Source organism: Ralstonia pickettii (genome assembly GCF_030582395.1).
In the GTDB taxonomy this organism is placed as follows: Bacteria; Pseudomonadota; Gammaproteobacteria; order Burkholderiales; family Burkholderiaceae; genus Ralstonia; species Ralstonia pickettii_D.
The window spans coordinates 1,030,853-1,086,714 of sequence record NZ_CP104382.1 but is presented as its reverse complement, the minus strand read 5'-3'; the positions used below and the strand labels follow the sequence as shown (position 1 = coordinate 1,086,714).

Annotated in this window: 52 protein-coding genes, 1 tRNA gene and 2 pseudogenes (1 of these 55 cut by a window edge); 30 read left to right on the top strand and 25 right to left on the bottom strand. The window is 61.2% G+C overall.

Annotated features, from left to right (window positions below; all coding sequences use genetic code 11):
- A protein-coding gene (locus tag N5B55_RS21595) for a TIGR03862 family flavoprotein (protein ID WP_304540019.1) crosses the window boundary here: on the top strand, positions 1-1,122 show its 3' portion. 141 nt of this gene lie to the left of the window's left edge; 1,122 of the gene's 1,263 nt are visible here — the last part of the coding sequence; the start codon falls outside the window, past its left edge; the stop codon is at positions 1,120-1,122.
- A 9-nt stretch (positions 1,123-1,131) separates the two neighbouring features.
- On the opposite strand, the gene N5B55_RS21590 is transcribed toward N5B55_RS21595, so the two are convergent.
- Positions 1,132-2,286, bottom strand: a complete 1,155-nt coding sequence (locus tag N5B55_RS21590) for a class I SAM-dependent methyltransferase (protein ID WP_304540018.1) — start codon at positions 2,284-2,286, stop codon at positions 1,132-1,134.
- Between the two features lie 298 nt (positions 2,287-2,584).
- Between N5B55_RS21590 and N5B55_RS21585 the strand changes: the two genes are divergently transcribed.
- From N5B55_RS21585 to N5B55_RS21570, 4 genes are read left to right on the top strand one after another with little or no spacing between them, the layout of a single operon-like run.
- Positions 2,585-3,319, top strand: a complete 735-nt coding sequence (locus N5B55_RS21585; protein ID WP_304540017.1) for a DUF3348 domain-containing protein — start codon at positions 2,585-2,587, stop codon at positions 3,317-3,319.
- An 18-nt stretch (positions 3,320-3,337) separates the two neighbouring features.
- Positions 3,338-5,644, top strand: coding sequence for a DUF802 domain-containing protein (locus N5B55_RS21580; protein ID WP_304540016.1), 2,307 nt, complete (start codon positions 3,338-3,340; stop codon positions 5,642-5,644).
- Positions 5,641-6,294 (top strand): OmpA family protein, encoded by a 654-nt coding sequence (locus N5B55_RS21575; RefSeq protein WP_304540015.1) that lies wholly within the window; start codon positions 5,641-5,643, stop codon positions 6,292-6,294. Before N5B55_RS21580 ends, N5B55_RS21575 begins: the two co-directional genes overlap by 4 nt.
- Complete coding sequence (locus N5B55_RS21570; protein ID WP_441295872.1) at positions 6,272-6,913, top strand: DUF2894 domain-containing protein; 642 nt, start codon at positions 6,272-6,274, stop codon at positions 6,911-6,913. Before N5B55_RS21575 ends, N5B55_RS21570 begins: the two co-directional genes overlap by 23 nt.
- Positions 6,914-7,027: 114 nt before the next feature.
- On the opposite strand, the gene N5B55_RS21565 is transcribed toward N5B55_RS21570, so the two are convergent.
- Complete coding sequence (locus N5B55_RS21565; RefSeq protein ID WP_065855658.1) at positions 7,028-7,453, bottom strand: HU family DNA-binding protein; 426 nt, start codon at positions 7,451-7,453, stop codon at positions 7,028-7,030.
- Positions 7,454-7,645: 192 nt separating this feature from the next.
- Between N5B55_RS21565 and N5B55_RS21560 the strand changes: the two genes are divergently transcribed.
- Together N5B55_RS21560 and N5B55_RS21555 are read left to right on the top strand one after the other, a co-directional pair.
- A complete protein-coding gene (locus N5B55_RS21560) occupies positions 7,646-8,848 on the top strand; it encodes a DUF2252 family protein (protein ID WP_065855654.1) in 1,203 nt (400 codons plus the stop codon).
- Positions 8,849-8,977: 129 nt separating this feature from the next.
- Complete coding sequence (locus N5B55_RS21555; protein ID WP_304540013.1) at positions 8,978-9,847, top strand: NmrA family NAD(P)-binding protein; 870 nt, start codon at positions 8,978-8,980, stop codon at positions 9,845-9,847.
- A gap of 33 nt (positions 9,848-9,880) precedes the next feature.
- On the opposite strand, the gene N5B55_RS21550 is transcribed toward N5B55_RS21555, so the two are convergent.
- Positions 9,881-11,176 carry an Nramp family divalent metal transporter gene (locus N5B55_RS21550; RefSeq protein ID WP_304540012.1) on the bottom strand — a complete coding sequence of 432 codons (1,296 nt, stop codon included), beginning with the start codon at positions 11,174-11,176 and terminating at the stop codon, positions 9,881-9,883.
- A 144-nt stretch (positions 11,177-11,320) separates the two neighbouring features.
- On the opposite strand from N5B55_RS21550, the gene N5B55_RS21545 reads away from it, so the two are divergent.
- From N5B55_RS21545 to N5B55_RS21530, 4 genes are all read left to right on the top strand, one after another.
- A complete protein-coding gene (locus tag N5B55_RS21545) occupies positions 11,321-12,190 on the top strand; it encodes a manganese catalase family protein (protein WP_304540011.1) in 870 nt (289 codons plus the stop codon).
- Positions 12,191-12,277: 87 nt separating this feature from the next.
- Complete coding sequence (locus tag N5B55_RS21540) at positions 12,278-12,460, top strand: hypothetical protein (protein WP_304540010.1); 183 nt, start codon at positions 12,278-12,280, stop codon at positions 12,458-12,460.
- Entirely contained in the window at positions 12,457-12,702 is a 246-nt protein-coding gene (locus tag N5B55_RS21535) for a DUF6566 family protein (RefSeq protein WP_154207577.1), read from the top strand. Before N5B55_RS21540 ends, N5B55_RS21535 begins: the two co-directional genes overlap by 4 nt.
- 78 nt (positions 12,703-12,780) lie before the next feature.
- The gene (locus tag N5B55_RS21530; protein WP_065855642.1) at positions 12,781-13,950 is read left to right on the top strand and encodes a zinc-dependent alcohol dehydrogenase; all 1,170 of its coding nucleotides are present in this window, start codon (positions 12,781-12,783) and stop codon (positions 13,948-13,950) included.
- A 33-nt stretch (positions 13,951-13,983) separates the two neighbouring features.
- Here the strand turns inward: N5B55_RS21530 and pdeM are convergent, their stop codons facing one another.
- The 5 genes from pdeM to N5B55_RS21505 all read right to left on the bottom strand — a co-directional run bounded on the left by pdeM (position 13,984) and on the right by N5B55_RS21505 (position 22,330).
- Positions 13,984-14,643, bottom strand: a complete 660-nt coding sequence (gene pdeM / locus N5B55_RS21525; protein ID WP_304540009.1) for a ligase-associated DNA damage response endonuclease PdeM — start codon at positions 14,641-14,643, stop codon at positions 13,984-13,986.
- Positions 14,640-17,255 (bottom strand): ligase-associated DNA damage response DEXH box helicase, encoded by a 2,616-nt coding sequence (locus N5B55_RS21520; protein ID WP_304540008.1) that lies wholly within the window; start codon positions 17,253-17,255, stop codon positions 14,640-14,642. Before N5B55_RS21520 ends, pdeM begins: the two co-directional genes overlap by 4 nt.
- Positions 17,252-18,898, bottom strand: a complete 1,647-nt coding sequence (locus N5B55_RS21515; protein ID WP_065855637.1) for an ATP-dependent DNA ligase — start codon at positions 18,896-18,898, stop codon at positions 17,252-17,254. The genes N5B55_RS21520 and N5B55_RS21515 overlap by 4 nt, the downstream gene beginning before the upstream one ends.
- Entirely contained in the window at positions 18,895-19,959 is a 1,065-nt protein-coding gene (locus N5B55_RS21510) for a ligase-associated DNA damage response exonuclease (RefSeq protein WP_304540007.1), read from the bottom strand. The genes N5B55_RS21515 and N5B55_RS21510 overlap by 4 nt, the downstream gene beginning before the upstream one ends.
- A gap of 1,468 nt (positions 19,960-21,427) precedes the next feature.
- Entirely contained in the window at positions 21,428-22,330 is a 903-nt protein-coding gene (locus tag N5B55_RS21505) for a LysR family transcriptional regulator (RefSeq protein ID WP_304540006.1), read from the bottom strand.
- A gap of 159 nt (positions 22,331-22,489) precedes the next feature.
- Between N5B55_RS21505 and N5B55_RS21500 the strand changes: the two genes are divergently transcribed.
- From N5B55_RS21500 to N5B55_RS21465, 8 genes are all read left to right on the top strand, one after another.
- Complete coding sequence (locus N5B55_RS21500; protein ID WP_369812439.1) at positions 22,490-23,782, top strand: MFS transporter; 1,293 nt, start codon at positions 22,490-22,492, stop codon at positions 23,780-23,782.
- 167 nt (positions 23,783-23,949) lie between these two features.
- Positions 23,950-24,852: an SLAC1 anion channel family protein gene (locus N5B55_RS21495; RefSeq protein WP_253913009.1), complete on the top strand. Its 903-nt coding sequence runs from the start codon at positions 23,950-23,952 to the stop codon at positions 24,850-24,852.
- Positions 24,853-24,944: 92 nt separating this feature from the next.
- Positions 24,945-25,604, top strand: coding sequence for a hypothetical protein (locus tag N5B55_RS21490; RefSeq protein WP_304540005.1), 660 nt, complete (start codon positions 24,945-24,947; stop codon positions 25,602-25,604).
- Between the two features lie 939 nt (positions 25,605-26,543).
- The gene (locus tag N5B55_RS21485) at positions 26,544-27,650 is read left to right on the top strand and encodes an Ig domain-containing protein (RefSeq protein ID WP_304540004.1); all 1,107 of its coding nucleotides are present in this window, start codon (positions 26,544-26,546) and stop codon (positions 27,648-27,650) included.
- Between the two features lie 263 nt (positions 27,651-27,913).
- Positions 27,914-28,216 carry a hypothetical protein gene (locus N5B55_RS21480; RefSeq protein WP_304540003.1) on the top strand — a complete coding sequence of 101 codons (303 nt, stop codon included), beginning with the start codon at positions 27,914-27,916 and terminating at the stop codon, positions 28,214-28,216.
- A 143-nt stretch (positions 28,217-28,359) separates the two neighbouring features.
- Positions 28,360-29,172 (top strand): ornithine carbamoyltransferase, encoded by an 813-nt coding sequence (locus tag N5B55_RS21475; RefSeq protein WP_304540002.1) that lies wholly within the window; start codon positions 28,360-28,362, stop codon positions 29,170-29,172.
- A gap of 234 nt (positions 29,173-29,406) precedes the next feature.
- Entirely contained in the window at positions 29,407-29,814 is a 408-nt protein-coding gene (locus N5B55_RS21470; protein ID WP_304540001.1) for a hypothetical protein, read from the top strand.
- A gap of 344 nt (positions 29,815-30,158) precedes the next feature.
- Complete coding sequence (locus tag N5B55_RS21465) at positions 30,159-30,656, top strand: hypothetical protein (protein WP_304540000.1); 498 nt, start codon at positions 30,159-30,161, stop codon at positions 30,654-30,656.
- Positions 30,657-31,105: 449 nt separating this feature from the next.
- Here N5B55_RS21465 and N5B55_RS21460 read toward each other — a convergent pair whose 3' ends face one another.
- Positions 31,106-31,639: a TonB family protein gene (locus N5B55_RS21460; RefSeq protein WP_304539999.1), complete on the bottom strand. Its 534-nt coding sequence runs from the start codon at positions 31,637-31,639 to the stop codon at positions 31,106-31,108.
- Between the two features lie 409 nt (positions 31,640-32,048).
- Between N5B55_RS21460 and N5B55_RS21455 the strand changes: the two genes are divergently transcribed.
- From N5B55_RS21455 to N5B55_RS21445, 3 genes are all read left to right on the top strand, one after another.
- On the top strand, positions 32,049-32,417 hold the full coding sequence (locus N5B55_RS21455; protein WP_304539998.1) for a hypothetical protein: 369 nt from the start codon (positions 32,049-32,051) through the stop codon (positions 32,415-32,417).
- A 122-nt stretch (positions 32,418-32,539) separates the two neighbouring features.
- Positions 32,540-33,157, top strand: coding sequence for a HEAT repeat domain-containing protein (locus tag N5B55_RS21450; RefSeq protein WP_304539997.1), 618 nt, complete (start codon positions 32,540-32,542; stop codon positions 33,155-33,157).
- 162 nt (positions 33,158-33,319) lie between these two features.
- The gene (locus tag N5B55_RS21445) at positions 33,320-33,604 is read left to right on the top strand and encodes a hypothetical protein (RefSeq protein WP_304539996.1); all 285 of its coding nucleotides are present in this window, start codon (positions 33,320-33,322) and stop codon (positions 33,602-33,604) included.
- An 8-nt stretch (positions 33,605-33,612) separates the two neighbouring features.
- Here N5B55_RS21445 and N5B55_RS21440 read toward each other — a convergent pair whose 3' ends face one another.
- Complete coding sequence (locus N5B55_RS21440; RefSeq protein WP_304539995.1) at positions 33,613-33,852, bottom strand: hypothetical protein; 240 nt, start codon at positions 33,850-33,852, stop codon at positions 33,613-33,615.
- A gap of 190 nt (positions 33,853-34,042) precedes the next feature.
- Positions 34,043-34,471, bottom strand: a complete 429-nt coding sequence (locus N5B55_RS21435) for an RrF2 family transcriptional regulator (protein WP_304539994.1) — start codon at positions 34,469-34,471, stop codon at positions 34,043-34,045.
- A 67-nt stretch (positions 34,472-34,538) separates the two neighbouring features.
- On the opposite strand from N5B55_RS21435, the gene N5B55_RS21430 reads away from it, so the two are divergent.
- From N5B55_RS21430 to N5B55_RS21415, 4 genes are all read left to right on the top strand, one after another.
- Complete coding sequence (locus N5B55_RS21430) at positions 34,539-35,516, top strand: alpha/beta fold hydrolase (protein ID WP_304539993.1); 978 nt, start codon at positions 34,539-34,541, stop codon at positions 35,514-35,516.
- A 181-nt stretch (positions 35,517-35,697) separates the two neighbouring features.
- Positions 35,698-36,135, top strand: a complete 438-nt coding sequence (locus N5B55_RS21425; protein WP_304539992.1) for a hypothetical protein — start codon at positions 35,698-35,700, stop codon at positions 36,133-36,135.
- Between the two features lie 524 nt (positions 36,136-36,659).
- Entirely contained in the window at positions 36,660-37,100 is a 441-nt protein-coding gene (locus tag N5B55_RS21420; protein WP_304539991.1) for a hypothetical protein, read from the top strand.
- A gap of 98 nt (positions 37,101-37,198) precedes the next feature.
- Positions 37,199-37,825 (top strand): tyrosine-type recombinase/integrase, encoded by a 627-nt coding sequence (locus tag N5B55_RS21415; RefSeq protein ID WP_304539990.1) that lies wholly within the window; start codon positions 37,199-37,201, stop codon positions 37,823-37,825.
- Between the two features lie 131 nt (positions 37,826-37,956).
- Here N5B55_RS21415 and N5B55_RS21410 read toward each other — a convergent pair whose 3' ends face one another.
- Positions 37,957-38,361: a hypothetical protein gene (locus N5B55_RS21410; protein WP_304539989.1), complete on the bottom strand. Its 405-nt coding sequence runs from the start codon at positions 38,359-38,361 to the stop codon at positions 37,957-37,959.
- 253 nt (positions 38,362-38,614) lie between these two features.
- Between N5B55_RS21410 and N5B55_RS21405 the strand changes: the two genes are divergently transcribed.
- Positions 38,615-38,809 carry a hypothetical protein gene (locus tag N5B55_RS21405; protein ID WP_304539988.1) on the top strand — a complete coding sequence of 65 codons (195 nt, stop codon included), beginning with the start codon at positions 38,615-38,617 and terminating at the stop codon, positions 38,807-38,809.
- A gap of 77 nt (positions 38,810-38,886) precedes the next feature.
- Here N5B55_RS21405 and N5B55_RS21400 read toward each other — a convergent pair whose 3' ends face one another.
- The 5 genes from N5B55_RS21400 to N5B55_RS21380 all read right to left on the bottom strand — a co-directional run bounded on the left by N5B55_RS21400 (position 38,887) and on the right by N5B55_RS21380 (position 45,972).
- Entirely contained in the window at positions 38,887-39,987 is a 1,101-nt protein-coding gene (locus N5B55_RS21400) for a hybrid sensor histidine kinase/response regulator (protein ID WP_304539987.1), read from the bottom strand.
- Between the two features lie 13 nt (positions 39,988-40,000).
- Positions 40,001-40,600 carry a chemotaxis protein CheB gene (locus N5B55_RS21395; RefSeq protein WP_304539986.1) on the bottom strand — a complete coding sequence of 200 codons (600 nt, stop codon included), beginning with the start codon at positions 40,598-40,600 and terminating at the stop codon, positions 40,001-40,003.
- A complete protein-coding gene (locus N5B55_RS21390; protein ID WP_304539985.1) occupies positions 40,597-41,442 on the bottom strand; it encodes a CheR family methyltransferase in 846 nt (281 codons plus the stop codon). Before N5B55_RS21390 ends, N5B55_RS21395 begins: the two co-directional genes overlap by 4 nt.
- A gap of 9 nt (positions 41,443-41,451) precedes the next feature.
- Positions 41,452-44,931, bottom strand: a complete 3,480-nt coding sequence (locus tag N5B55_RS21385) for a response regulator (RefSeq protein ID WP_304539984.1) — start codon at positions 44,929-44,931, stop codon at positions 41,452-41,454.
- Between the two features lie 534 nt (positions 44,932-45,465).
- Positions 45,466-45,972 (bottom strand): low affinity iron permease family protein, encoded by a 507-nt coding sequence (locus N5B55_RS21380; protein ID WP_304539983.1) that lies wholly within the window; start codon positions 45,970-45,972, stop codon positions 45,466-45,468.
- Positions 45,973-46,352: 380 nt separating this feature from the next.
- On the opposite strand from N5B55_RS21380, the pseudogene N5B55_RS21375 reads away from it, so the two are divergent.
- Positions 46,353-46,493, top strand: a pseudogene (locus N5B55_RS21375) (integrase core domain-containing protein); the annotation flags it as partial.
- Here N5B55_RS21375 and N5B55_RS21370 read toward each other — a convergent pair.
- The 6 genes and pseudogenes from N5B55_RS21370 to N5B55_RS21345 all read right to left on the bottom strand — a co-directional run.
- A pseudogene (locus N5B55_RS21370) lies at positions 46,479-46,628 on the bottom strand (SDR family oxidoreductase); the annotation flags it as partial. The pseudogenes N5B55_RS21375 and N5B55_RS21370 sit on opposite strands and share 15 nt — an antisense overlap.
- 831 nt (positions 46,629-47,459) lie before the next feature.
- On the bottom strand, positions 47,460-47,687 hold the full coding sequence (locus N5B55_RS21365; protein WP_304539982.1) for a hypothetical protein: 228 nt from the start codon (positions 47,685-47,687) through the stop codon (positions 47,460-47,462).
- Positions 47,688-47,718: 31 nt separating this feature from the next.
- Complete coding sequence (locus tag N5B55_RS21360; RefSeq protein WP_304539981.1) at positions 47,719-48,243, bottom strand: hypothetical protein; 525 nt, start codon at positions 48,241-48,243, stop codon at positions 47,719-47,721.
- A 987-nt stretch (positions 48,244-49,230) separates the two neighbouring features.
- Complete coding sequence (locus tag N5B55_RS21355; RefSeq protein ID WP_304539980.1) at positions 49,231-50,454, bottom strand: tyrosine-type recombinase/integrase; 1,224 nt, start codon at positions 50,452-50,454, stop codon at positions 49,231-49,233.
- A gap of 163 nt (positions 50,455-50,617) precedes the next feature.
- Positions 50,618-50,694: transfer RNA gene (locus tag N5B55_RS21350), tRNA-OTHER, on the bottom strand.
- 98 nt (positions 50,695-50,792) lie between these two features.
- Positions 50,793-51,854: an SDR family oxidoreductase gene (locus tag N5B55_RS21345; protein ID WP_304539979.1), complete on the bottom strand. Its 1,062-nt coding sequence runs from the start codon at positions 51,852-51,854 to the stop codon at positions 50,793-50,795.
- Between the two features lie 145 nt (positions 51,855-51,999).
- Here N5B55_RS21345 and N5B55_RS21340 point away from each other — a divergent pair, with 145 nt between their 5' ends.
- Both N5B55_RS21340 and N5B55_RS21335 read left to right on the top strand, forming a co-directional pair.
- Complete coding sequence (locus tag N5B55_RS21340; protein ID WP_304539978.1) at positions 52,000-52,872, top strand: LysR family transcriptional regulator; 873 nt, start codon at positions 52,000-52,002, stop codon at positions 52,870-52,872.
- A 117-nt stretch (positions 52,873-52,989) separates the two neighbouring features.
- The gene (locus N5B55_RS21335; protein ID WP_065855533.1) at positions 52,990-53,943 is read left to right on the top strand and encodes a chemotaxis protein; all 954 of its coding nucleotides are present in this window, start codon (positions 52,990-52,992) and stop codon (positions 53,941-53,943) included.
- A 56-nt stretch (positions 53,944-53,999) separates the two neighbouring features.
- Here the strand turns inward: N5B55_RS21335 and N5B55_RS21330 are convergent, their stop codons facing one another.
- Together N5B55_RS21330 and N5B55_RS21325 are read right to left on the bottom strand one after the other, a co-directional pair.
- The gene (locus tag N5B55_RS21330; protein ID WP_304539977.1) at positions 54,000-54,512 is read right to left on the bottom strand and encodes a hypothetical protein; all 513 of its coding nucleotides are present in this window, start codon (positions 54,510-54,512) and stop codon (positions 54,000-54,002) included.
- Positions 54,513-54,621: 109 nt separating this feature from the next.
- Positions 54,622-55,746, bottom strand: a complete 1,125-nt coding sequence (locus tag N5B55_RS21325; protein WP_304539976.1) for a zinc-binding metallopeptidase family protein — start codon at positions 55,744-55,746, stop codon at positions 54,622-54,624.
- Positions 55,747-55,862: the final 116 nt, after the last annotated feature.

Genomic DNA, 55,862 nt, shown 5'->3' with positions numbered 1-55,862 from the left:
CTGGCGGGTATTGGCGGGATGAACATCACGCATTCGGAGCCGCTCGATGCGTTTCTCGGGCGTTATCGCACGCGGCGTGAGGCACTGGCGCCGCTCATCGGCCGCTTCAGCCCTGACGCCCTGCGCGCTTGGATTCATGGGCTGGGCATCGACACATTTGTCGGCAGCTCGGGCCGTGTGTTTCCGACCGAGATGAAGGCGGCGCCCTTGCTGCGCGCATGGCTGCACCGCCTGCGCGAGTCGGGCGTGCAGCTGCACATGCGGCATCGCTGGGTGGGGTGGGCAGAGCCGTCGGACCACGCGCAGGTGCTGCGCTTTGAAACCGCCGGTGTTGAACGGCTGATGCAAGCCGATGCCGTGGTACTGGCCATGGGCGGCGGCAGCTGGCCGCGCCTGGGCTCCGACGGCGCCTGGGTGCCGTTGCTGGAAGCGCGCGGCGTGCGGGTGCAGCCATTGCAGCCCGCCAACTGCGGGTTCGACGCCGATTGGAGCGCGTATTTCCAGGAGCGTTTTGCGGGGCAGCCCGTCAAGTCCGTCGCCATCGGTTTGCGCTCGAGCCATGACGGTGCGCTGCAATTCCGCCAGGGCGAGTTCGTCGTCACGCAGACGGGCATTGAAGGCAGTCTCGTCTATGCGTTGTCGGCGCCCATTCGCGACGCGCTGGCCGCAGAGGGCAGTGCGACGATCTGGCTTGACCTTGCGCCAGGCTGGAGTGCGCAACGTGTGACGGATGAACTGATGCGCCCGCGCGGCGCGCGTTCGATGTCGAGCCATCTGCAAAGCAAGCTGAATATCACGGGCGTGAAGCTCGGCTTGCTGCGCGAGTGCCTGAGCAAGGACGCGTTTGCCGATCTGACCCAGCTGGCGAAGGCTATCAAGGCATTGCCGTTGCGGCTCACACGTACAAGGCCCATTGAAGAGGCGATCAGCACTGCAGGCGGCGTTGCATTTGAAGCGCTGGATGCAAAGCTGATGATCGAGCGTCTGCCGGGCGTGTTTTGCGCGGGCGAGATGCTCGATTGGGAAGCGCCGACAGGCGGCTATCTGCTGACGGCGTGTTTTGCGAGCGGCGCCGCTGCGGGGCAGGGCGCGCTCGACTACCTGGCGACGATGGCGCGCTGATTCGCTGGTTTACTGGCGCGCCTTCAGGCGCCACAGCGACGTCACCTCTGCAACCCGGGCCCGATAGAGCGGGTCGTTTTCATCGGACGCCTTCGGGTGCTTCGGCTTGATGTCTTCCCGGCCCACCACCTGCAGGCCGGCCGCATCGATCATCGCCAGCAGGGCATCGCGCGTGCGCAGCCCAAGATGCTCGGCAAAGTCCGACAGGATCAACCAGCCCTCGCCATTCGGCTCCAGATGGGCGGCGAGGCCGTCCAGGAAGCCGCGCAGCATGCGACTGTCCGGGTCGTAGACGGCGCGCTCGATGGGCGAGCTGGGCCGTGCCGGCAGCCACGGCGGGTTGCATACGATCAGTGGCGCGCGGCCTTCTGGAAACAGATCCGCTTCCACGATGTCGACCTGCGCTTGCAGACCGAGGCGCTCCACATTCTCACGGCCGCAGACCAGGGCACGCGAGTCCTGATCCGTGCCGATGACGCGCTTGACGCCGCGTTTGGCGAGCACCGCTGCCAGCACGCCGGTGCCCGTGCCGATATCGAACGCCAGCGTTTTCGAGGGCAGCGGCGCCTTCGCCACCAGATCGATGTATTCGCCGCGCACGGGCGAGAACACGCCGTAGTGCGGGTGAATGCGCTCACCGCCGAGCGCGGGAATCTCCACACCCTTCTTGCGCCACTCATGCGCGCCGATCAAACCAAGCAGCTCACGCAGCGAGACGACGGAAGCGGCGTGGCTCGTGCCGTAGGCCTCGGTGCAGGCCTCGCGCATATCCGGGGCGCGGCGCAGCGGGATCGTGTAATCCGCATCCAGTGGAATCAGCAGCATGCCGAGCGTGCGGGCGCGCTGCGATTGCGCCTGCCGGTGCAGGTTGAACGCATCGATGGGCGAGGCGGGTTCCTTGCGCGCCTTGCCGGGTTTGCGATCCGTGCGGCGGGACATGGCTTGCAGCAGTTGGCGCGCGTTCTGGAAGTCGCCTTGCCAGAGCAATGCCGTGCCTTCGCAGGCGAGGCGATAGGCCGCATCAGCGGTGGTGCGATCATCCGCGATGACCACGCGCTTGGGCGGCGGGTTGCCGGCTTCGGAACGCCAGACGGCGGTATGGACGGCGTCGCTGCTGGCTTCAGGGCGGTCGTCAGTCCAGGTGAGGGTGGGGTGATCGGTCACAGGGGAAATGGGCGGGAAAGCGGGGAGGGTGCGGTAGTGGGCGACACGATACCGCTGTCGGCCTGATCGCACAAATGTAGGCGGGCGACCCTGGCGCCGCTGCACTGCCGCGGTTTCGCTGGGGCGCCGTGTCATGAAGGGCCGATGCTGCGCTATGCGGTAAAGAACGCCGCCCGTCTCGCCCGCGAGCCGATCGACTGCAGCGATTGTTCTGGCGAAGTGATTCTGCTGCCACTCGAAGACGTCAGTCCGACCCGGCGGGCAGTGTAAACTCCAGCCTTTTTTCGGCACTCGTAGCATGGCGTACGCCCAGCAACGCAGGGCGCTCAGCGGCCCTGCGCTGATCCGCATTCTTGCTCGCCTGACGGACGTCGACGTTTCCGCATCTGCGCAGCCCCTTTCTGACCGGTTGAGCCAATGGCTCAGCTGGACGGATGCCATTACGCTCTCCTCGGCATTGAGCGCGGCACCGCCCGCCGGTGCCTCCGGCACGCGGCCCGTCGGCCCGGACGCCGAGACGATCGCGACCCGTGTCCGTGCGGCGTTGGCAAAGTCCATCGCGTCCAGTTGCGCGCCGGACGCCAGGCCTGGGCCTCGCGCGCCGATCCAGGGCCCCTCGGCGCCCGTGGTAGTCGACTATGCCGATTTCCGGCAGCGCTACGTGCTGATGCAGCAGACGATGGAACTCGAGATCGGCGACCTGCGTGGCCGCCTGCGGCGCCTGCTGGCTGCCAGGACGCCCGACCTCGCGCGCCTTGCGGTGCTGGACGCCAGCATGGAGCAGGCGCTCGCAGGCCGCGAACGTTCGTTGCTCGGGGCCATTCCCTCGATGCTGGGGCCGTACTTCGAGCGCCTACGCGCGGCCGAGCAGCAGCGGCAGGCCCTGTTGCCCGCAGAGGGCGAGGCCACCCCATCCACATCCCGCGCCTGGCTGGATGCGTTCCGCAAGGATATGCAGAGCGTGCTCCAGGCCGAGCTTGATGTTCGTTTTCAACCGATCGACGGGTTGCTCGCAGCCCTTCGCTCCCGCTAAGCGGGGCAGACACCTTTCATGTCCAGACTTCACCTGAATCTCATCGTTTTCTTTGTCGGGCTGGCGGCCTTGGGGTGGATTGCCGGCGGTTACCTCGTCGGCGGGAACCTGCTGGCACTGGCCGTCACGCTTGTGATCGGTGCCGCCTATATGGCGGGCGCGCTGGAGCTGCGCCGTTATCGGCAAGCCACGGGCACGGTCGCCCAGGCCGTGGCAGGGTTGTCCGAGATGCCGCCCACTCTGGCGGCATGGCTGGAGCAACTGCACCCGAGCCTGCGCCATGCCGTGCGCCTGCGTGTGGAAGGCGAGCGCGTTGCGTTGCCCGCGCCCGCATTGACGCCGTATCTTGTGGGCCTGCTGGTGCTGCTTGGCATGCTCGGCACGCTGCTCGGCATGGTGGTGACGCTCAAAGGCACGGGCGCAGCGCTGGAAAGCGCGACGGATTTGCAGGCGATCCGCGCATCGCTGGCCGCCCCGATCAAGGGGTTGGGATTCTCGTTTGGCACCTCGATTGCCGGTGTGGCAACGTCGGCCATGCTGGGGTTGCTCTCGGCGCTGTGTCGGCGCGAGCGGCTGCAGGCTGTGCAGGCGCTCGACGCAAAGATCGCGACCACGCTGCGCATCTACTCGCACGCACATCAGCGTGAAGAAACGTTCAAGCTTCTGCGGCGGCAATCCGATGTGATGCCCGCGCTGGTTGACCGACTGCAGGCGATGATGACGTCGCTGGAGCAGCAGGGCGCGGCCAGCAGCGAGCGACAGATCGCGGCCCAGCAGGCATTTCTCGACAAGGCGCAGACCGCTTACAGCCAGCTTGCGTCGTCGGTCGGTCAGTCCTTGAAGGACAGCGCAGCGGAGAGCGCACGCGTTGCCAGCGCCGCGCTGCAGCCGGTGGTGGAAACGACGATGGCGGGCCTTGCCCGGGAATCGGCCGCGCTGCAGGAGACGGTCGCGCACGCGGTGCAGCGTCAGCTGGACGGCCTGTCGACGCGCTTTGAAGCGACGGCCGAGGCGGTTTCCGGCATCTGGAACCACGCCCTGTCGGCGCATCAACGCTCCAGCGAAGCCCTGCTTGGCCAGGTTGGCACGTCGCTGGACCGATTTGCCGAGGCATTCGAGCAACGCTCGGCGCGGTTGCTCGATGGCGTTGCCGAGCGTCTGGATGCCACCGCTGGCGGCCTGTCCGCTGCCTGGCGCGATGCGTTGGCCCGCCAGGAACACACCCACGCCGAACTGGCCGCGCAGAACCAGCGCGCGCTGGAGGCGGCCGCTGCCACGTTTGAGCAGCACGCCGTATCGTTGCAAGACGCGTCGCGCCAATCGCATACGGCGCTGCAAGCCGCACTGGAAGCACGAGACGCGCAACGTCTCGCGGCCTGGACCGAGGCGCTCAGCGCAACGGGCGAGAAGCTCGGCCAGGCGTGGGAGAAAACCGGCGCCGATACGGCGAATCGTCAGCAAGATATCTGCGATGCGTTGGCGCAGACAGCGCGCGATATCGCCGCGCAGCAGGACGCATCGCGTCAGTCGCAAGCCGCGCTGCAAGCTGCGCTGGAAGCGAGAGACGCGCAACGTCTGGCGGCCTGGACCGATGCCCTTGGCGCGATGGGCGCCAAGCTGAGCGAGGCGTGGCAAAAGGCTGGCGCCGATACGGCAAGCCGTCAGCAACAGATTTGCGACGCACTGGCCCAGACCGCACGCGACATTTCCGCGCAAACGCAGGCGCACGCCAACGACACGATCGGCGAGATTTCGCGCCTGGTCCAAGCCGCTTCGGAAGCGCCCAGGGCCGCCGCCGAAGTGGTGGCCGAGCTGCGCCAGAAGCTGTCTGACAGCATGGTGCGCGATACCGCGATGCTGGACGAGCGTGCGCGCCTGCTGGGCACGCTGGAAACATTGCTTGACGCCGTCAACCATGCATCGACCGAGCAACGCACGGCGGTGGACGCCCTGGTGGCAACGTCGGCGGATTTGCTGGAGCGAGTGGGTAAGCGGTTCACCGATCGCGTGGAAGCCGAGACCGGCAAGCTTGGCGCGGTGGCTGCGCAGGTGACCGGCAGCGCGGTCGAGGTGGCGAGCCTTGGCGAGGCGTTTGGCGCGGCCGTGCAGCTGTTTGGCGATTCGAACGACAAGCTTGCAGCCCAATTGCAGCGCATTGAAGCCGCGCTCGAGAAGTCGCTCACCCGCAGCGACGAACAGCTTGCCTACTACGTTGCGCAGGCGCGTGAGGTGATCGACCTGAGCATGCTGTCTCAGAAGCAGATCCTCGAAGACCTGCAACGGCTGGGTGACCAGCGCGCGCTTGCCGGGACCGAAGCGGCATGAACGACGAGATTGACGGTGGCATCGAAGCCACGGCGCCGGTCTGGGCCGCGTTCGGCGACCTGATGTCGGTGCTGCTGGGCGCGTTTGTGCTGATTCTGGTCGGCGTGATCGGCGTGCAGCTGGAGCTGTCCTCCAAGCTGGAAAACGAGGTCAAGCAGCGCGAGGCGGAGGCACAGCGCCGCAAGACACTGGAGCAGGCGCTGGCCGGCCCGCTGGCGGCCGGGCGTGTGACGCTCGTCAACGGGCGCATCGGCATCAACGGCAATGTGCTGTTCGCAATCAACTCCGATCAATTGCAGCCCGAGGGCCGCGCGCTGATGAAGAGCCTGGCGGGGCCGCTGGCCGCGTATCTCACTTCGCGTGAAGAGATCCTGATGGTGAGCGGGTTTTCCGACGATCAGCAGGTGCGTGCCGGCAACCGACTGTTTGCCGATAACTGGGAGCTGTCCGCCAAGCGCGCCTTGACCGTGACGCGTGCGTTGATTGATGAGGGCATTCCCGCGTCCAGCGTGTTTGCAGCAGCGTTTGGCTCGGAGCAGCCCGTGAGTTCCAACGCCGACGACGTTGGCCGTGCGAAGAACCGGCGCGTGGAGATTGCGCCGGTTCCAAGGCAGGCCGCTTCCAACGGTGGGCGCCGTGAGCCGCATTGATGTGTCGACGCAGGCCGCGCTCGACAGCTGGCGCGCAAGCGGCGCGGACCGGCTGGACCGCCTGCGCTTCTGCTTCATCGAGGCATTGCATCGGCGTGCGGCCGGACAAACCGGCGAGGCACGGCGCCTTCTCGATGCGCGGTTGGGTGAGCTGGTGGCGGCCTATGCAAAAGACGTCGATCGCGCGACAACCTTGTCCGATGCGACCGGCCCACGGGTGTCCGCCGGCAGCGCGTTGTCCGAACTGCTGCGTGACATTGCCAGCCGTGAGCGCACGGATGTCTTGAGCGCAGCAGACGGCAGCTCGGGGCGTCCTCTGCACGCATTGCCGGAACTCAGGATTCTCGAAGACGTGCGGGATACCTGGTCTCGCGTCAGCGCCGAGAAGCAGCTGCGTGACGCCTTGAACAAGGTGCCGGTCAATGCCGGGCCGCTGAATTCGAGCAGTCTCGTGCATCGGTCGCTGCTGTTGATGCGCGAGGTGTCGCCCGATTACCTGCGGCAGTTCCTGTCGTATGTGGACGCGCTTTCGTGGCTGGAACGCATGAGCGGGGACAGCACCGGCGGTGGCCAGGAAGCTGCCCGCAGCGGCGGAAAGGCGGCGCGCAAGGCGCGCTAGGCATCACAGCACAGCGGCTTCCGGCCAGGCAGATTGGTCTGCACCTGCTGCGTATTCCGACCGGCAAGCACGCAAAAAAGGGAGCCGAGGCTCCCTTTTTCTTTGCGCTGACGATCAGCTGTTGATCGCTGCGTCCTTGACCTTTTTCAAGGCGCGGACCTTGACGCGCACGGTAGCCGGTTTGGCTTCAAACCACTGCTCCAGGCCGGTAAACGGGTTTTTGCCGAAGCGGCGCTTGGTTGCCGGCACCTTGACCGAGGTCACCTTGAACAGGCCCGGCAGGGTGAATTCGCCGGCGCCCTTCTTGTGCAGCGAAGCCACGATGGTGTTCTCCAGATGGAGCAGCACCGCCTTCACCGCCTTGGCGTCGACGGCAGCTTGTTCCGCCAGATGGCTCACCAGGCTCGCCTTGGTGAACGTGTCCTTCAAGGGCTTGAGGGTCGGCGTCGTTGCAGCAGGCTTCTTTGCTGGCGCGGCCTTCTTTGCCGGCGAGGCCTTCTTTGCAGCGGTCTTGGCAGCGGTCTTGGTTTTGGTGGCCATAGTGAAAATAGATGGTTGGGTAAAGTTGACCATTCAATGGAAGCGACGCCTGTGCAGCGCGCTTCGAGCAAGCATAGCAAAGGTTGAGCGCCGTGGAGGCGTTATCTAAGCTGTTTTAGGGGGTGGGGAACACTTATTGCATACGGTTCGCCGTCCATCACCTTGTTCAAGCATCCCAGGTTCAGCACACACATGTCCCAACGAAAATCGTCGCACAGCGCGGTGAGCCCTAAAAACCGTGCACCCATACTTGCCCGGCTGCGCCAATCGAAGATGACGCGTTCCACCCATGCGTACGTTCGCGGCAGCACCGTGAAGTTCTACGAGTGGCTGAGCGAGGTGCAGCCGCATACGTTTCCCGAAGGGCCGACCATCTGGATCTGCGGCGATTGCCATGTCGGCAACCTCGGCCCGATCGGCCATACTTCCGGCGCCGCGCGCATACAGATCCGGGATCTGGACCAGACGGTGCTGGGCAATCCAGCGCACGACTTGATCCGGCTTGGCGTCTCGTTGGCGACGGCCGCACGCGGTTCAGACCTGCCTGGCATCGTGACCGCACGCATGGTGGAGGCGCTGATGGCGGGGTACCTGCACGGTATCGACCCCGATGCAGCGTTGCGCTTGCCGCCGCGCCCTGCATCCGTTCGCACAGCCATGAAAGCGGCAACTGCACGTACGTGGAAAGAACTGGCCAAGGAGCGGCTGAGCGACACGTCTCCAACCATTCCGCTAGGGCGCCATTTCTGGCCGCTCTCACGAGAAGAGCGGCGCGAACTGAAACATCTTGTGAGCCAGCACGAGGTGCTTGCACTGGTGGCGCGTCTTTACGAAATGCCGGGCGAAGCCTCCGTCAGCATCGTGGATGCGGCGTACTGGGTCAAAGGATGCAGCTCGCTCGGGCAGCGGCGTTATGCCGTCTTGCTGGCTGTCGATCAGGACCGCGGGCCGCGGTACCGGCTGATCGACATCAAGGAGGCGGGCAAGGCCGCGGCGCCCAGCACCGCTGCAGGCGAGATGCCGCGGATCAACGGGGAACGCGTAGTCACCGGCGCGCGGCGTCTTTCTCCTGACCTGGGCGATCGAATGGCATGGGGGCGCATGCTTGGCGGTAGTTTTTTCATGCGCGAGCTGCAGCCGCAAGACCTGAAGCTGTCGGTCGACAAGCTGGAGCACAAGGACGCCACCGTCCTGGCCGCTTACCTGGGCAACGTCGTCGGCCTCGCCCATGGCAGCCAGATGGCCCGGGATGTGGCGATGTCGTGGCACCGTGAACTGCGTGCGCGTCACGGGCGCTCCATCGACGCGCCGTTCTGGCTCTGGTCCTCGATTGTCGATCTGCTTGGACGGCACGAGCGTCAGTATCTCGAGTACTGCCGCGCCTGGGCTGGCTGATCCGCAGCGCTGCATTCCTCTCCTGGGCACAAACGCTGCTACGCAGCCCTGGTCGCCATGTTGAGCCAACGATGGCGCATGGCGCTCGGCTGCCAAAGTGCGCTGTCAAGACAGCGAGTAGGAGGCGCAATGTACGTAGTGATGGGTGCAACCGGACATGTAGGAGCCGCCGTTGCAGACGCGTTGCTGGCCGGCGGCGAAGACGTGACGATCCTGACACGGCGGCCGGAGCGTGCAGGTCGCTGGCGGGACAAGGGTGCGTCGGTCGCGACGGCCGACGTGGAGGACGTCGCCTCGTTGCGGGCGGCATTCCGACTCGGGCGCCGCGCATTCCTGCTCAATCCGCCCGCCGATATTGCCGGCGATACCGACGCCACGGAGCGCCGCACGATCGCCAACATCCTCGCCGCGCTGGAAGACTCCGGGCTGGAGAAGGTGGTGGCCGCGTCTACCTACGGCGCGCGCCCGGGGCGAGGCATCGGCGACCTCACCACGCTGTGGGAATTTGAAGAAGGCCTTCGCCGCCAGCCTATTCCGGCCGCAATCAACCGCGGCGCTTATTACATGAGCAACTGGACCAGCATGCTCGAGACCGTGGCGCAGACCGGCGCGTTACCGAGCATGTTCCCTGCCGATATGCCCCTGCCGATGGTGGCTTCCGCAGACCTCGGCGAGGCAGCGGCCGCCAGGCTCCTGACACCGCCCGACGACGTGGGCGTGCGCTACGTCGAGGGGCCGCAACGCTACACACCGCAGGATGTTGCGCGGGCCATGTCGCGCACGCTCGGCCGTGGCGTCGTGCTCGAGGTCGTTCCGCGAGACCGTTGGGAAGCGGTCTACAAAGGGCTGGGCTTCTCCGATGAGGCCGCCCGTGCTTATGCGAAGATGACCGCCGTGACCCTGGACGAAGATTTCGACCCACCGGGCGGCGTCGTACGGGGCCATGTTTCGCTTGCGGACTTCATCACGGCAGCGTGGGTACGCGCAGCGCACGCCTGACCGGATCGGTGGCGCCACCGCTGCCCGGCATCGCTATGCGATGAGATGGACGAGCAGCGCCCCGTTCAATCCCGCCACCAGCAAGGCCCCGACTGTCGCCACTAGCACGAGGCCGCGACCGGCAGCATGCTGCCCCATCAAGTCTGGCCGTCGCGCCAGCCAGATCAGCGCCGCCATCGGAAACGGCACCACCATGCTCAGAATGACCTGGCTGAGCACGAGTGCGCGCGTGACATCCATGCCCGCGCCGATGACGATGAACGCCGGCACCATGGTGATCAGCCGGCGCATCCATACCGGCAGGCGCACCCGCAGGAAACCTTGCAACACCATCTGGCCCGCCATCGTGCCGACCACGGAGCTTGAGAGCCCCGATGCGATCAGCCCCACCAGAAACACCAGCCCGGCCGATGCTCCAAACAATGGCGCCAGGGTGATATAGGCATCTTCAATGCCGGCCACCTCCGCATGTGCGCCGTGAAACGCGCCTGCCGCGACCACGACCATGGCGAGGTTGATGCAGCCCGCGGCGGCCAGCGCTGCCACCACCTCGCGGTTGGAATAGCGAAGCAGTTGCGACGTCTCTGACGCACTCCGTGGACGCACACGCTTATTGACCAGTCCCGAATGGAGAAAGAGTGCGTGTGGCATGACCGTGGCTCCGACAATGCCGGCCGCCAACATGAACGCGTCGGGCGGCAATGCCGTGGGGACGAAGGTCTGCCGCAGCGCCGCCGCCCACGAGACAGGCAAGATCCACACTTGGATGATGTAAGAGATACCGATGACGGCCACCAGCGCGCCAATCATCAGTTCGACTGAGCGGAAGCCCCGCACTTGCAGCATCAGCAAAAGATAAGTCAGCACACCGGCAACGGCCATGGCGGCGAGCAGAGGCATCCCGGTGAGGAGCGCGATGCCGACTGCGGCACCGACAAACTCGGCAAGGTCGGTCGCCATGGCGGCAAGCTCGCTGATGAACCACATGCCAAGCCCGGCCGGCGCAGGCAGATGCGTTCGGCAGAGTTGCGCCAGATTTCTGCCCGTCACAATGCCCAGGCGTGCCGAGAGCATCTGGAACAGCATCGCCACCAGGCTGGATGCGAGCACGACCCACAGCAGCTGATATCCATAGCGCGCACCGGCTTCAATGCCCGTGGCGATGTTGCCGGGGTCGGTATAGGCCACCGAGACCACCACCGCCGGACCGACGAACGGCGTGAACGTGCGCCATCCCCGTCGCCGGCCTTCCAGCGCTTCGCGTGCGTGGGCGACGACGCATCTCGATGCAGAAGAACTGTCGCGTTCAAGCGCGAGGGCGTCGTCCATGAATGCTCCGGGTGATAGGCGGCGCAAGGGCCTCCGCAACGTGCGTACCCGGCGGCTCCGCGTCAGGCGTGCGGTACGCGATGGAACGGGTGTTGCGGAAAGGGTTGCGCCATGAAGGCATCCATCCATTCCTGGAGAACCCCCATGTTCATGCACAACAAGCGATTGCAGTACACCGTTCGCGTCAGCGAAACCGATCCTGGATTGGCCAATCTGCTGCTGGAGCAGTTCGGCGGCCCCCAAGGCGAGCTTGCGGCAGCGATGCGCTACTTCACGCAAGCCGTTGCAGAAGAGGATGCAGGCCGCAAGGACATGTTGTACGACATCGCGACAGAAGAGCTCAGTCACCTGGAGATCATCGGCACTATCGTCGCCATGTTGAATCGCGGTGCCAAAGGGGAACTGGCGGAAGCGGTGGATGAGCAGGCGGAGTTGTATCGCAAGCTCAATGGCGCTGGTAACGACAGCCATGTGACGCAGTTGCTGTATGGCGGCGGCCCGGCGCTGACCAACTCGGGCGGCGTGCCGTGGACGGCGGCATACATTGACTCGATTGGCGAGCCGACGGCGGACCTACGCTCGAACATTGCCGCCGAAGCACGCGCCAAGATCATCTACGAACGATTGATCAACGTCAGCAATGACCCCGGTGTGCGCGATGCGCTCGGCTTTCTCATGACGCGCGAGGTAGCGCACCAGAAGTCGTTCGAGAAGGCGCTCTACGCCATCAACGCCAACTTCCCCCCGGGCAAGCTGCCGCCGGTGCCGGAGTTCAGCGATGCGTATTTCAAGATGTCGCGCGGTGGTCCCATCGTGCAGGCACCGTGGAATAGCGGCACGGGTCTTGAGCTGGTTGCAGACCCACCGGTGCCTGTGGATGGCGGAGACGGCAACGCGTCGGTCAATTTGACCGATGCCGAACTCGAAACGCTGGAGGCCATGAAGACGCGCCTGGCTTCTGACCCGGCGGTCGATCCCACCACCGGCGCGGAGCTTGGTGAAGCGAAGGCGTAACAACCGCCTCCAGGCCCGGGTGCAGCACGGCCCGGGTCTGGACGTTGCGTCTGCGCCAGGCATTGCCTGCTTCAAGCACGAACAGACATGGAGACGCTCATGCATATGCAGCAAGTCCTTGCGATCGCGGCGCTCACCCTCGCCGTGATTGCCATGTATTCGCTCGCCCGCGGCTTGCCTGCCGGCGTGTTCGGGGTGGGAGTGCAACCCGCCGCGCCGATGTATTCGGGCGTTCAGCCACCCCATCCATTCCTGAACGGGAAGCGATGATGCAGAACGATACAACGCACGAGGGCGCCGCGCGCTTCGAGTGTGCGGGCCATACCGTGACCGTCAGCGCGGAGCAGGACGCACAGGGCGTATGGGTGCCCCGCATCTCCGTCGAAAACGGCACGCGGCAGTTCGAAATCCGAGAAATATCCCAGACATGGCGAGGCTGGCACACCAAAGGCGAGGCCGTTCGAGACGGCATGGAACAAGCCCGCTTGCTGCTCACGCATGGGCGGTCCTGAACATTGAACCCCGCGCACCGGCGCGGCACGGCCTCGGCATGGCGCCGTCGCCCCGACTGAATCGACAAGGAGTTTGTGATGAAAGCACTCTGCTGGCACGGCAAACATGACATTCGCTGCGACACCGTTCCGGATCCGACGATCCAACACGGCCGTGACGCCATCATCAAAGTCACGGCGTGCGCCATCTGCGGCTCGGATCTGCACCTCTTCGACGGTGTGATGCCCGGCATGGAAAGCGGCGATGTGGTCGGCCACGAAACGATGGGCGAAGTCGTGGAAGTGGGGCCTGAGAACACCAAGCTGAAAGTGGGCGACCGCGTCGTCGTGCCATTCACCATTTCATGCGGCGAGTGCTTTTTCTGCAAACGCGGGTTCTACTCGGGCTGCGAGCGAACCAACCCTGACCACGCCAAGGCCGCCAAGCTATGGGGCCATTCGCCGGCCGGTTTGTTCGGCTACTCCCACCTGCTGGGCGGATATGCCGGTGGCCAGGCGGAATATCTGCGCGTGCCTTACGCCGACGTCGGGCCCATCCGCGTGCCAGACGGGGTTGCTGACGAAACCTTGTTGTTCCTGTCCGACATTTTCCCGACCGGCTACATGGCCGCGGAGCAGTGCAATATCCAGCCCGGCGACACCATCGCCGTGTGGGGTTGCGGGCCCGTCGGGCAGTTCGCGATCCGCAGTGCGTTTCTGCTGGGCGCGGAACGCGTGATCGCCATCGATACGGTGCCGGAGCGCTTGGCCATGGCGCGTGATGCCGGCGCGCAAACACTCGACTTCAAGGCCAGCGATGTGCAGGAGGCGCTTAACGAAATGACGCAGGGCCGCGGCCCCGATGCCTGCATCGATGCAGTGGGCACGGAACCCGAAACGACCGCCAGCCTCGACTCCGTGGTCGACCGCATCAAGGTCGCTACCGCACTCGGTACGGATCGGCCCCACGTGCTGCGGCAGGCCATTCAATGCTGCCGCAACTTCGGTACGGTCTCGATCGTCGGTGTGTATGGCGGCTTGCTGGACAAGGTGCCGTTTGGCTCTGCGATCAATCGAGGGCTGACGTTCCGGATGGCGCAAACACCGGTTCAGCGGTATCTGCCCTTGTTGCTCGAACGCATCGAGCGCGGCGAGATCGACCCGTCGTTCGTGGTGACGCATCGCGGTACGCTTGCGGATGGCCCGGACCTGTACAAGACCTTCCGCGACAAGCAGGACGGCTGCGTGAAGGTGGTGCTCAAGCCCTGAGGCCAGCGGCGCATTTGCGCGGAAGGAAGCGCCCTAGCTGCGCAGCGGCCAGACGCAGTCGTCGGCGACAGCAAAGAGCGCTTCTCCGGGCGCAGCCGGTGCGGTCCATAGACCGGTGAACTCGCCGAAGGCGGGCAGCAGGGCGCCGCTCGTTCCAAACCGGAAACACGGTAGCCGGAGGCGGTCCCGAGCCGGTCCGCTGATGACGACGCCCGGGTGCACATGTCCGGCGATGACGTAGCGATCGGGCAGCCGCTGCGGTTCATGGCACAGCGCGAAGGGCCCGATCGCCCAAAGCTCTTCCACCACGTTGAAGCGCAGGTCCGCAGGTGGGTCTCCGGCATGGCGGTCGTGGTTGCCGCGGACCAACGTGCAAGCGACCTCGGCGTGGCGTGCGCGCCAGGCGGCGAGCGCATCGAGTGCTGCGTGCGCTTCGCGTGCGTGCAGGAGATCGCCCAGCCACGCGATATGCGCCACCGGCAGCCGGGCGAGCATGGCATCCAAGCGCGCGACCGCCTGGCTCGTGCTCCCAGCCGGCACCGGCACGCCACGCGCCCGGAACGTGGCCGCCTTGCCGAAATGCGCATCCGCCACCATCAGCATGCGTTGCGCGGGCCACCATAGCGCGCGCTCGGGCAGCAGCCATAGGGTCTCGCCCGCGCATTGGATGGCGTAGTCTTTGGCGACCGTCATAGCAATGGCAGTGGTTTCGATGTCTTACGCGGCCGGCGCGTGCGGCGGCTGGACTTGCCCGCGGTGTCGGGCGATTCGGTCAGGCGCAGCGCGGCCTGTACGTCGGTCTCGATCTCCGGCCTGGCCGCAGCATCCGGATCGGTGGGTTCGGGGCCGGCGGCGCGCTCAGCTTCGGCCAGCATGCGTGCGATCCGATCGGCGAGTTTCTCCGTCGAGAGCTGCTCGCGAAACCGCTCCACCATCAACGGAAAACTGAACGGCGACGGACGTTTCAGTGCGCAGAGCTGCAGCTGCAAACCGCGCATGCGGACGAGGGCGGCTTCGATACGGTCGAGATCCAGTTCCTGGCGCAGCACTTCGGTCTCTGCCTGCGAGAGCAGCAGGTTGCCGGGGTCGTGGCGCCGGAAGACTTCATAGAACAAGCCAGAAGACGCCTGCAACTGGCGCGCGCTCTTGTGTGCGCCGGGGTAGCCCTGAAACACCAGCCCCGAGACGCGTGCAATCTCGCGAAAGCGGCGTTGCGCCAGTTCTCCGGCGTTGAGGCTGGCCAGCACGTCCGGCATGAGGGTGTGCGTGGCAAAGAGTTCGCCGCTGGCGAGCAGCGCCGGCCAGTCGATGGGTGTGGCCGACAGCAGTTCGAGGCCGTAGTCGTTGAACGCCAGTGAGAAGGTCGCCGGCGTGCGATTGGCCGCGCGCCAGCCGAGAAGGCTCGCAAGCCCGAGGTGCGCATGCCGCCCGGCAAACGGGTACAGAAAAAGATGCCAGCCCTCGCGCGAGTGCAGCGTCTCGGCCACCAGCGTTGCCGTGGTGGGCAGCGCAGACCAGCGCGCCTGCAACTCCAGCAGTGGGCGCGCGGCTTGCATTTCCGGGCTGTCGAAGCGGGCATGTGCCGCCGCATCGAGTTGCGCCACCACCGCGTGCGAAAGCTCGTTGGATAGCGGCATGCGGCCGCCGTTCCAGCGCGGCACGGCAGCGCGTTTGCCGGTGGCGCGCCGCACATAGGCGGTCATGTCCTGCACGCGCACCAGTTCCAGCAGGCGGCCGGCAAACAGGAAGTTGTCGCCGGGGCGCAGCCGCGCAATGAAGCCTTCTTCAATCGACCCCAGTGCGCCGCCACCGGACGCGTGCCACCAGCGCACGGTCATCGTTGCATCGCTGACGATGGTGCCGATGCTCATGCGGTGTCGCCGCGCGAGCCGCGTATCGGGCACGCGCCAGATGCCGTGTTCATCGGGCATGACGCGGCGGTAGTCGGGATACGCCGTGAGCGAGTGGCCGCCCTGTCGCACGAAATCGAGCGCCCATTGCCACTCGTCGTCGTGCAGATCCCGGTAGGCCCAGGCGCGGCGCACTTCCTGCAGCAGCGCGTCAGGCACAAAGCCGCCGCCCAGGGCGACCGTCACCAGATGCTGAACCAATACATCCAGCGGCTTGTGTGGCGAGGTGCGGGCCTCCACCTGTCCTGACATGGCCGCAGCGCGGGCCGCAGCGCCTTCCACGAGTTCAAGGCTATGCGTGGGCACCACCGTCACGCGAGAGGGCCGGCCAGGTGCGTGTCCAGATCGCCCCGCACGCTGCAACAGCCGCGCCACACCCTTGGGTGAGCCGATCTGCAGCACGCGTTCCACCGGCAGAAAATCCACGCCCAGATCCAGGCTTGACGTGCAGAACACCGCCTTGAGCTTGCCTTGCTTGAGCCCGGTCTCGACCCAGTCGCGCGTTGCGCGGTCCAGCGAGCCGTGATGCAACGCAATCAGCCCGGCCCATTCCGGGCGCGCATTGATGACTGCCTGATACCACAGTTCCGCCTGCGAGCGCGTATTGAGAAACACCAGCGCGGTGCTGGCGCTTTCCAGCTCTTCCAACACATGCGGCAGCATCGCCATGCCCAGATGCCCGGCCCACGGAAAACGGCCCACGCCATCGGGCAGCAGCGTATCGATTTCCATGCGCTTGGGCAGGTGGCCTTGCACCAGTGTGCCGGGGGTGGGGGTTGCTGCATCGCCGAGCGCGTCCATGGCTTCCGACAGATTGCCCAGCGTCGCGGAAAGTCCCCACACGATCAGTTCCGGCGACCACGTGCGCAGCCGGGCGAGCGCCAACTGGACTTGCACGCCCCGCTTGTTGCCAACGAGTTCGTGCCATTCATCCACGACCACCACACGCACCGAGCCCAGGGCCTCGCGCGCATCGGCGCGCGCAAGCAGCAACGACAGGCTTTCGGGTGTGGTCACAAGGGCAGTGGGCAGGCGGCGTGATTGCGCGGCGCGCTCGGCGCTGCCGGTGTCGCCGGTGCGCAAGCCGAGCGTCCAGTGCGGCGCCAAATCCTGTGCGGCCTCGGTCAATGCGCGTGTGGTGTCGGCCGCCAGTGCGCGCATGGGTGTGAGCCATAGCACCGATAACGGTGGTGCGCCGCTGCGGCTGCGTACTTGCGCCAACCGCTGCAGCGCTCCCAGCCAGACCGCATAGGTTTTCCCCGCGCCCGTGGTGGCATGCAGCAGGCCCGATTGGCCGCGCGCCATGGCCGACCACACAGTGCGCTGGAACGGCATGGGCGTCCAGCCACGCGCATCAAACCACGTATCAAGATCGGGCAGTGCAGGTTCGTTCATGACGGCGGCAGCAGGCTCTCCAGCGTCTGCAGGGTATCGGCTTCAGCAACGGGCTTGTCGTGCCGCCAGCGTAGCATGCGCGGAAACCGCACTGCGATGCCGCTCTTGTGCCGAGGGCTGCGCGCAATGCCCTCGAAGCCCAGTTCGAACACCAGCGTCGGCGCTACGCTGCGCACGGGGCCGAAGCTCTCCACCGTCGTCTTGCGGATGAGCGCGTCGACCTGGCGGATCTCTGCGTCGCTCAGGCCGGAGTACGCCTTGGCAAACGGCACGAGCTTGCGCTCCGGCACCTCGGGCGGTGCATCCCATACGGCGAAGGTGTAATCGGTGTACAGGCTCGCGCGCCGGCCGTGGCCACGCTGCGCGTAGATGAGGACCGCATCCACCGAGAACGGATCGACCTTCCACTTCCACCACACCCCCACGTCCTTGGTGCGGCCCACGCCGTAGCGGGCGTCGCGCCGCTTGAGCATCAGCCCTTCCACGCCAAGCTCGCGGGATGCCTCACGCTGCCGCGCAAGATGCTGCCAGTCGTCGCCTTGCAGCAGCGGTGACAGCTCCAGCGCCGGATGGACGTATTCGGCAATCACACGTTCGAGCTGCGCGCGCCGCTCGCTCTGCGCGCGCTCGCGCAGATCCTGCCCCTGCCATTCCAGCAGGTCATACGCCAGCAGCACGGCCGGCGCCTCGCGCAGCACGCGCGCGTTCAGGGTCTTGCGGCCGATGCGTTGCTGAAGCAGGGCAAACGGCTGCACGCGACCGTCTTGCCAGACCACGATCTCGCCGTCGAGCACGGTGCCCGGCGGGAGCGCCTCCGCCATTGCGGACAGTTCGGGAAAGCGTTCGGTGATGAGTTCCTCGCCGCGCGACCACAGCCATGCGCTGTCGGCGCGCCGCACGAGTTGCGCGCGGATGCCATCCCACTTCCATTCGATTTGCCATTCAGTGGGCGCGCCGAGCAGGGTGTCGAAGGCGTCCAGTTCCGCCTGCAGCGGGTGCGCGAGAAAGAATGGATACGGGTGCCCGGTATCGAGCGCGTGGCCGTCGACGCTGGCATCGGCCAGCAGCGCCCGATAACGCTCGGCGGTGGGCGCCTGTCCGATGTCGGTATAGCCCATCAGCCGTTGCGCGACGTGCTTGGGGTCGGTGCCGCCCACCTCAGCCAGCGCGCGCGTGACCAGCAGTTTCGACACCCCCACGCGAAACGCCCCCGTGATCAGCTTCATCAACACGAGCCGGGCATGCAGCGGTAGACCCCGGCACAGTTCAGCCAGGCGCGGAAGTACCAGCTCGGGGGGCTGCCCGCGCAACGGCAGCAGGCGTGCCTCCATCCACTCGGCCAGGCTGGCGTTGTCTGCGCGATCCGCATCCGGCAGGACCAGCGCGATGGTCTCGGCCAGATCGCCCACGGCTTGGTAACACTCGTCAAACAGCCATTCGGGCAGGCCGGAGGTGGTCTGCGCAAAGCTGGCGAGCACGCGCACCGGCACCAGCTGGCGCGGCTTGCCCCCGGCCAGGAAGTAGACCGCCCACGCGGCGTCGGCATCGGGCGCGGTGCGCAGATAGGCCACCAGTGCGGCCAGCTTGCCGTTGCTCGATGTGGTGGCGTCGAGCTGCGCGTACAGATCGGCAAAGGCTTTCATGACGCGGGCGTGTCCTCTGGCGCGGTTGCCGTAGGTGTATCGCCCGTTTCAGCGGCATTGCCTTCTTCGGCCTCGTCGCCATACTCGGTGGCGAAGGCGCGCGCATCCAGGCCCCGTTCGCACAACCAGCGCACCATTGGCGCGACCTGGCCGTGCGTGACATAGACACGCGTGGCGCCCGTGGCGTCGATGGCCTGCAGCAAGCCGGGCCAGTCGGCATGATCGGACAGCACGATGCCGCGATCGACGCCGCGCCGCCGACGTGCGCCACGAAGCTGCATCCAGCCGCTGGCAAACGCATCGGCGTAGTCGCCAAACCGCCGCATCCACGACGTGCGTTGTGCCGAGGGCGGTGCCAGCACGAGGGCGCGCCGCAAGTCCGCGCGTGGCACGTCGGTCGCGAGTTGCGTGGGCGGCAGCGCCACGCCTGCGTGCCGATAGGCGGCATCCAGTTGCAGCATGGCGCCGTGCGAAACGATGGGCCCAATGTCGGTATCAAGGCCAGAAAGAATGCGCTGCGCCTTGCCGAACGCGTAGCAGAACACGATGCTTGCGCGGCCCGCCTCGGCATTGCCGCGCCACCATGCATTGAGCTGGGCGAAGATCTCTGCCTGCGGCCGCCAGTGGTAAATCGGCAGGCCGAAGGTGGATTCGGTGATGAAGGTATTGCATCGCACCGGTTCGAACGGCGTGCAGGTGCTGTCGGCCTCGACCTTGTAGTCGCCGGATACGACCCACACATCGCCGCCGTATTCCAGCCGCACCTGCGCAGAGCCCAGTACGTGCCCCGCCGGATGAAAGCTCAGCCGCACCCCGTGATGGACGATGGACTCGCCGTACGGCAGGGTTTGCAGGGGGATGTCGGCTCCCAGGCGCGCGCGCAGCACGCCCGCTCCCGGGGCTGCGGCCAGGTAATGCTGGTGCCCGACGCGGGCGTGGTCACTGTGGGCATGTGTGATGACGGCGCGATCCACCGGCCGCCATGGGTCAACGTAGAAGTCGCCTGCCGGACAATACAGGCCGCTGGGCGTGGTTACGATCAGGTCCGCTGCGCTGGTCATCGATTGCTCTCATTAGATGCCCCTTCATCCGACGCCCGCGACAGCCGCCCGCGACAACGTCAGCGCAATGGCTGCTTGCGTACGGGCTCGGCACGCATGTCGGCCGGGCCCCCGGGCCCTGCGGCGGCGGCACTTGGGCCGGCCGAATCACTACCACCAGGCTGACGCGTTCCCGCGGAAGTGTCCGCGGGCTGCGTGGCGGGCGACTTCGGTGCGGAGGCCGGCATGGTGTCCGGATACCGCGACAAGGAGTGCTTTGCCGTCTTGGGTTGAACCGCTGGAGCGGCGTCTGGCGATGCCGGGTGCGGCTCAGCCGGCTGTGCAAGCGAAAGCCCGCTGCCGGTCGTCGATACCAGAAAGAATAACCAACCTGCGGCTGCTTGTTTTGCTGCTCGTAATCCCTGTTGCATGCATGGCCTCCGTTGCGCTCCCGTGGCGGGAAGCAGTCGGCATGCCAGGGGTGTGGGCGCGTGACTACGGCGTGATTGCGGTGTCCTCCGTATGGAGGCTGCGTAGCGGCTGGACGTTTTTTCAATGGAGAGGAAAAAGCGGTGGTCGGCGGCCCACAATGTCGACTGTCCGGGCCAATCTGCGGCAATCCAGCTAGCCAAAAACCACCGGTCACGGAAGGTTGTGGCTCGGACGTGAACCCCAAGCAGACGGTGTCGACCACTCCGCGGGTGGAATGGGAGCGGCCTGGCCGTCTGCTCAGAAGTGGCCATCCAAGCCAAAATCCAACTCAGTTCCGTTTCAGCATTGACAGGCAACCGACGAGGGCGCGTATTTGCGTTGCGTTCTTACTTGGGTTGCCGAACATGGGAGTACGCAGGTTGTTAACTACCCCCGCGATAGCGCTCCTCTGACCTGCGTCTTTCGGCGTCCATTTCGAAGGCAAGGCGTCAGCGCCCGGTGTGCAGGGCGCATTTTTTTTGATTGAAGAAATAGAACCGGCGTGCTGGCGTGCCGAATCCTTTCGCCAAAGTTCGCCCGCAAGACGCCATTCTTGCGTTTGTGCCGTTGGGCATAACGTGGCCCAACGTGACGGAATCAGGCATCAGCTGTCCAGACGAATTTCTTCCCACCGAGGCGCGCGCTATGCGGGTCATGGGGTGCCGCAGCAATGGAGCTCCGCCGAGTCGCGCGTGCGTTATTCGACTGTCGACCTACGGACCGTGACAATGGATGCTGCTGTTCATCATCGTAGGCGGCAGGGTACATAAAGCTACATGTGCACCGCTGAGGTCCTGTAATGAACTGTGCCCTCTTCGTAGTGAATCAAGCTTCCGGTCCTGCGAAGGTGGCGCACCATTCACGTCGGCGTTCTCTAATGGACAGTGACGTTGTCCATTAGAAAGCAGGTCCGCAAGTGACCATCCCTCAGGACAGTAGGATTTTTCCTCATAGGCGCACTTGGAAATCCACCCCGCCTGTACCTTGGGCTGGTTCGGGACGGTCGCCGCCCGGTCGGTCAGGTCGCCGAAAGGTTTGCGAATTCTTGCTTTACGCGAGCGCGCAGGTGTGGCGTCGCAAAATCGAGAAACGCACGCAACTTCAGCGGTAAGGGCGCCTGTCCTTTATGTACGAGACTGATCGGCAATGGCGGCGACTCATACTCGGCGAGCACGATGCGAAGCGCGTCGGTGCGTACAGCGTCCGCAACCTGGTAGGCCAGTACATTGATCAGTCCGACGCCGAGAGTCGCTGCCGCGATACCGGCCTCCGCCGTATTGACGGCGAGCCGTGAACGAACCGATACGGGCCGCTCTGACTTGCCGGAGCCGAATACCCAGGCGCGCTTGGAGGCGAGCACCTCGAAGGTAATGCAATCGTGCCCGGCGAGATCTTCTGGTATGGCCGGCACGCCATGCCTTGCCAAATAGGCGGGACTTCCGCAGATGACTCGGCGAACCGTTCCGACACCCGTTGCCATTAGCGTGCTGTCGGGCAATTCACCGATCCGGATGGCAGCATCCGCGTTTTCTTCCATCAGATGCACGACGCGATCCGTGAGCACGAGGCTCACATTGATCTCCGGATAGTGCGCGAGAAATTCTGCCACCACGGGCACGACATGCAAGCGCCCGAACACGATGGGCGCCGTCACAACGATCTCGCCTTTAGGTGCGGCGTATTCGCCCGACGCCGCGCGCTCGGCTTCTCCAATCTCTTCAAGAATGCGCCGGCACGCAGCTACATATGAGATTCCGGCCTCCGTCAGTGAAAGTTGGCGCGTCGTGCGGTGGAGCAGACGTGTCTTCAAATGCGATTCCAGTTCGCCCACCTTCCGGCTGACGGTTGCCAGAGGCATGTCGAGGCGACGCGCGGCAGCAGAAAGACTGCCCGCATCGACAACAGCGACAAGGGTCGACATCGACTCGACAAGATTCACTGGGTCTACCAATTTGTGGAAGGGTGATTCTTGAGCTTGGTGGATTCTCCTAATAATTGCAAGGCCGTATCGTTCGAAAACGGCTTGGGCATCGCAGCATGTTGCTGCAGGCACCCGAGATTGCATTAAAAGGAGAGAACCGTGAGCGACCTGTCTATGACACCCGCCAGTTCACCTGCACCCGTCTTCGCGTCACGCGGCAAGATCGTCATGATGGCGATCATCGCGGGCGCCGTGGTCACCAACGTTTATTGCACCCAACCGATCCTGCCGTTGATCAAAACGGGCTTTGGGGTCGACCTGACGAAAGTCGATCTCGTCGCCGCTGCGGCGTTGCTCGGCTTCTCCACCGGGCTGGCGTTGCTCTTGCCGCTAGGCGATCGATTCGACCGGCGCAAGCTCGTGCTCGGCCAGATTGCCCTGGCCTTTGTGCTGGCGATCGCGGCGGCTGTCTCGCCCAGCCTCTGGATGCTCGTCGCGGCTTGCTTTGGTCTTGGCATGGTCAGTTGCGTGCCACAGCAGCTCGTGCCGTTCGCGGCCGTGATGTCAACGCCGAGCGAGCGCGGACGTTCGGTCGGAACGGTTGTCAGCGGCATCATGCTCGGCATCCTGCTCGGTCGCACGATTGCGGGCTTGGTCGGCTCGGCTTATGGCTGGCGCGCGGTTTATGGGATGGAAGCGGTGTTCATGGTGCCCGTCTGGCTCGCTGCCGCTGCGCTCCTCCCGCGCGGCGTGCCCTCCACCACTCTTTCGTACGGCAGGCTGCTCGCTTCGCTCTGGCCGCTGGCACGGGACAACCGCCCCATTCGTGAGTCGATGATTGTTCAGGCGTTGTTATGGGCCTGTTTCAACGCCTTTTGGGTCAATCTCGCGGCGCTTCTTGCAAGCGGGCCGTGGCACCTCGGCAGTGCGTGGGCGGGTGCCTTCGGCGTCATCGGCGCAGCCGGGGCGTTTGCCGCTTCACTTGCCGGGCGCGCGTCCGACCGGCTCGAGACGCGCACAGTGGTCGGGGCGAGTATCGGGATCGCCACGCTTGCCTACCTGATCCTCTCCGGTGCGAACGCCTCGCTCACGATGTTGGTGATCGGCGTCATCGTGCTCGACATCGGTGTGCAGGCGGGGCTGGTCGCCAATCAGACACGCGCGTTCGCCGTCGATCCAAAAGCACAAGGCCGTATCAACAGCCTGTATATGACCGCGACGTTCTTCGGCGGCGCCGTCGGCACCGTGGTCAGCGGTTGGCTCATGACTGACTTCGGCTGGACGGGCATTGTCGTCTTCGGTATCGCGCTCGGGGTCATCGCCGCTGCAATCCATTTCATCGGCGCACCTCGAGCGACAGGTGCTGGGCAAAGTCCGCGTGCCGCCATGCCCGACCAAGCGAACGGCAACGCATTGAACCCAGAGCAAATCTGTCTTTTAGGTGAGAAGTGATGAGCGAAGCGAATCAAAGTACAGCGCGCCAGTTGACGCACTGCCCGGGGAACGACCCCATCCTTTCCGGAGAAAGTGCTGTGCAAACGCTTTTGGGTTCCCAACGACAGCCATCGGGAGACGCTGCTTCCATTAGGAATCTGCCGGTCAGCCTATTTGCGTCGGTCATGGGTATTGCCGGACTTTCCATTGCTTGGCGTCAGGCCAGCCTGCAATTTGGGGTAAGCGTCCGGATTGCCGAGGCGGCAGGGGCTCTGGCTTTGATCGTGTTCGTCGTGCTGAGCGCGGGCTATCTCGCCAAGGCAGTGAGGCATCCTGAGGCTGTCATCGGCGAGTATCGCCATCCCGTCACCGGCAACTTCTTTGGCACGATCACCATCGCCATGCTGTTGCTTTCCTCTGTTGTTGCTCCAATGAGCCAGGCGCTCGCTGCAGTCATGTGGATAGCGGGCACCGTGTCGGCGATTGCCCTCTGCTTTGCGATTGCAAGTCGATTGCTGGGAGGAAAGATCGACGCTGCGCATGCGGTTCCTGCATGGTTTATCCCCGGCGTCGCCACATTGGACATTGCCGTCGCCGGCGCAGCCATGCCAATGCCGTGGGCGAATGAAGTCAACCTCTTCGCATTGGCCATCGGGACGATGATCGCAGTCCTGTTTTTCACGATGATCATGTCGCGCATGATTCACCATGAGCCAGTCCCCGCCGGTATGGTCCCTTCGCTGCTGATTCTGATGGCGCCGTTTGAAGTCGGCTTCCTGGCCTATACGAACATGGTGCAGCACGTGGACACCTTCTCTGCGCTGCTGTTCTACTTCGGCCTTTTCTTGTTCCTTGCGTTGGCGCCCAAGGTCTTCCGCAGGGGAGTTCCATTCGCTGCCGGGTGGTGGGCAATCAGCTTTCCAATGGCAGCGCTGACCATTGCGGCGCTGAAGTACTCTATGTTCACCCAGGTTTGGCCTGTCAAGGTGGCTGCAATCATCCTGCTCGCGATACTGAGCATCGCGATCGTGCTTCTGCTTGTCCGGACGCTGCACTGGCTTCTTAACGGCAAGCTTTTAGCCGGTTGAGATGGCGCGGTAGGGTCCTCTCGAAGTGCGGGCAAATCGCGGCAGATCAGGAGGACTCGCTCAACCCCTTCTTTGATCGCCGCAACGGACTAATGCATCGCTGGTTTCTGCGCAACGGCGGACCTGCGAATGACGGCAATGACCCGGCAAGCCATGCGGATGTGATCCGGCTCGCGCAGGGGGTCCGTACCGAGGCAGATGCGAACACGCACATGATGGCAAGCTACACGCTGAAGTACTACATCAACGGGCCGTGTCAAAGCGTCGTCGAGCACGCCGAGCAAGCCCCGAAACCTGTTCGCTCGGTCGAACTGCGCAAGGTCAACGTTGCCGACACCTGCAAGCAAGTGACCATGCTGTTTCATCGCTCAACCCAGCGCGCGCTCCGTCGAACGTTGGACTGGGACGATGTTCGTAGTCAACTTGTTGCGATGCAAGGGGACTTGCTGCCCGTGAGCGTGGCTGAGGCGGCGCGGCGTCTCAATGTCGATGTACGTCAGTTCTACGAGAACGCAAACACAGAGGCTCGCGTGCTGGCGGAGCGCTGGCGGCAGCATATGCGACGCCGGGGCGAGCAGAGCGTAGAAAGGGCCCGAGATGCGATTGATGCCGCTTGCCAGGATATCGTCAGCGAAGGGAAGGCGATCAATCTTCGCGAAATCAGAAAGCGTGTCCCGCAAGAGGTGCTCGGCAGCGTTAAAGGCGTTATCACCTTGCTGCAGGAAGCGCGGGATCGTATGGAGGCGGACTGAAGGTCACTGAAGGGTAAGCGCGCACGAAAAAAGCCGGCCATTGGCCGGCTTTTTTTTGCCCGTCGGTTTTGCGACCGTTTGAGGACTCGCCCGTCAACGTGCGCCGTGTCGATAAAGCATAACGTGGCCGATCGGGTAAACAACCATAACCTGTCCAAATGGCCACTTTATGCTTAACGGCACATTTTGTGTGCCGTTAGGCATAACGTGGCCGGCGAATAAAGCATAACGTGGCCGGAAACTAGGGGCTTAGTCTGGCGTGGCGCCAGGCCATAAAGCAAAACTTGGCCCAACGGGACGAAATAAGGCATAACCTGTCCAAACGGATTTCTTCCCATTGAGGCGCGCGCAATGCGGGTCTCGGGAAGCGGTCGCCATGGAGCCCTCCGAGCTTCTCGTTCGCCACTGGACCGTCTACGCACAGATCATGACGATGCATCCGGCTGCTCGGCCTCGTTGGACGGGCGGATGGGGTTACGTGCGTACGACTGAATCTTGGGCGCTAATCCAGGTGCGCCCGACCCTGTATTCAGCTTGGGAATTGTGGATAAGTGGAGCGTAGTCCACTTGGGCCTTCTCTAAGACAATGACGTTCTCTATTAGACCGCAGGCGCGCAAGTGAACCATGCCGTAGGTCCGTAGACTTGTTCGCATGAGGTCCCGTGGATTCCACCACCGTCTCTGCACTCTCGACATCAACCGCATCTAAAGCGCAGTAGAGGCTTTCTGTTGGCCTTACACCTCCGTGTCGGAGCATGTCGGTACGGCAGAATCGTGATTTAAGTCTGGCTAACAACAGAAATAAAAAAGTCGATTCCTAGGCCCCTCGAAAAATCGTTGCGGAGGGGTATTCAGTGACGTTCACGCCTCCTTATGATCTCCTTAGTTTGAATTTGCCCGGGCCGGGAGTCCGGTTCGAACTGGTGCCGCTGGCAACCTATGGTCACCGGCCATGGAGAGCAAAAAAATAAAAACGGGAGGGAAAGTTTTATGAAGGTATGGCAAGCCAGCCGCGTGTGGCAATCGAGTCTGGTTGTGATGGCGGTTGCATTGGGTGTTGCCGCATGTGGTGGCGGGGGAGATTCCAGTGGTGGATCGCAGGGAGCAGGAAGCGGCACGGCGGGCCAGAACTCCTGTGCTCCGAATCTGTGCGTGAGTTTGTCGTACTCGGCACCAACACTGTTTCGTCTTCTAGCTGTCAACATCCCACCGAACAGCGCAAGCGCTACAGCCGGACTGAGTACGCACTATGTACTGAAGAGCGGTACGCTGCCACCGGGGATCACGCTCGATGCCAGTTCCGGAGCGCTGTCAGGTACGCCTACGGCAGATGGCTCCTACTCAGCCGTGGTGCAACTCACGGTGGACGGCTATTCCGGGTCGGTCAGCTCCAACGTGCAGATCACTATTACCGATCCCAAGCTGACGTACGCGGCACCTAGTTATCTCCTGGGAGCCAACTCCATACCTGTGAACGGCATGATTGCTGGTGTTGGAGCCAAGCCGTCCGCTATCACCTTCAATATGCCTACCGGCTTAAGCACTTCTGCCGTGATCTCAAAGCCCGCAGGAGTGCAGTTCAGTGTGGTCGGCAGCGTGCCTTTGCCACCCGGTCTTACTTTGGACCCAAACACGGGCGCCATCAGCGGGACACCAACCACGCCCGGGGTGTGGTTCACGAGGGTTCAGGCCGCTATCCCAGCCCAAGGTCAAAGCTTCACCGTGGTTAGCACGGCTGCTTTTTCTGTTGCAGCAGTGATTCAGGAGCATGCCGGCCAGACTGCTGCATCGGTCTCTATGCCTGTTGTTGTGGAGCCCGGCACGGCGGTGACATCTGAAGTCCTCCAAGGGGCCGGCGATTTTTCGACCACGATGGTGTTTAACCCTGCGACTCAGATCGTCACTGTCACACCTGGTGCAACGCCTCCCTCGGCCACGCCTGGAACCTATCTGGTGGCCAATTACGAACGATTTTCGCTTGGAGATGGAACTATTGCGACAGCGCGCGCCGTAGAAGTTGTTGATGGCACCATCAATGTTCACTGAGGGTGTGCACGAGCTCCGCAAGCTCATAGCCGGAATCAGCGAGGCCCTCTTTTCTTGGCACAAGCCGAACCGGAGCGCCTTAACTTTTACAAGCGGCCCGATGTCGAAAGTCCAGAGGTCCAACCACTCGCTCGAGACGACTTGCGCCGATAGGCTAGTAACTGTCGGCTTCCGGCCGAGATCGGTCTCTGCAGGATGCTCGAAATGCAAACCACTGCGGAAGATAGAGGAATTCCGCCCAGCTGCTTGGGCTACTTCAAGACATGACTATCGAAGAGCTTCACTCATTTCTAATCGGTGCGTTCGATTTGGTCACCGACCCAGTTGAGCGAGGCAGCGCTCAAACGTACTTCATCAGCAAAGCGGTGTGGCACCCGGCGGCGACCACACGAATCCTGCAGGTTCGGTGGGGTGTGAACAACGACGTCAGCCATATCAAGCTGTGCGTCTCGTCTGACAATAACAACAGTGTGTTTGTTCGCTTGCCCGTGACCTGGTCGGAGCTTAAGCAAATTGTGGCGAACGAGATTTCGCTGCATTCGGGAAATCGGATGATGAATACGTAAGCGCAAGTTTTGAAAGCCGTATCATGCAGCTCTCTGCCAGGTATGGCCTAGGGTGAGAGAGGCTTTCGGGCAGCCCTGCAGAGGCGACCCAACCTGATCTTGTCTCAGAGATAGTGTCCAAAAATTCCGTCGCTCAGCTTTTCATGGACCTGATAGACCTTTCTCAACTCACGCGTCAGGATGTCCACGCCATTTGGAAACTGGCTGATGCACCGGACCAGCTACTTAAAGGCAATGCGGCCTGGTCGTTTGAAGGTAACGGCATTCGCACTCGAACGACGTTTATGCAGGCGTTTCGAGACCTTGGCCTGTCGTTCGTTGAGCTGCCAAATTTTCTCAAGACTGCGGAGCGAACCGTCGATCTTGCAGGCTACCTTGACCCCTTCTACGACGTTTACGTAGTGAGGGAATCTAACCATCAGCGCCTGACCGAATTTGCCTCCGCGTCGCGCCGACCGGTAATCAACGCCATGTCCAACATGGGGCATCCCTGCGAGGTGCTTACGGACGCGTACTACATTGACCGCGCGATTAAATCGATCGCGCAAGCCCGCATCTGTCTCTGGGGACCGCCGACTAACGTGCTGCGGTCGTGGCATGAGTTGGCGCGCCAATTGCAGCTTTCGGTCACTCACATTTGTGATGAGCGGTTACATGAAGCACAGACGTATGTAACCTTTGCGTCAACGCCATCCGAGACCTTTGACGTTGTCATTACCGACGGCTGGCCAAGCGGCTCAGAGGGGCTTGGCCGATCGCTCACTTTGGACGATCTCGATCGCATGGGAAAACCAGTCCTACTGCCGACCCCGCCGTTCTCCATCGGGCGAGAGCTTGCATTCGACCCGCTGCACTACCAACACTTCGCTGGCTACAAGCAGAAAGAGTTGTTGCTTCCGGTGCAAAAGGCAATTCTGCGGTACGCCCTCGCTGCGAAGCCGAAACTCGGGCGCTGAACTATTTTTGCCGCAGCCAGCAAACGCAATATTTCCTCTGGCGATGAAACCGATTCGCTTACCCGCATCTGGCCTATTTCCTGAAACCGGCAGGGGTGCGGTTAGAGAAGCCCCCGGATGCCAGTTGTTGAAAGCGGTGGGCTGGCTCCCTTTCGGTCGCGGTTGTAGATGGGCTATAGCTGTCCGGTTGTACGCTTCCGGCCCCAATTTTTCTGCCTAAAAAAGGAGCTCGCAATGGATACAAGTGAGACCTCGGAAAGACCCCCAACGGTGCGGGCAGCAGTGAACATGTTATGGGCGTCCATCGGCTTTGGTTTGGCGAAAGCACTACTCGACTTTAACCACTTGTTCGTCGCGGCCACCGTGAAGACGTTCATAGCCACTGCTGTTCTAACCGTGGTCATCATGGCATTGCTTATTTTCAAGACTTCATCCGGCGCCAATTGGGCTCGAGTCACACTGCTGGTCCTTTTTGCAGTGGGTGCAATCCTGACACCAGCGACACTGTCCCTGGAATTTTCCAGGAGCTCGTTGGTGGGCGCCCTGACAGTTGTGCAGTTTGGATTGCAATTCTTTGCGCTGGCTCTACTGTTCGTAAAGCCCAGCAGGGGATGGTTCAGCAAGATCAACCACATTCGCTAGAAAGATGGGGCAATACGCTCTTCCGCCGCCTGCAGCCCATCTTGAGATGAAGCCGTTGCTGGCGGGCTGCAGCAGGCATTGAAGCCACCCGTTGTCGCCGCCGCTCCTGGACGCCACTGCAGCAGGAGGCGCGATAGGTGACCTAGCGGCTCTTTGGCGGGAGCGGAACCGAACCGCAGTGCTGAGCGTTGACGCCGAAGGTGTCGCCTGGCACGAGCGAGAGCAATTTAATGTCGCGACACACCTTGTGCGCAAGCGTTGATGGAGCTAGCAGCGATGCCCCCGGGCTCGGGCATCGGGTGCTGGCGCCATGCCCAATAGACATCAGTGCGAGTCACTCCTCAATGAACAAAGCTCTTCGATACACCCTGGGCGTGTTGGCCCTGATTGGCTTCACCCTCTCGCTGTTGGCGCACGTGATGGCGTTGTTTGGGATGAACCTTGCCACCACAGTCGCGGCCGTGTGGGACCTGCATTTTGGCATTTTTGCAGTCTTCGTCCCGTTTATATTCCTTTCGAGAAACGACTTGCAAGGAAGGCGCTCGCTGGGAGTGCTGGCCGAGAGCGTACCGCCGTGGGTAGGCGTCATCGGCGCGGCTCTTTTCATCTACGCGATGGCTAACTTCTTGCTGTTCGCTATGCACTCAGCCGGCGGCAACCCGGTCGAGCAGCATGGCAAATACTTGGTGATGAACCATGGCAAGCTTATTCGGGAAGTGACCGCTTCGGAGTATGCCGGGCTTCGGACAAATGAGCTCCGGGGATTCTCTGGGCATTGGCTCCTCTTCTACTTCGTGCCGGCGGCCTACTTCTTGTTCTGGAAGCGAAAGGAAGCCTCTTAGGCGGGTGTTGGCGCTCGTGACAGTCATGCTACCGTCAGGAGCTCCGCTCTCGGCCACCCACGGACACTCGTGTTCCCCATCTTTAGCCGCCGTCCGCTCTCGGCCAGTAGCGGTCGTTCGGTATGCTTCAGCAGCTCATTCTGTGACAGCAGCCCGAGTCTTCTCGAGGAGAAATGATGAGCTTCCGTATTGAGCTTGATGTGTCGGCTCGAGAATCTTTCGGTGACTACCGCTATTACATCTATGATGGCGACCGCTTAGTCGCTCGTTATTGGCATGACTACCGAGAGACGAGCACGGCATCGAATTTGCGGATGGATCGCGCGAGTCTTGGCCGGTTGGGCGAATGGTCGACTTCATCGAGGGTGGCGGCCCAACACCATTGGTGCTGTCGGCCCGTGCTTTGACCTATCTGGCAGGGAAGCAGGCAAAGTGAGCTGGTAGGTGTTCTACGTTGGCGTGAATGTCAACCTAATCGTCCGCGTGCCTTTTTGCCCAGGCTCAGGCTCAGGCAGCGGCAAGGGGTCGGAGCGCTCTATTGCTTTCAAAATGGCAGCGTCGTAAGACCTGACACCGCTGGATTTCTCAAGCTCTGTGCGAAGCACTGAACCGTCGGGTCCTAGGACTACCTTCACAACCGCAAAGATATTTTCGGGTGGCACTTCATCAACGACGATATTTGGCTTGACCCGCTGCCTGACTCTTTCGGCGTACGACAGGGTGGACGGCGTTAGGCTTGGTTGGACAGCCACCTGCGCGTGGGCTGGACGGTCAATGCTGAAGGTGAACGGTCTTGAAAAAGGTACGCGAGTCGCTGTACCTGTCGTGGGGTCGGTAAACGGTGCGCATGCCGTCGAGCGTACAGCCTGCACGCCTGCATCATCGAGCAAGGCATTGCCAGACGATTGGGTGACTTGTACGGAAGAGATAGTTCCGTCCGGTTCAACAGCGCCAGACACAACGACGGTGCCTTGGATGCCCATACGCCGCGCTTCCGCCGGATATAAGGGCGGCGGAGTGGTACACCCAGTAACGGGTGGGCGTATCGCCAACGAAGCTGGCGCTTGGCTGGCACATCCAGAAAGCGAACCCAATAGAACGATGCAAGCGAGCGTCGGCGCGCGATGTAGCATGACCCCCCCGTTTGTTCCCAGTCTCGCGTTTGTGTCTTAGTCTTACCCTCCAGGCTGAATGCTAGCTCAAGTGCAGTAAAGGGCGTCTGTTCAGGATCGTGACATTCGCTGACCGCGGCGGCGCCACAACGACCAGTGACAGGGCCCTAGCATGCCGTTCCTACACCCCCGCCTCAACTGAAATACTTGCAAGCGCGCGAGCGTGCGCTCGAGGCTTCGGATGCTTCCTCGATACAACTGTTCATTGAGAAACCTGAAAATGCTCACAACAAGTGACCTTGCCGAGATCATCGGAAGTCGAATCACAGAGGTAAAGATCAGCCCTGGGTCTGTAGCGTTGGTGTTCGGGGGTACCGGGCGTGCCGGTGGATGGATACTGATCCAATGCGGTTTTTCGACGGTGGACGAGAAGGAAGAAATTAGCGGGGATGCAGAATCTCCGGAGTCCAGCGCTTACCTGCAACGCTGCGTGAAGAGAGCCATTGCAGATGCCAATTTTGACGAACACAGGGTGATGACGCTGATGTTTGAGGCGAGCTCAATGCTCAAGATCATCCCCAAGCGAGATGGCTTCGAGTCGTACGTTCTGCACACGTCACAAGGGATCGTTCCCGTCATCGCAAATTAGATATGCGGATAACCCGCGGCTGGCTCCCTAACTACTGGATGTAGGGCCGCTCCCAGACGCAGTCGCCGGTACGGGGAGCTATAGTGACCAACAATCCCGAAGTTCATAAAAGAAGCAGCCCCATGAGCGCATCAGACGCCCTGCACGAAGAAGTCGGAAAATTCAAGGCGTGGGCGGCGTCGCTTCTGCCTCACCAGCGCGACTGCGGCTACGACCAATGGCAATCACTGTGGGACGCCGCGATTGCGGTTCTCGAATCGATTCCGCCAGACGAATGGAGTGAAAGGTGCCGCGCAGATCTAATCCTCGCTATCGCCCGCGACGAGGTGGAATGGATTGCGGATCAACTTGGAGGCAAACCTGATACCCTCCTTGCACTTGCACGACTCGCAATTGACTCTTCAGAGCCGGATGCAAAGTGGCAAATCGCGGCACAACTCGGAACGCTATCTACGCATAAGGAGAAGGCGGAAGAGGTGCTACTGCGCCTTGTAGACGACTCGGACGAATACGTTAGCAGGCGTGCGTTGCTCGCGCTTGGGGCATTGAAGTCGCAGCATGCCGAACACCTTGCGGAAAGGGCGTGGCTCACGGGTCACGAATACCAACGCATCGCAGCGTTGTGGGTTCTAAAAGATGTCGCCCAGAGCAAACTCCCCCAATATCTACGATTGGCAGACGAGGATGGTCGGAAGTATGTAGTCGAGAACGCGCGTAAATGCGCTAAAGGCATCCAATGATGGAACTGAGCACGCGAAGAAAAAGGTAGTCGCCGTCCGCCATCGGCCAGTTTCGGCTACTCATCCACGAGCCGTTAAGCAACAATTCAGCCACCAAACAGGCGCGCAAGGATTGGATGAGGAACACAACCCAGAGGCTCGCTAACTGGAGGCATGGTCTGCATGCCATCTTCCTCAACTTGGGAAGCAAAATGGTTCAAAATCAGAAACGTTGAACCTGAAGCCGAGACCTCCGCGCACATGACCAACCCAGAGCTCCGCGAGGAACACTACGCGTATGTGTGTGACATCGCTGACCGGCTTGGCCTGCCACCTACCACGGTGGAGCCAGTTTTTCGCGAGACACTGCGGACGTTGTCCGCGGGCGCAACCATAGAGACCTTTGTGGTTTTGCTCGCAGCCAAGAGAACGCTGGTAAAGCTCAAAAAGATGTCGGGCCAGCGCTGAGTCCTTGGCTATGCTGCCTTTTCCTCGGTGACAACAAATTCGCTGGACGCCTTGTGCTGGATAGCCGCCATGATTTCCAGCTCGCGCTTGTTGCTTTGCTCGCTGGCAGCGATGCCGGTCGCATGTTTAGCCTTCGCGCCTAGAGGGTAGAAGACGAACGTTGCGCTGAGCGAGGCACCCGGCTCCGACCGCAGGCGTTTGTTCAGGATTTTTAGGTATTTCTTCTTCGAGACTTGTTTCGCAGCCATGCCGCCCTCCTGTCTTGTTGTTGTAACGGGCAGCATACCAGCTTCGATTGCTTAGTCGCACGGCCAGTGCGGCGCCCCCTCGCTCTAACTGCGGCGGGGCACCGACCGCTTTCGGCTAGGAGCGACCATCCTGCGATGCCTCAACAGAGAGTCCCTACACCAGCAGTCAACGCTGCAGAGCGTGACTCGCCTAAGGCTCCGATGCGAACGAGAGGCACTCTTTGGCGAGCACTGACAAGCGCTTGCCTTGAAAGCACCTCAACAGTTCATTCTCCGCCGCACTCTGCGCTTCACTGACAAAGCGGTTCACCACCGCTTCTACTGGGCACTGCGGGTTGTCTTGGGCTGGCCCAAAAGCAAACGGGCTGGCACTCGCAATTGCCGTATGAATGTCGCCCACCGTGAGCGCGTCGAGTTCGCAAGCGAGCGCCCAACCACCGCTGCGCCCGCCAGCGGAGGCCACGTAGCCCGCGTCACGCAGCGCAGCCATGGTCCGTCGTACTACGACCGGGTTCGTGTGTAGCATCTGTGAAATCGTTTCAGAGCTTGTGGAGCCACCGCGCAGATGCATGTGAATGAGTACGTGCAACAGCCGGGCAAGGCGTACGTCTTGAGCCATGTTCAGAGATGCTTCTATTCCGTAACTCTGTATATTACAGTATCAGTTCATGCACAGCGAGACACTCATGACTACAGCCTCTCATCGCCAGATCGATGCCAACGGCATACACCTTAGTCTGCTTGAACAAGGCCAGGGCCCGTTGGTCCTGCTCTGCCACGGATTTCCAGAGACCTCCCTCGCGTGGCGCTATCAGTTGCCGGCACTTGCTGCAGCAGGCTACCGCGCCGTCGCTCCAGATTTGCGTGGCTATGGGCGCAGTGAGCAGCCCGAGCCAGCGGACGCATACACGGCATTGCACGTGGTCGGCGACTTGGTCGCTCTGCTCGATGCCTTGGGAGAGCAGCGGGCCGTCGTTGTCGGCGGAGACTGGGGCGCGACGATTGCCTGGCAAGCAGCGCTCTTGAGACCGGACCGATTCCGTGCGGTGGCCGCTCTAGGTGTACCCATGATGGGCCGTGCGCCCATGGCCCCCAGCCAGCTTTTTCCCCAGACGCTAGACGCTTGGTTCTACACGCACTACTTCGCATCGCCAGGCTTGGCAGAGCGAGAGCTGGAGGCCGATGTGGCAACCACCCTGCGTAAGATCTACTTTGCGGCTTCAGGAAGTGCCGGGCCGCGCGACGACGCGCTGACACCGAATCCTTTCGGCATGGTTGCTCGCCCAGGTGGACTGCTCACAGCATTGCCGACCCCACAGGCCCTGCCGGACTGGCTCAGCGCCGCCGACTTTGAGCAGCTTGTGCGCTCTTTTGAGAAAAGCGGTTTTCGCGGTGGTCTGAATTACTACCGCAACCTTGACCGCAATTGGGAATCCGAGGCGGCCTTTGTCGGCCTGCAAGTCCATGTGCCCGCCATGTATCTGGTGGGCGAGAGAGATACCGGCCTCGCCATGCCAGGCATGCAGAACATCATCGACGCCATGCCGTCGTTGGTGCCCCAGCTACGCATGTCGCAAGTGTTACCCAAGGCGGGGCATTGGCTCCAACAAGAAGCACCTGAGGCGGTCAATGCGGCGTTGATCGGATTCTTGAAATCACTCTGATTGCGGAAGGTTTGTGTCGCAGCACGGTAGGCGCGTTTCGCTGATATATCTGCCACCAGTATGGCTTGCGACCGGCTGCTTCGGGTCGGTAGCAGTCGTTGATCAACGGAGTCCTGGCCGTCCACTTCCGGCCACAAGCGGACGGGCCATGCACTAATGCCGTCCAACGTTGGAAGTACATATGCCACGATATTCTCAGGATTACCTTAAGCAGTTGCTGGCACGCTCGGAATTTGACGCGCTGGTCGAACTTCAGGGCATCTTGTTGAGTTGGCCTGGCATTGACACGCGCAAGCCCGACTACGGCGCTCCTCCCCCAGCTTTTGCGTTTATCGAGGCGCTCACCTGGTTCTCCCAAACCATACGTTCTGGGGCCTGGACATACTTCGAGGCGGTGTCGCTCGAAAAGCAGAGGGCCATGCTGGGCGCGCTTCAAGTTTTGGCGCCACCAGAGGTTGCTCAGATGTACAAGCTCGGAATGGAGCAGTGGCGAGACGCCGACACAATGAAGAACCTTGACTGTTGGGTGATGGACAATGAGTCCACGTGCAGCGCTTGGCTCCACGCTCTGGTACAGCTACATAAAAACGAGCTTATTCCTATGTGTGAAGCTTCATGACGAGCAGCATCTGTGCGGCGTGAGAACTGTTTGCAGTGCGCCTGGCTCAGTCGGGCCGCCGTCGCGGTGGCAAGCAGAAGTCGGCCAGGAGCGGACCTTGCGCCGCACCCCACAACTCGGAGAAGAGTAATGGTCGATGAGAAGCTGTTTGGCCTTCAGCTTAGCACTGACGGCCTAGAGGTAGTTCGCCGAGGAGGCCACTATTTCGTCCGCTACAACGCAGGCGCACAACAGACAGCATGGCGGGAAGATGCGTGCGTTACCAACTGTGCAGTCGTCGGCAAGCGTGGAGTCATGGAATACGTTATCCGTGAGGAGCTGACGAGAGGGATGCGCGGCAAGGGGCCGAAAGAATGTCGCTGTAGGTGAGTCAGGTAGCGGTTGTCCGCAGCCAGTTCCAGCCATTCGACATCGATATTCAGATTGCGGAAAGTTACTGCGGAATTTCTCGCTCATGTGTCGAAGGGTGCAACCCAGACGCTCCGCCAACGAACCATGCTCGCCAAACGAGAGGAGCCCTTGTAATGCTGAGAAATACTGTAGTGCTGGTGGCCCTTGCATTGGCAACCCAAAGTGCAAGCAGTATCACGCCCGCCGACCCATCGATAGGAAGCTATCCTTGGTTTGTTGCATTGGATCAAAGGTGCCCGCAAAAGAGCGCTTCGCGCGAAGCCGCATTGGAAAGGTACAAGCGCCACCTCATCGCCAATATCCGAGCAATAGCCGCAGGGCTGCCGGAATCTCAGGCGGCCACCTTTTTGAAGCGCGCCGACGAATTGGAAAGGACTGGTCCTTCGAAGGCGGACCTAGATCGCTTCGCCGACATATTCGCCAAGGGAAGTGCTGAAGAGATACAAGAAATCTGTCAGTCTTTTGAAGCCGACGTGAACGACCGGCTAGCTATCGAGCGGCAGCTCATGCAGACCGTGAATCCCATTCGGTCACCGAACACAAATTCGAGGTGAACGGCCGCTTTGAGCAAGAACCACTGTCCCTTGTGGGTCGGGTAGCGCCCGCTACCAGGGCACAGACTGGATCTCCCTTCATTCGAAAGGAGATTGTCATGAACATGTCTACCAGCACCGGTCCGTCGCGGATACCGTGGAACAAAGGGAAACTGACCGGTCAGAAGCCGCCGCTCAAGCTCAGCGAGATCTGTGCGATCCGCGTGCGCCTGCAGCTCTCCTCCAACGTGCGTGATCTGGCGATGTTCAACCTAGCCATCGACAGCAAACTCCGAGCGAGTGATCTGACGAAGCTACGTGTGCGGGATGTCTGCCATGGCGAGCGTATCGCTAGCCGGGCGACGGTTTTGCAGCAGAAAACGCAACGACCGGTCCAGTTTGAGATAACTGAACAGACTCGGGAGAGCGTCGAAGTTTGGATGCGACGAGCGGGCTTGCACGCCGCGGATTTCCTCTTCCCTAGTCGCATTCACGACTCCCCGCACATGTCGACGCGCCAGTACGCCCGCCTTGTCCATCGCTGGATTGCATCGATCGGACTCGATGACACCGCGTATGGCACGCACACCATGCGTCGAACAAAGGCTTCGCTCATCTATCGTCGGACAAAAAACCTGCGCGCGGTCCAGTTGCTGCTGGGGCACACGAAGCTGGAGAGCACAGTTCGATATCTCGGAATCGAGGTAGACGACGCGCTTGAGATGGCGGAACAGACGGAGGTATAACCACCGGCCGGCGAGCGGTCGCTTGCCGGCCAAGACCCGTCATATGAGTGAGGGCCTTCAAATGTCCGTTCTGGTGTCAGTTTCTGCCGGTTCGTGCAAGTCCAACGGATTCCAGTCGGGGGATGAGCCGATTACTGTGGCACCTCTGTTGCCGAGGAGATGATAGTCACTGATCCGCTCTCGCATTGGCGGATCAGTCCTAAAGGAAGGTCAACTGCGACATCCCTTCTGGCTAAGACAAATCGGCAGTCGACCTCGAAGTAACACATTCCGGGGATGTCGAGCAGTTCGAACACCAGCTCGCGGAGCCTGCCACCTGAGACGGGGCGCTCGAAGCTCACACCATCGACGCCATCCGCGCGATTCCCGCCTACGAAGCCAATTTCACAAAGATCGTCCCCATCTGGGATGAATTCCACGGATTGGCCAATGTCGCTCACTGAACCATACCGACGTAGCACAGAAACCACTGAATTATATGGAACGCTCCCAGCCTGCCCATCTGCGAATTTCTGAACGAATACGGTGTAGCTCATGGTTTCGGACAAATAGAAGGTCGAACGGACACGGAGAGCAAACTTTACGCGGTTCCCATACCGTCCAATCCCGGGCAGCCAAATTAACACGCTCCAAGCTCTTCATCGAAGGACCGTTGCTGAGCTTCGTCACGTCGGTCGAGACGCCTATCACGTAATTCTGCGATGGGTCGACAAGCGTCGGTGGCGTCGGGCGGCAATCGGCCAGGAACGGTCATTCCAGTAACAGCAAGAAGGGGCGGAGAGAACTCTAATGATTTCGACAGGCGTCGCATACCTTCGACCCGAGCATCAAGGTGCGGAAGTCCGTGCAACAATCACCTCCGCAATTGAAATTCTGAAAGCGTTGCGCAACCCAGGCGACGGCGAAACTCCTCTGGTCAATGCCGTCTTCGTGATGAAGCCCGTCAACGGAGTGGGCTTGACCGTCACAGTCTCTTTTAAATAAACATCTAACAGCCAACGGAAGCCGCTAATCGTGAACGCTGTAGGCCCGTCGCCTCGATCAAGCGAGGTGCAAACTTCCTAATCAGATAGGCGGCGAGGTAAACGGATCGAAAACCGAGTGCCCTCGCTTTCCTCGGATTCAACTGCAATATCGCCGCCGTGGAGATCGATCAATCGTCGAGTGATATACAGGCCGAGTCCCAAGCCCTCGGAGCGCTCACTGGCATGTCCGGAACGATATGCATCGAAGACATGCGGCAGCAGGTCAGCGGGGATCACGCCTTCGTTCTGTACGACCATCTCGATATGCTCTGCGTGCGATCCATCCACAATGACGTTCACTGGCTCTGAAGGGTCTCCGTGTTTGATCGCGTTACCAATAAGATTCGAGAGGACCTGAGACATTAGCCCACTATCGAACCTGGCACGAGTGCTTCCCCGCGTCCGCAGCTGCAGTCTCGGCTCCTGTTGATGTCCTTGAACTTCGTCTGCGATGGCATGGCAAACCTCAAAAGCATCGGCTTCTCGCATTTCCAATTGGATCTGGCCGCCATGAATGCGCGCCATATGCAGCAGTTGGTCGACCATGCGCGCCATGCGCTTACCACTGCGCACAATACGATCCGCTGCTTCGCAGACCTTCTGCTCGTTCGACGGAAAGCGCTCAATATAAATGGCTGACATATTGATCGCTGACAGCGGCGTTCTCAAATCGTGAGCCAAGATTGCCATCAGCATTTCGTTGGCTTGCAGAAGCTCGCGCATTCGCTCGACTTGTTCGGCCAACTGTCTCTTGTGCTGGGCCAGCTGTACGAACACATCCACCTTGGCAGCAAGGATGGCAGGGTCAATCGGCTTGTAAAGAAAGTCGACTGCGCCGGCTTGATAGCCTCGGAAGTTGCGGTGTGCATCGTGTCCTGCCGCCGTCAGGAATAGGACCGGAATATGACTTGTTCGTGCGCTGCCCCGCATAAGTTCCGCTAGCTCGAACCCGTCCATTTCCGGCATGTTGACGTCGAGAATCGCAAGACCGAAATCGTGCTCAAGCAGTGCCTCGAGCGCAGAACGTCCCGAATCCGCGTGCACTATTTCGACTTCCGGGCTCCGCAGAAGGGCTTCCAATGCGGTGCGGTTGCCTTCGATGTCGTCAACAATCAGTATTTTTATGGGGCCTGGCATAGGGCTTAGAAGGTTAACAAAAACGTGCCAAACACGCGCTAATCTGGTCCAGAGTCAGGACTGTGGCGGCCGCCCCAATGGAAATTGCCGCATAGGGCATGGTCGATGCCTCTGCCGTAGAGGGTTCTTGCACCCACGTGCTTCCGCCAGCAGCGCGGATGGCAAGGAGGCCCTGAGCGCCGTCGTCGTTCGCTCCAGTCAAGACGATGCCGAGCAGGCGCTTTCCGTAGGCGTAGGCAGCCGATTCGAAGAGAACATCGATAGACGGTCTTGAGAATCGAACTGGTGGGTCGATGGACATTGCAAAGTGCACTGACTGGCTATCGGAGCTATTGCGTTCGACGAGTAGGTGGTAGTCGGGAGGTGCGATATACACGTGTCCACCTTCCACCGGCATCTTGTCTTCTGCCTCGGCGACTGGAAGGTCGCACCGCTGGGCAAACAATCGTGGCAGTAAGCTGGGAAATGTGGGTGCAAGGTGCTGTACCGCGATCAAAGCCGGTATGAAGCCGCTGGGCAAGCCCGCCAGCAGATATCCAAGCGCTTCTACGCCTCCCGCTGACGCACCAATCACCACTGCGCTGACAGGGCAACGCAACTCCGCTTTCGTCATCGTTTTCTGTACACACGATCTTTAGAGTTGAGGGTCTCGAAGGCATCGGCATGGAGGTTGAACTGAAGACTCTCTTTGCTTCCGAGCCCCAGAAATCCGTGCCAAACAAGAGAGTCTTTAAATAGTCCGATTGCTCTATCCTGAAGCGGGCGATCAAAATAGATCAATACGTTCCTACATGAAACCAAGTGTACTTCTGAGAAAACACCGTCAGTGGCTAGGCTATGGTCAGCGAACATAGATTGCCCGATCAGCGCAGCATCGAACTTTGCCGCTCCATATGCCACGTGAAAATAGTGCGAGAGCGTGTGCTTCCCGCCGGCGGCAAGATATTGAGCGCTGTATGAATCCAATCGCTCGACATCGTAGATGCCGGCACGCGCGGCGGCCAGCGCCTCGGCGTTGATATCAGTTGCGTAAAAGAGCGTGCGATCACTCAAGCCTTCTTCTGCGAAGAGAATGGCAAGAGACCACAGCTCTTCGCCGGTGCTGCACCCGGGCACCCAAACCTTCAATGACGGATAGGTTCGCAATACCGGCACGACCTCCTCACGCAGGGCGCGGTAGTAGCTTGGGTCCCGGAACATCTCACTGACCTGCACCGTCAAGTATTTGAACAGTGCATTGAACAGGGACGGATCACGAAGCACCGTGCCCTGAAGCAGCGAGAGATTCTCCACTCGCAGGTCGTGAAGTGCCTGCTTCAACCGACGTCGGAGAGACGCCCTCGAATAGTGGCGGAAGTCATGGTGGTATTTGTGAAAGATGGCTTCAAGCAAGAGCTCCAACTCAAGCGCGAAATTGTCATCTGCGACATCGGCGGGGGGATCAATCGCGTGCATGATGGACTGTCACCGGCGAGAGAGCCACACCCGGCATAGCGATAACAGACGATCGACGTCGATCGGTTTGGCCACATAGTCGTTGGCGCCCGCCTGTAGACAGGCTTCCCGATCCGAACTCATCGCCTTTGCCGTGAGCGCAATGATCGGAATCTGTGCGCCGTTGTTCAACGCGCGCAGATGCCGCATAGCTTCCAGACCGTCCATCTCCGGCATCATGATGTCCATCAGCACCAAGTCGACGTTACCCAATTCCTTGAAGCGCTGAATGGCTTCGCGGCCATTTCTGGCGATTTCGACGGTGGCGCCGAGCGGCTCCAGAATCCTTGTCAGCGCAAAGATGTTCCGCGCGTCGTCTTCGGCGAGCAGAATCGTTTGCCCTTCCATCACGTTGTCGCGCTGCCATACGGAGCGCAGCATGCGTTGGTGGCTCGCGGGGAGCGCTGCCTCGACGCTATGCAAGAACAATGTCACTTCATCGAGGAGCCGCTCGGGAGAGCGTGCGCCCTTGACGATGATGGATTTGGAGTAACGGCGAAGCCGTTGCTCGTCGACGGGACTTAATTGCCGGCCCGTGTAGACAATGACCGGGGGCATCGGATAGTGATCGGCCGAGGCCATCCTCTCCAACAGCTCATGACCTGTCCCATCGGACAATTGCAGATCCATCACTACGCAGTCGTAGTGGGTCGTTTCAAGTGCCTGCAAGGAAGATTGCACTCCATTGACCGTTGTGATTTCTGCGCCTACAGGCAGCAGTAAATCGCGAATACTCTGCCGCAACCGCTCATCGTCCTCCACGACAAGTACCCGCTGAGGTGTGGTGGCCGCACGTGCTTCCAGCGTGGTGATCGCCTGCGCGAGGGAATCGCGGGGGCTCGGCTTCAGCGTGTACCCAACCGCGCCCAGATGCAGCGCTGCTTCTGAATGGTCGGCCACGGAAACCATGTGGGCGGGAATATGCCGAGTGGCTGTGTCGTGCTTGAGCCAGTCCAGCAAAGTCAAGCCGGAATGGTCGGGCAGCGCTACGTCGAGCAGAATCCCGCAAGGCTGGTGTTCACGGGCCAACGCAAGGCCTTGTTGGGCCGAGGTGGCATGGATGCAATCGAAGTCGAGTTCGTGCGCAAGTTCGTACAAGATGCGGGCGAAGTTGACATCGTCCTCCACGACCAAGATCAACCTCTTACCTCGCGTGCGCCCGTTCCTGTCGTCGTCGAGGGATTCAATCGCGCGCACATGCTCCGTTGCAACCGTGCGTGAGGGCGTCATCGGAGCTGTCTCGGGCGCGACCGGTGCATTTGGGTCGTCCGGCGTCTGGAGCAGAGCCGCTAACTCGGCATCTGCACGCTCATACCGGACTGGTATCTTCAGCGTGAAAGTTGTTCCTACACCGACTTCACTTTGTACGCTGAGTCGCCCGTGAAGCAGATGAGTCAGTTCCCGCGAAATCGACAGGCCGAGCCCCGTGCCGCCAAAGCGGCGGTTCGTGGTCGCGTCGGCTTGTTGAAACGCTTCGAAGATCAGGTCCTGTTTTTCAGGGGCAATGCCAATTCCGGTATCCCGTACCTCAAAGGCGATTTCGCTTGCGCCGATGAGTGCCACGCGGAGGACGACGCTACCTTGCTCTGTGAACTTGAATGCGTTCGACAGCAAATTGCGTAAGACCTGCTGCAAACGTGAGCCGTCGGTTTCAATGACGGCGGGCAAATCGGGGGCTCGCTCGATGCTGAAAGCCAGCTTGCGGTGCTCGGCAACCGGCGCAAAAATGCGGCGAAGCTCCTCGGCCACTGAGGTCAACTCAATGGGCTCGGGTACCAGCGTCACCTGACCTGCTTCAATCTTCGCAAGGTCGAGAATATCGTTGATCAGATTCAGTAAATCCGTGTTGGCAGCGTGGATCGTCGACGCGTATCGGATCTGATCCTCGGACAGGTTGCCCTCTCGATTATCCTGCAGTAGCTTGGCAAGAATCAGTGCACTGTTAAGCGGCGTGCGCAACTCGTGCGACATGTTTGCAAGGAACTGGGACTTGTACTGACTTGCGCGCTCGAGCGTCCGCGTATTCTCTTCGAGACGCCGTTGTGCCTCAACCAAGTCTTGGCGCTGCGACTCCAATTGCTCGGTATGGTGCTCAAGGCGAGCGTTCGCCTGCTCGAGCTCTGTCTGCTGAATCTCCAAGCGAGACTGGGATTCCATCAGAGCCTGGGTGCGCTCTTCCAGCTCTTCGTTCGAGACGCGCAGCTCTTCTTGCTGAACTTGCAGTTCTTCGTTCAAGCGCTGTGCCTGTTCCAGTGCCTGCTGCAACCGTTCCCGATATTGCACCGCTTTGATAAAGGAACCGACACTGGAGGCCAGCTCTTCCAGAAACGTCTGCGCCCGCTTATCGACCGGCGCCATGAAGCCCAATTCCAGGACACCGTTGCGTTTGCCTTCGCTTTCCGTCGGAATCGCTAAAATCTCAGCTGGCTGGCCTCGTCCCAGCGCCGATGTCACCTTCAGGTAATGATCGGGCAGGGGGGCCATCTTGAGAGTATGCCCGTCCAAGACGACCCGCCCTGGTATTCCCTCGCCCAAGGCAAATCCATTGCCCGCGCCCGCCGCGTCATGGACTAAGCCATAGGTTCCTGCTGCTACCAACGTGTCCTCGTGGTCGAGAACGTACAGCGCACCAACAATCACGTCGACATGGCGAGCCAGGAACGTCAGTACCGTGTTGGCGAGATCCGCATGGGTGTAGCGTCCAACGACTTCTGCGGCCAGTTCAATTTGGCGATCCCGCTTCCAGGCTTGCTCCGTAAGCGCCCGCGCCTGTTCAGACTGCTGGGCGAGGACGGCTTCGTACGCACCCGAAAGGGAAGAAAGCTCGCGTCGGCCGAACCATGCAAGCACTCCAGTCAGCACTAGCATGCAGATCGGAAACGCCGTGATCGTTACCGTAGTCAAGAGACGGGCAGCATCCGCGCGCTCCTTGCGAAGGCGATATTCGGTGTCGAGAAACGTCAGCAGTTCGCGCTGTGTGTTCTCGGAAATCTGTCGACCTCGCTCGAGCTTAAGCAGATTCTGGTCATCCGAGTGCGCCGCGCGCAAAGCAATGAGGGACTCGGCCACACTGGTCCAACTTTCTTGAAGCGCGATGATTTTGTTGATCCGCTCCACCTGGGCAGAGTTGTCGGCAACCAACTTTTTCAAAGCAGCAGCTTGTGTGGACAAGGTCGAGCTGCTCAAGGTGTAGGGCTCAAGGAAACGGTCCTCGCCGGTCAGCAAATATCGTTGCACTCCGCCCTCACGTTGCGAGGTCAGTTTGGCTAATTCGTTTCCGCCGGCAATGACACGCTCCGTGTGCTCGACCCAATTCATCGCATTGAGCAAGTAAAGCAGCAGCGCAATGAACACGATGACGCTGAAGAATCCAACACCTAGCGGAAGGATAACGTTGCGTCGCAATATCGAACGGAACCGCTGGGTGTCTATGGCCTGTGGGACGGTCATGCGTTTTGAAGAAAGAAGCAGCGTTGGGGTATGAGCGACGGCGCACTGGAGCAAGTATCAGGCCAAGCAGTGCGACGCAGCCAGCAGTTACAAACGTGTGAGTCCCGCGCAATCGGGATGTAACTTTTACACGCGCGTAATGGAAAACTAGCCGGAGATTCTGGCGGTTAGCGCGCCCCCGCCAGCCGTTGATCTAGGCAAGCCTGTCGGAGCGAAGAGCATGCTGAAGACGCCAAAAAGAGAAGCGGTCCGCAGATTGCGGGCTTGAACGCGGACGCGGGTCTCGACGACCGTCGCCAGCATACTGTGTGTTACCTAGTCCTGGAAGACCGGTAAGTGTTTCGCCGTATGGACGTGCTATCTCTTGCAAGGCAGCGCGAGCTATGTGCGGGCTTTTGATTAAGAAGACCGAGCAAATTTCGCTCTACGCCTAAAAACTGAAGAGCGACGTGGATTGTTGCGAAAGTCAACTGGTGGCCCATGAATGCCCTTGGCTGACGCGCTGGTGCAAAGCGGTTTTCATTGTCAGCGTTCTTATTTTTCAGCGTGAGAATCGCTAACGGAAGTGTCTGCGCCAAGAGCACCTCCGCGCTCCGCCTCTGCCATGTGTGCGATACGCAAGTAGGCAGCCGCCAAGCGGCGCAGATCGTCTTCAGTCGCCTCTTCGATCCCGATCAGACGATTGTCTGCAGTACGGTGGGACGCAAGCAATTCATTGAGCTTGAGATGTAGTGCAATACTGTCTTTGTTTTGGGACTGTTGAATGACGAACACCATCAGGAAGGTAATGATGGTCGTACCTGTGTTGATGACGAGTTGCCACCGGTCGGAATAGTCAAATAGCGGCCCCGTCACAGTCCAGACGACAATGGCAAGAACCGCTGCACCGAATGCGTAGGGCGAGCCGGCCCATCGAGTGACAAACGCCGCAAACGCATCAAATAGCCGCGTAATGCGGCCTGGCCGGGCATACGCAGTGGTATCTGTATCGGGGACAGTTTGGAGCTTGCCGCTGCGCTCTTCTGAAGGTTGCTTGTTCATGGGTTCGACGCCACTGATCGGCTCAATACGGTAAAGGCGCTATGCGCGCGCTGAGCGATGACACTAAGGACTTACCGAATATGACCTCTCCACCTTTCGCAGGCAGGTGTGCTCTTTGCAGCTAGCTTCTATGCTGGCGTTGCTGGGTATAGCATTCCGTGTGCCCACTTTCTTCTTTTCTGTGTCGGTTGCGCCAACACTGGATTTGCTGCGAAGAACAGGATGGCATGCACCGGAAGGGCAGACATTTTGAGATGTCTCTCCGCGTGCAATAGCGAGCCCTACGCGCCTCGTTCGGCGCCGCTCTGTATCAGCACGAAAACCAGCGCGCAAAGCGGGAACGGGAGCCGGACGTCTAACCCCATCTTCTGCACGCTCCGCCGAAGAAAGAGGCGTCAACTGCTGCGCGCAACCTCGCCATCGCGTTCGAGCACTACAACGAGCAGCATCCCCATAGCGCGCTGAAATGCCGCTCGCCACGCGAGTTTAGGCGCAGGACGGAATCATCAACTCAAGTGTGAGGCGGTGGCCGGAAATGCGGGGGCAAATCCACCGCCATCCACACGTAGCGCCGCGCCGGTAGTCGCGGAAGCCTGCTCAGAGCACACGTAGATGATCATGTTGGCCACTTCATCGGTGGTCGCGAAGCGCTGGATACCGCCTTCGATGACTGTGGCGCGATAAGCGGATGGCGAAATTGTCGGTCGACCGACCGCCTTCGGCCATAAGCAGTCAGTGTCCAGTAGGCCGAATCCATCAGAAAACAGCTCCGCCGGTCTTCACTATTTGAAAGTGACACGTGTGAGTAGAATTTTCTAATGGCCGCAAGTAGAACTGCCTAACCTCGAAAATATCGTCGAAAAGCGAGAGAACATAATATCCCTCAGTGCTGAGGACCGCGGATATTCTCCAGCGTCTATTATCGATGGTGCTAATGTGGGCTTGCTCGCGAAAGCAATCTCCATTGGCGTACTCCACGATACCCACAATCGTATTGTCGTCAATATAGTCAGAAGACCGCAGCAGAAAAGAATGCGAAAGGCTAAACCAATTATCCCCCCGCCCCGCGATTCGTCCTGAAGAGTAAGGCCCGTCGCACTTCCACTGGAGGGACAAGCGATTGTCAGCATCACATTGGTAACGCTCCACACGAAGAACGTCCGCAGTCTCAGCGCTTAGCACTCGCTCAAAAACCGCGTGCCTGGGCGCCATATTCTCGCAAGTTCGAAGTGCGCACCCCGTAAGCTTGCTATTGACCGTATATTTATCAGCGTCGATGCCAACTGAGGAGCGGAACTCCTTCTGGGCTGCAGCGAGATCCTCTGGCAGCAAAATACCTGCGTGTGCCTGTTTAGTCAGTAAGACGCCGATAGCCATCCCGCAAAGCAGCTGGCGGATTAGTCGATGTGTTCGCATGATCACAGACACTACCAGCCTCGATAGGCAACTTGCTATCCGCATGGTTGGAATTTGTTGCCAATATGCGACTACCAACTAAATCGAAGCAGATTGAGTCGCGTGACCTCGGCGATCTTCTTTTCTTCTTCTGTCTCGGGCGATTCGAGGAAATGCGTGGTCATCGCCCTCGGCACGCGCATCTTCGGGTTGGAGAAGTACTCCATCACCATCCGCGTGAAGTCGTCGAGCGACATGATGGCGCCGTACTCGTGTACGAACCGTCGATAGTCGGCTTCGATTTGGGCGGAGTAGCACATGCGCGGCTCCCGTGGGTGAGGCCATGATAGATCAGCGGCGAGACTTGGCAATTCGCTCCAACGCGGCTTCCTCATCGGGGAACCATCGCAATGGCGGCGCATTGGGCGAAGGTTGCTGCCGGAGCGACTGAAGCAGGGCAGTGAGACGGTATTCGAACGGTCGCTCGATGCCAGTCACCTCGACCACCGTCGCGACATAGCGAGCCCAATGAACAGCTTGCCGTAGGTGCCAAATCTCCCAAATCAGCCGATGCACGTCTGGTGTTCGGCTCCGCTCCCAAATCTCTTTGATTTCTTCAACCGTGAGCCGGGGCGGTTCTTTGCGTCGGCCACCCCCCACACCCGGCCCGATCGCGTACGGCGTGCCGGAAATCTCCATCTTCGATTCCTCGATGGGCTCCCATTTCTCGACCACCCGGTAACGCCCAGGTCCCGGCGCAAAAAACTTCGCAGCATCTTCCTCGCTCATGTGGTGGCGAGTGGATTTCCAGTTCTTTTTCCCCGCTTCCATGTAGCGATAGCGGTGGATGAAGCGGGACGGAGAAGGCGTTGCCATGATTGCAGAGTACTGTATGGATATACAGTATCCGAGGCCTGACCCTACGCGCCAACGTAGACAATGCAGACGTGGACGCAGAGGCACCTCGTGGGGGGCTGAAGCATTTCTTTAGGCAGGAGCGATCCGCGCCATCTCGCGGGTGATCAGGCCGCTACGTGCGGTCTGCGGGGCGCTGGCGGGGACCGACGCGAAAGGGGAGGAGGCTGGGGAGGCCAGTGCCGCGACCCGGCGCGCGCCGTTGGGACCCCGCCTCACCTGCGCGCTTCATTGAGCTGTTTTTATGCAAGCGCATGAACCCGCTAGATCGGGTCTGGGCATCGTGCCGTAGAGGGATCAGCGCCTAAGCGAATGTATGCGACCTGATGCAGTCAACCTATGCGCATATTGCCAATGAGATTCTCAGCAGCCGTTCGGTCGGTAAGGGTAGACATGCAGCAACCCGTAATCGGGCGCCAAAGCCAGCTCGGCGGCCTTACGCGGTTCCTGAAGAGCGGCTCCGTGAGGCAAGCCATGTGACAGCCGCAAATACGAGGCAAATGACTACGACGCTTGGCCGACCGACATGCGCTGCGAAGCCCGCTAGAGCGAGGTCGACAACGATGCAAAGGTTCAGAATGAGTTTTCTCACATGCCGCCTGGTTTGTCATGTCTTGGGGAACAGCATCGGAAAAAGGTAATTTCCGTGACCCCACCCCAAAAAGCAACGTATCCCTTTGATCTACCACCACTTTTCGGATTACCCCTACAAGGTAATGTTGGGTAATCGAAAAGGTAATCCCCTCCTAAGTCCTTGATTTTTATAGGTCGTGGCAAGGCGAGAGATGACTCTCTACAAAGGTAATGAGATTACCTATAGGTTACCAAGAAATTACCTTTCCTCGATATCCTGCAAAGCCTTGCCCCACAACGGTTTGCGGCCGACAGGGCTTGAGAGATTACCGAGATTACCTTTTTCCGATGGCGTCCTGAGATTCTGTCCGGCGGCTATGTTGCCGCCGGCCGCGCCGCTTCGAGTTCATCCAAGTAGTCTGCCCAGCGCTGCATCATTTCCCTGCGCTGGGGGAGAAACGTGGTTCTGTTGTATGCCCTGCCCAGGGGATCTCGAACCTTGTGCGCGAGCTGCGCCTCGATGACTGGTACGGGGATACCGAGCTCTTCATCGAGCAAGGTTCTGGCCATCGCCCGGAACCCGTGAACGGTCATGGTCTGGCCGTCATAGCCGAGGCGGCGCAGGGCTCCAGTGAGGGAGTTGATGCTCATCGGCCGGGTCGATGTGCGGATGGAGGGGGAGAGATATCTGCCGTGGCCCGTGAGGCGGTGCAGCTCCTGGAGCAGTTCGACGGCCTGACGTGACAGCGGGACGATATGGTCGGCCCGCGCTGCCTTCTGCGCCTTGCGGCCCTTCATCCGCTCTGCGGGGATCTCCCACGTGGCGCCGTCGAGGTCGAACTCTTCCCATTTGGCCTCGCGGACTTCCCTAGGCCGCTGAAACACCAGGGGCGAAAAGCGCAGTGCGCAAAGCACCGAGAAACTGCCTGTGTAGCCGCGTATCGCGCGGAGCAATTGGCCGATCTCATCTTTGTTGGTGACGGCCGCGAAGTGGCTGATCGGCGCAGGCGCCAATGCACCTCGCAGGTCTGCGGTGGGGTCGCGTTTGGCTCGCGCCGTCAGCACTGCATAGCGCATGACCTGGCCAACGGCGCCTTTGACGCGGTGAGCCGTCTCTACCGTGCCGCGCGCTTCGATGCGTTGGAGCACATGCAGGATCTCCGGCGGCTCGATCTGAGCAATCGGGCGTTTGCCAATGATGGGAAACACGAAGCGTTCAAGCCTGCTGAGAATGTTCTCCGCGTGCTTCGCGTTCCAGGTCGGCAGAAACTTGAGATGCCACTCGCGCGCGACTGCCTCAAACGTATTTTGGGCAGCGCTGCGCGCCATGATTTTGATAGTCTTGCGTGCGAGCGCGGGATCGATGCCGGCAGAAATTTGCTTGCGCAGTGTCCAGCTCTTCTCGCGTGCGTCACGCAGGCCGACGTCTGGGTAGACGCCGATCGACAAGCGCTTTTCTTTCCCGTCGATCCGATACTTGAGGCGCCACCATTTGCCGCCCGAGGGCGACACTTCGAGGTAGAGGCCGTTGCCATCAAAGAGGCGTTGCAGCTTGTCGGCCGGCCTGGCGTTTCGGATTGCGATATCAGTTAGTGACATTTGGGGGCAACTCATTTTGGGGGACCAAACTTGCCCCCAATGTTGCCCCCAGAGTTGTCGCGCTGCCAACGAATGGCAATGGACGACAGCAGACGAAGATCGCCCGCAAAGCCTTGTAATACCGCGATTCTTGAGTTTTGTTGTTTCTCAATAAATCATCAGATGGTGGGGCGTACAGGATTTGAACCTGCCTGCCTGCGCCGGTAAACCGCCGCCGCTCGACCCATGAGCTACCGCCCCGCTTTCACTATATCGACGCTTCCTGAGAAAACCCGAGTCGGGACATCCCCCTAGCCGGATCGGTCAGTGCGTCGCTCCCGCAGGGGCATCCGGATGCTCTACACCGGAATGATTCTGCGCCGGCGCAAGTCGTCAAAGATGCGCATGAACATCGCTTCCGTCTCCACGAATTCGTGAAAGCCGAAGCGGCGTGCCTTGGAGCCGTCACCGAACATGTCGTAATCCCACGAGAAGACGAAGTCGGCAAAGCGCCACGAAGACACATCGCCGTAGGGCGTGTTCGCCAAACCATGCCTGGCGATCATGCTTTGCCAGAGCGGCGCCTTGTCGGCCATGACGGTGTCGAGCGACAAGGGCAGCGGCGGGGCGACTTCCAGATCAAAGTACCGCGCGATCCTGGGCCACATTTCGCTCCAGCGGAACAGGTCGCCGTTGTTGATGTTGAAGGCCTGGTTGGCGCAGCGCGGGTCGGTGGCGGCCCACACCGTGGCGCGGGCCAGCAGGCCGGCATCGGTCATTTCCAGCAGGTGGTCGTATGCGCCAGGCTTGCCGGGAAAGCGCAGCGGCAGGCCGAGTTCTTTCGAGATCGACGCGTACATGGCAATGGCCACGGCCAGGTTCATCGGGTTGCCCAGAGCGAAGCCGCCCACCACCGCCGGGCGAATGGCCGACCATGTCCATGTCTTGCCCGCCTGGCGTGCTTCCAGGAAGGTCTGCTGGTCGAACATGAATTCCGGCGGCATGAAATGCGCATCGGTCTCGCGCGCCGGCGTCTTGAAAGGCCCGAGGTGACCGCCGTAGACCTTGTAGCCCTGCATCAGGCTGATGTGCGCGAGGCGGGGCGACGCGGCTTCGATGGCGTCGACCGCGTTGATCAGCATGGCAAGGTTGGGCGGAACGAGTTCTGCCCAGGTCGGGCGGTCCTGATAAGCGGCGTAAAAGAGGTGCGTGACGTTGTCCAGTTCGCTGAGCTTGGCGCGCGTGTCGGCCGCGTCGAGCAGGTCGACGGCGATGTGCGTGATGCGCTCCGTCGATGCGCCGCCGCGGCGCGAAAGGCCGACGATGCGCCAGTCATCCAATGTGGCGAGGTGCTCGACCAAGTTGCGGCCGATCACGCCCTGCGCACCCACGACGAGCGCGACTTTGTCCGGTGTAGTCATGTTGATATTGGGGCGAGTCCAATGTAGCAATGGGAATGTCCACCAGTATGAGAACGCCCGGATCTGTGCGGTAGACTGCCTGCAAGCACATCATCTATGAATTGAAATCACAACGTCACGGCTCGATGTCAATCGCTTTGGCGAGATGGAAGTCTTCGTGCGGGTGGTGGAGGAGGGCGGTTTTTCCGCCGCGGCGCGCGCGTGCCGGATGACGCCGTCGGCGGTGAGCAAGCTGGTGGCACGGTTGGAGACCCGCCTCGGCGCGCGCTTGGTGAACCGCTCCACGCGGCGCTTGCAGCTCACGCCAGAGGGTGCGGCGTTCTACGAGCGCAGCGTGACAGTGCTGGCCGATCTCGACGAGGCGGAGCGCGAGGCTTCCGCCGGGGCGCAGCCTTCAGGGCGTTTGCGCATCAATTCGAATGTGCCGGTCGGCACGCATGTGCTGCTGCCGATCGTGCCGGCTTTTCTGGCGTGTCATCCGGAGGTGTCGCTCGACATTGCGCTCACGGATCGCGTGGTCGATCTGCTGGAAGATCGCACCGATGTTGCCCTGCGCAGCGGGCCGCTGAAGAGTTCGCGGCTGGTGGCGCGCAAGCTCGGGCAGACGCGCTTGATGGTGGTGGCGTCGCCGGCCTATCTGGCGCGCGCCGGCACGCCGCGCACGCCGGCTGATTTAGCGCGCCACAACTGCCTGACCTTCAGCTACGTACGTGCCGAAAACGCCTGGCCCTTTGCCAAGCGCGGTCGCCGCACCGAGTTCACCCCGCAGGGCAACACGCAGATCAGCGATGGCGAGGCGCTGCGGGCTGTGGCGGTGGCCGGCCTGGGGTTGGCGCGCCTGGCCGAGTTCCAGGTGCGCGCCGATCTTGAGGCAGGCCGCCTCGTCCCCGTCCTGGAGGACTACAACCCCGGCGAGACCGAAGACATCCATGCCGTCTATGTCGGCCAGGGGGCGCATCTGCCCGCGCGCGTGCGGGCGTTTCTCGATTTTCTGGTCGCGCACGTGAAGATTGCCTAGGCTTGCGATCCCCCTCCCTGGAAGGGCGTGGGCTTCACATTCTCAAAACGCCTTCAAGTTGCCAAATGCCGTGCCGTTTACCGCCACATAACGTGTGCATGAACGGGGGAAGACGCAATGTCACAGCATTCGCAGCACGAAGTCGATGAACGTACCAATCTGACGAACAACAACCGCTTTGAGCTGTTGTTGTTCCGCCTGGGCGAATCTGCGCGCTCCAACCAGCGCGAGATGTTCGGCATTAACGTGTTCAAGGTGCGCGAGATCATGGTCATGCCGCCTGTGACGCATGTTGCGGATGCCGGCGCCCATATCCTGGGTGCGGTCAACGTGCGAGGGCAGATCATTCCCGTGATCGATCTCGCCAGCGTGATCGGTACCAAGAACGGCAATGCCAACATCCTGCTGATTACCGAATACGCGCGCTCCACCCAAGGCTTTGCGGTGGAAGAAGTGGACGAGATCGTGCGCCTCGAATGGAGCCAGATCTTTCCGGCCGAGGCGAGCGTGGGCAGCAGCAACATCACGAGCCTGGCGCGCCTGGACGGCAACGCCGACAACTCGCGCCTGGCGCAGGTCATCGACGTTGAGCAGATCCTGGTCGATGTATTCCCGACCCGCCGGACCGATCTGGCGCCCGACAACGACGAGCGTCCGATCAAGCTGCCGCCGGGTGCGAAGCTGCTGGTGGCGGATGATTCCGGTCTCGCGCGGTCGCTGATTGCCAACGGTCTCGAAGCCATGGGCGCGCCGTACCTGATGACCAAGAGCGGTCAGGAAGCGTGGGATACGCTGCAGAACATCGCACGCGATGCCGCCCGCGAAGGCAAGACCGTGCGCGACAAGATCGCACTGGTGCTGACCGACCTTGAAATGCCCGAGATGGACGGCTTTACGCTGACCCGCAAGATCAAAACCGAGCCGGCGTTCCAGTCGATTCCGGTGGTGATCCACTCGTCGCTGTCGGGCTCGGCCAACGAAGACCACGTACGCCGCGTCGGCGCCAACGGCTACGTCGCCAAATTCGAAGCCAACGAACTGGCGCAGGCCATCGCCTCTGCGCTGGGCTAAGCGCTAAGCCGGCGTCAGAGTCCCGGGCGGCGCGCAATGCGCCCCCGGGCCCTGCGTTACTTCCGGCTGTGGTGGCCTCCACCCAGCGGGTCGACGACGATCATGGTGCGATCGAGCAGGCCGTTGTCGTCAAAGAGCGCGTTGAAATGCGCCTGCTGGGTCCCGGCGACGTACATCCGATATGACCAAGCCTCCCGCTTCATCAGCGGGTAGTACTGCGTCGGCTCTTTTGGTGTGCCGAAGCGCTCAAGTACATCGCGCTTGGTCCACACACCGGGGCGGGCCTCGTAAATCTCCTTCTCTGTCAGCATTTGCCGGTAGCCGGTGAGCTTGCCGTTGGCATCGAAATCGGCGGCATACACCTCATGCCCGAGGGGCTGCTTGGAATAGATCCAGCGGTGCGTGCCGCCCGCCAGCTGATAGGTTTCGGTGGGTGCCCCAAAGGTTTCTCGCACGGCACTTTCTGGCTGGCCGATCATCTTTTGCGCGGTTTGCACAGGGGTGAGCGAGGCGCACGCGCACAGGGCAAGTGCCGTCAGGCTGATCCAACTGCTGGGTCGTCTTGGCATGGCGTTCTCCGGAAGAGGCGGGATTGACCTTCAGGATGGTAAACACCCCAGCCGCACGAATTATTCCCTCGATCCAAACTGGCGCCTGTGCTGCACAACATTGGTGCGTTCAACCGGGTTTGCGGGCGCTGGCAGCGATGACGCGGTGCACGAAACGCAGCTTGTCGATCACCGGGGATGCCAGCGTAAACGGGTAGCCATCTGGCTGGCCCAGGCTGCGATTCAGGCTGTTGAGCACGTAGGTGAGCGGAAACCAGCGGCTCATCAGGTTGTTGAAGCTCGCTTCTTCCACGGGGGTCTGGTCCGTCAATTCGGGCTCTTGCGGATGGTCTGGCAGCAGAGCCAGTCCATACGACACGGCGGTGTCCAGGGCGTCGACCATGTGCAGGTAGTGCGCCCAGGTTTCAGCCCAGTCTTCCCACGGGTGCATGGTGGCGTAGGCGCTGATGTAGTGCTGCGCCCAGTCGGGCGGCGGCCCGTTGTCGTAATGCGCCTTGAGGGCATCGGCATAGCTGGCGCGCTCATCGCCAAACAACTGGCGGAACTGGGGCTCCCACATCGGTTTGCCGGCGATCAGGCGGTCAAAGAAGTAATGCCCGGATTCGTGGCGGAAGTGGCCGAGCAGCGTGCGATACGGCTCGCGCAGCTCGGTGCGGGCTTTTTCGCGCGCGGCATCATCTGCTTCGGCAATGTTGAGCGTGATGCGGCCGTGGTCGTGGCCGGTCATCACCGGCTCGCTGTCTTCCTTGCTTTCCAGAAACGCGAACTCCAACCCGGTCTCGGGGTTCTCCTGCCGCGATTCCAGCGGCAGCCCCAGCGTTATGAGCGTATAGAGCAGCCGGCGCTTGGCCACCTCCATCTTGTACCAATAGAACCGGTTTTCCGGCACGGTCAGGTCGGGGATGGTGCTGGTGAACTGGCAAGCGCGACACAATGTGTCGGGCGAATCGGCCGGGATCATCCAGTTGCAGACATTTTCGACCGCGTAGTTGTGGCATTGACGGTAGAGCCCGCCCTGTGCGTCGGGGTGAAGGCTGCGCCAGCGCTTGTCGGCGGCATTTGCCGTCTCCGGCGGCTGCCCTGTCTGCGCTGTCTCGGACGGCTCGTCGACAGGTTCAAACGCGCTGATCTGGCTCACGTCAGGCAGGTAGCCGAGCAGGGCATTGCAGCGCTCGCACAAGACGTTTTCGAAAAAGACGAGTTGCTGGCAACGGTTGCAGTGGAACGTTTTCATGGCGGTCCGGGGGCGGGGCAGGGGCTGGCGTCTTGGGGGTAGCTTTCCACCCAAAGGGGGTGGCGTGGCGGCGGCCAGCTGTACAGCACAGCAAGCGTTGTACCGCATTGGCGTGT

What these genes read in the sequence shown, in the direction of transcription:
- N5B55_RS21485 (WP_304540004.1), top strand. Translation starts at nt 26,544, where the DNA reads ATGGTCACCGGCCATGGAGAGCAAAAAAATAAAAACGGGAGGGAAAGT.
- N5B55_RS21390 (WP_304539985.1), bottom strand. Translation starts at nt 41,442, where the DNA reads ATGCACGCGATTGATCCCCCCGCCGATGTCGCAGATGACAATTTCGCG.
- N5B55_RS21505 (WP_304540006.1), bottom strand. Translation starts at nt 22,330, where the DNA reads ATGTCGACCCTTGTCGCTGTTGTCGATGCGGGCAGTCTTTCTGCTGCC.
- N5B55_RS21555 (WP_304540013.1), top strand. Translation starts at nt 8,978, where the DNA reads ATGTACGTAGTGATGGGTGCAACCGGACATGTAGGAGCCGCCGTTGCA.
- N5B55_RS21515 (WP_065855637.1), bottom strand. Translation starts at nt 18,898, where the DNA reads ATGAAAGCCTTTGCCGATCTGTACGCGCAGCTCGACGCCACCACATCG.
- N5B55_RS21325 (WP_304539976.1), bottom strand. Translation starts at nt 55,746, where the DNA reads ATGAAAACGTTCCACTGCAACCGTTGCCAGCAACTCGTCTTTTTCGAA.
- N5B55_RS21560 (WP_065855654.1), top strand. Translation starts at nt 7,646, where the DNA reads ATGTCCCAACGAAAATCGTCGCACAGCGCGGTGAGCCCTAAAAACCGT.
- N5B55_RS21400 (WP_304539987.1), bottom strand. Translation starts at nt 39,987, where the DNA reads ATGCCAGGCCCCATAAAAATACTGATTGTTGACGACATCGAAGGCAAC.
- N5B55_RS21540 (WP_304540010.1), top strand. Translation starts at nt 12,278, where the DNA reads ATGGAGACGCTCATGCATATGCAGCAAGTCCTTGCGATCGCGGCGCTC.
- N5B55_RS21480 (WP_304540003.1), top strand. Translation starts at nt 27,914, where the DNA reads ATGACTATCGAAGAGCTTCACTCATTTCTAATCGGTGCGTTCGATTTG.
- N5B55_RS21440 (WP_304539995.1), bottom strand. Translation starts at nt 33,852, where the DNA reads ATGGCTGCGAAACAAGTCTCGAAGAAGAAATACCTAAAAATCCTGAAC.
- N5B55_RS21470 (WP_304540001.1), top strand. Translation starts at nt 29,407, where the DNA reads ATGGATACAAGTGAGACCTCGGAAAGACCCCCAACGGTGCGGGCAGCA.
- N5B55_RS21565 (WP_065855658.1), bottom strand. Translation starts at nt 7,453, where the DNA reads ATGGCCACCAAAACCAAGACCGCTGCCAAGACCGCTGCAAAGAAGGCC.
- N5B55_RS21410 (WP_304539989.1), bottom strand. Translation starts at nt 38,361, where the DNA reads ATGAGCTACACCGTATTCGTTCAGAAATTCGCAGATGGGCAGGCTGGG.
- N5B55_RS21460 (WP_304539999.1), bottom strand. Translation starts at nt 31,639, where the DNA reads ATGGGCATCCAAGGCACCGTCGTTGTGTCTGGCGCTGTTGAACCGGAC.
- N5B55_RS21415 (WP_304539990.1), top strand. Translation starts at nt 37,199, where the DNA reads ATGAACATGTCTACCAGCACCGGTCCGTCGCGGATACCGTGGAACAAA.
- N5B55_RS21455 (WP_304539998.1), top strand. Translation starts at nt 32,049, where the DNA reads ATGCTCACAACAAGTGACCTTGCCGAGATCATCGGAAGTCGAATCACA.
- N5B55_RS21545 (WP_304540011.1), top strand. Translation starts at nt 11,321, where the DNA reads ATGTTCATGCACAACAAGCGATTGCAGTACACCGTTCGCGTCAGCGAA.
- N5B55_RS21495 (WP_253913009.1), top strand. Translation starts at nt 23,950, where the DNA reads ATGGGTATTGCCGGACTTTCCATTGCTTGGCGTCAGGCCAGCCTGCAA.
- pdeM (WP_304540009.1), bottom strand. Translation starts at nt 14,643, where the DNA reads ATGACGGTCGCCAAAGACTACGCCATCCAATGCGCGGGCGAGACCCTA.
- N5B55_RS21335 (WP_065855533.1), top strand. Translation starts at nt 52,990, where the DNA reads ATGTCACAGCATTCGCAGCACGAAGTCGATGAACGTACCAATCTGACG.
- N5B55_RS21425 (WP_304539992.1), top strand. Translation starts at nt 35,698, where the DNA reads ATGCCACGATATTCTCAGGATTACCTTAAGCAGTTGCTGGCACGCTCG.
- N5B55_RS21395 (WP_304539986.1), bottom strand. Translation starts at nt 40,600, where the DNA reads ATGACGAAAGCGGAGTTGCGTTGCCCTGTCAGCGCAGTGGTGATTGGT.
- N5B55_RS21550 (WP_304540012.1), bottom strand. Translation starts at nt 11,176, where the DNA reads ATGGACGACGCCCTCGCGCTTGAACGCGACAGTTCTTCTGCATCGAGA.
- N5B55_RS21385 (WP_304539984.1), bottom strand. Translation starts at nt 44,931, where the DNA reads ATGACCGTCCCACAGGCCATAGACACCCAGCGGTTCCGTTCGATATTG.
- N5B55_RS21405 (WP_304539988.1), top strand. Translation starts at nt 38,615, where the DNA reads ATGATTTCGACAGGCGTCGCATACCTTCGACCCGAGCATCAAGGTGCG.
- N5B55_RS21340 (WP_304539978.1), top strand. Translation starts at nt 52,000, where the DNA reads ATGGAAGTCTTCGTGCGGGTGGTGGAGGAGGGCGGTTTTTCCGCCGCG.
- N5B55_RS21355 (WP_304539980.1), bottom strand. Translation starts at nt 50,454, where the DNA reads ATGTCACTAACTGATATCGCAATCCGAAACGCCAGGCCGGCCGACAAG.
- N5B55_RS21360 (WP_304539981.1), bottom strand. Translation starts at nt 48,243, where the DNA reads ATGGCAACGCCTTCTCCGTCCCGCTTCATCCACCGCTATCGCTACATG.
- N5B55_RS21520 (WP_304540008.1), bottom strand. Translation starts at nt 17,255, where the DNA reads ATGAACGAACCTGCACTGCCCGATCTTGATACGTGGTTTGATGCGCGT.
- N5B55_RS21465 (WP_304540000.1), top strand. Translation starts at nt 30,159, where the DNA reads ATGAACAAAGCTCTTCGATACACCCTGGGCGTGTTGGCCCTGATTGGC.
- N5B55_RS21450 (WP_304539997.1), top strand. Translation starts at nt 32,540, where the DNA reads ATGAGCGCATCAGACGCCCTGCACGAAGAAGTCGGAAAATTCAAGGCG.
- N5B55_RS21530 (WP_065855642.1), top strand. Translation starts at nt 12,781, where the DNA reads ATGAAAGCACTCTGCTGGCACGGCAAACATGACATTCGCTGCGACACC.
- N5B55_RS21330 (WP_304539977.1), bottom strand. Translation starts at nt 54,512, where the DNA reads ATGCCAAGACGACCCAGCAGTTGGATCAGCCTGACGGCACTTGCCCTG.
- N5B55_RS21420 (WP_304539991.1), top strand. Translation starts at nt 36,660, where the DNA reads ATGCTGAGAAATACTGTAGTGCTGGTGGCCCTTGCATTGGCAACCCAA.
- N5B55_RS21575 (WP_304540015.1), top strand. Translation starts at nt 5,641, where the DNA reads ATGAACGACGAGATTGACGGTGGCATCGAAGCCACGGCGCCGGTCTGG.
- N5B55_RS21345 (WP_304539979.1), bottom strand. Translation starts at nt 51,854, where the DNA reads ATGACTACACCGGACAAAGTCGCGCTCGTCGTGGGTGCGCAGGGCGTG.
- N5B55_RS21585 (WP_304540017.1), top strand. Translation starts at nt 2,585, where the DNA reads ATGGCGTACGCCCAGCAACGCAGGGCGCTCAGCGGCCCTGCGCTGATC.
- N5B55_RS21535 (WP_154207577.1), top strand. Translation starts at nt 12,457, where the DNA reads ATGATGCAGAACGATACAACGCACGAGGGCGCCGCGCGCTTCGAGTGT.
- N5B55_RS21365 (WP_304539982.1), bottom strand. Translation starts at nt 47,687, where the DNA reads ATGTGCTACTCCGCCCAAATCGAAGCCGACTATCGACGGTTCGTACAC.
- N5B55_RS21380 (WP_304539983.1), bottom strand. Translation starts at nt 45,972, where the DNA reads ATGAACAAGCAACCTTCAGAAGAGCGCAGCGGCAAGCTCCAAACTGTC.
- N5B55_RS21430 (WP_304539993.1), top strand. Translation starts at nt 34,539, where the DNA reads ATGACTACAGCCTCTCATCGCCAGATCGATGCCAACGGCATACACCTT.
- N5B55_RS21490 (WP_304540005.1), top strand. Translation starts at nt 24,945, where the DNA reads ATGCATCGCTGGTTTCTGCGCAACGGCGGACCTGCGAATGACGGCAAT.
- N5B55_RS21445 (WP_304539996.1), top strand. Translation starts at nt 33,320, where the DNA reads ATGCCATCTTCCTCAACTTGGGAAGCAAAATGGTTCAAAATCAGAAAC.
- N5B55_RS21435 (WP_304539994.1), bottom strand. Translation starts at nt 34,471, where the DNA reads ATGGCTCAAGACGTACGCCTTGCCCGGCTGTTGCACGTACTCATTCAC.
- N5B55_RS21475 (WP_304540002.1), top strand. Translation starts at nt 28,360, where the DNA reads ATGGACCTGATAGACCTTTCTCAACTCACGCGTCAGGATGTCCACGCC.
- N5B55_RS21510 (WP_304540007.1), bottom strand. Translation starts at nt 19,959, where the DNA reads ATGACCAGCGCAGCGGACCTGATCGTAACCACGCCCAGCGGCCTGTAT.
- N5B55_RS21580 (WP_304540016.1), top strand. Translation starts at nt 3,338, where the DNA reads ATGTCCAGACTTCACCTGAATCTCATCGTTTTCTTTGTCGGGCTGGCG.